We start from the raw sequence: 57,530 nt of genomic DNA, 5'->3' as shown, positions 1-57,530 counted from the left end.
ATCGAGATCATACAGCCGGGTGTCGTTTTGTCACATCCCCCAATCGTGACAAATCCATCAAAACGCTCGGCGCCGGTAACGGCTTCGATTGAATCGGCAATAATTTCACGGCTTGGCAGGGAGTAGCTCATTCCTTCATGCCCCATCGCAATACCGTCGGAAACCGTTATGGTATTAAAAATAAGAGGAGCAGCACCACTCTCGGAAGCACCGGATTTTGCTTCACGGGCAAGGCGGTCAATATGTATGTTACACGGAGTTACTTCGGTCCATGTACTCGCCACGCCGACCATCGGTTTTTTAAAGTCCTCATCCTCAAAGCCGACAGCCCGGAGCATCGAGCGGTTCGGCATGCGGTTGGCATTTTCACTGATGACTTTGCTTCGGATACGGAGATCCTTATTATTTTCCATGTTTCTCATCCTCTCTAGGATTAAATAAAAATAAAATAAACCTAGTGTTAATGATACTAGGAGTGGAGGGGACTATCAATTATATTGACTAAAAAGGGAAAAATTTCTCCAACCTTAGACGGAGATAAAATCCCCCTGTCCCAGGGTGAAAAACGCAGCCAACTCCCGTAGAATAAGAGAAGACACTATACGACAAAGAAAAGGGGCCGCTATCCATCATGTTCTTTGGAAAAAGAAATAGCATTATTATAGGTATTCTCGCAGTTATCGGTTTATTTGCACTGTTAGGTGATGATCTATTTACGATTTTCACAATTTTAACGGCGGTGTTGTTGTTTTATGCGGGGGCAAGGCTGCTCCGCCGGCAGACGTCCAGGGTGATGATTCTTGGCGGTATTGGATTGATTATTCTGGGATCCTTTGTTTTAGCCGGGTGGCTGCCGGTATTTCTCGGGCCGGCCATTCTTGTTATTATTGCACTTTATCTATTTAAACACTATAAAGACCGTCAAAAAGCTTCGTCGGTGCGGGACTGAAAAAATGAGGGTGGACAATGAAAAAATTAGGTGGAATGATTTTAATTACGGCCGGGCTTGTTATTTTGGTCTGTTCGGTTATTGATCATTTTCCTGCCGCTTTTTCTGTATCTGAAAAAAGGGGACAGGAAGAAACGATTCCATGGCAGAACGAAGCAACGGTGGAAATACAGGTGGAAAGCCAGGATGTTGTTATCAACCGCCATGATGAAAATACAATTACGATCCGTTCCCGTCATGGATCAGATCTTGAGTCTCTGCAGACGAACACGGCGGAACCGAACTCGTTAAATATACAGGAAGAAAAAGAAGGTTGGTTATCCAGACTTGGATGGACAGGGAAACAGGGGGAATGGGAAATTTTGCTGCCGGACAGCTTTTCAGGGAACCTTTCCGTGAATGGGGCTTCCAGTGATGTCCGGTTTGATAATCACCATCAAGAAGCCTTAGATTCTCTGAGTATCGAAGTGGCTTCCGGGGATGTGGAGATAGGGGAAATAAAGGTGAACCACCTGCAGCATTCTGCCCAATCAGGAGATTTAACAGCTGCAGAGGTAGAAACAAAGCAAGCCTCCGTGAAAACAGTATCAGGAGATATGGAAATCGAAGGGTGGAACGGTCCGTTATCTGCTATGTTGACCTCCGGGGATATGGACGTGCAATGGTCAGAATTTGCTTCTTCGTCCATTGAGGTGACATCTGGAGATGTGGAGGCGGAGGTGGGAAATGCCGGACTCCGACTTGAATGTTCTGTCTCAAGCGGTGATATTCAAAATGAACTGCCGCTGCAGGATATGGAACAGACCCAGCGGAGCTTGAAGGGTCAGAGAGGAGATAACGGCGGATTGTTATCGATTTCTTCCGTAAGCGGTGATATTCATATATCGGAGTAACAGTTTTACCAATTCTGCAAAGAGAGAATAACCGCATCATCCGGCCTGATTCGACTTCATAAAAACCGAATCAAAGCATATAAGTGACAATATAAAGGAGGGGAAGTATGAGATTGCCAATGGTGTTGGCGTTTCTCCTATTAACTGGTTTTGTCCTTATGTTTTTTATTGGTTCGGTCCAATTTGAGGGCACTCAAAGTTCTGTCCTTCAAATTATCGGTTTCGCAGGAATGGTGTTTTCCATGTCTTACAGCCTTTTGATTACACATACGGCTGAGGAGAAAGAAAAACAATCCGAAGGTTATTAAAAACAGCTGTGCAGCAGAATGCACAGCTGTTTTTAATGATTGATCTGGGGTGCCCAGGTGATTTTTTTCTTACTGGATATTCTGCTCTTCCACCAGGGAAGACTGCCGCAGTCTTTCCCGCAATTCCTTTTCCAATTCGGCATAGGCATCTTTATTGCCTGTTGTTTCAGCTATCCCTTTCAGGCTCCCGAAAAAACGCTGCTCGTTATAGGAATAGGAGAACCCGGATTGATACCCCCGTGCTACCGAAGAGGCGAACTGCCAGCAGCAGTAATGATTTTCAGAAGAGATCGATTTCGAGAGAATCGTGAGGGCCTCCAGAATATTGGCGGTGAGAAACGGGTCATTTTTGGCTGCTACGCTAATCTGCGAAAAAGCCGCATACAAATAATAATCAAAGGATTCATCTTTAATAATGACACGAAGCTGATTATCATGGCCTGTTAAATAAGGGGAAAACCGGGTAACTTTTGAAATCGACACCAACAGGTCCGTCAATTGATAAATCGCATTGTTGGCCGTATTAGGGTCATCGTTACCTATTGCTTTCATCGCAATCTCCGTTAATTTGTTCACGCCGAATTCTAAATCCTGCACTTCCGTTTTTTTCGGGCCGAGATAAATCAATTTTCGGTATTTTTCTTCATTAAATGAATGATTATTTTCTTTCCAATAGGATAATAAGGGGAGCCCTTCTGTGACGAAATCACCGATCCGTTTTTCCAGCCGAATAACGATCTCATCTTTTTTGGCTTCTTTGATTAAGCGTTTGTAATCAAAAATCTGAATAAAACCAGTCTCCGCTGACGTAATAACATGGGCCTCTTCTTCAGGCAGGTGTTTCATGGTGAAGGCAGGATCCTTGGTACGGTATGGTTCCAGATCTTTTAATAACGTCTGCAGAATCGTTCGTTTTGATTCTATTTTCATGTTTTGGGTCAAGTTCGGCACCTGCATCCACTTCACAGCATGATTAATAAAAAATACAAAATTGGCCAGGGTCAGTACCGCGAATAATACAGTAAACGTGGGGATGGCCGCGTATACACTGCTTCTTTCTTCGTTAATAAGAAAAAAAGATATGAGCACATAGAGTAGGCAGGAGTTAAATATACCAAGCACGTGCTGCGTTTTTCGGTCCGAAATAAAGCTGAGCAGCATTCGTGGTGAAAATTGACCAGAAAAAGAAGTAAGCACCACAAGGATAGAGTTAAACGTAAAAGCGTTCAGGGTTAAAATTCCGCCGATAAGTGTACTGACAAGGATATGAGTCAATTCATAACTGGAAATAAACAATTCAGGAACGTATTGCTCGATTCGTATCGTGAAATCCAGCAGGTAGGAAATAAAAACCACAGTAAGAGCCAGGATACCGTATATAATGGAGCTGAACCACAAATTTGCCTTGAGTTCATAAAGAAACTGGCGTCTGGACATGGTAACTAATTTTAATAAAGGTCGTGGCAGTATAACTCGTTTCATGATAAATAAACCTCTCATTTTGTTGTTAGATCTATTTATTAGTACCCTGCGAAAAAACGAGTAAAACTATAATATAAGTAAAAAAAAGAAGCTCCCTGTGCGAGACAGGGAGCATTTCTTATTAATTGCGTTTAATGCGGTGTGAGAAGTTTTGAAGACGATCTTTGTTTGGCTGGATAGGTTGAATATTTTCCCGGTTGGCCAGAAATTCAGGCCGCGCATCCTGTCCGGAAAATGGTTCCTGCAGTTTGTTTTCAATTGAATTGAAGACAAAGAACACATTGCTTCGCGGATAAGGGGAGATGTTTCCGGCAGAGCCATGCATAGTATTGCACTCAAAGAAGAGCACGGACCCTGCTGGACCGGTAGCACGGTCGATACGGCCGTCTGCCTGGTCCACCAGCCAGCTCATGCTGTCATTGTCAGGCACTCCTGTTTCCTGCTTTTTTAGAGAAGACTTATAGTTCTGTTCCGGTGTAGCGCCAGGGCAGGATACAAACCATTTGTGAGAACCAGGAACAAGCATAAGCGGACCGTTAAATTCATAGTTATCCGTTAAAATAATGGAGCAGCTGACAGCTCTCATATCAGGCATGCCATCTTCTTGATGCCAAGTCTCAAAGTCCGAATGCCAGTAGAACTCCTTACCTTTAAAGCCTGGTTTGAAATTTATCCGGGACTGTGTGATATAGACCTGACTCCCAAGAATCTGCTGGGCTGCCTTGACGATGCGTTCATTTTTCGCCAGCGCCTGAAAGAATCCGCTGTCTTTATGGATTTCAAAAACGGAACGTATTTCATTGCTGCCCGGTTCTTTAATGACGTCGTCTGCGTCACGTTCCTTATTGTAATCCATTGTCCGCTGCAGCTCGCTTTTCATGATCGAAACTTCATCGTCGTTAAAAAGTTTCTCAAACAGCAAATAGCCATTTTCCTCAAAAGAGTTTAAATCTTTTTCTCTCAGAGGACCATCCGAAAATTCAGGGTTACGGTGAACTACAGGGTCTTTCCGTTCCATGATCTTGGCCTCGCGGCCGTTTCTAGAAGGATACTTATCGACTGCCATTACACCATCACTCCTTTTCCTATTTCACTGATTATTGAAATGGCGAGTCCGTGAGACACATACCCAATTATATTTATAAATAAACACCCTGAAACTAAACTTTTTATCCCATCACTTTTTATTTGGCTTTGTAAATCAGATAAGCCGGGGGATACAGCAAATTTAATTTTTTTTAAAAAAATTAAGTTTACAAGATTACATAAAAAGGTATAACGAAATAACCCAAGCTGTCTAAATAATGAAACACTGGGAAAGCACAGGAGCGGCACTCCGAACTGCTTAGCACACAAGCAAATCCTTTTCTTTACTAAAAAAACGGAGTTCAGGGAAATTCCCTGACTCCGTTTTTCTTACTATTAATTTGTCATGCCTGAGGAAGGAAGCTGGTTTGTGTAGCCGGTGAATTGCTGATATGTTTGATCCAGCGCCTGGGAAGGAGCTGTTTCAAAGCTGTACCAGCCCTTCTTAAACATAAGATTAAACAGAGTACGCTGGCTGTTTTGGGTTTCATCACATATCATGGAAATTTGATCGTACAGGTTTTCGTGGCTGGCTTCGTTCATGGCGTAACTATAAGAAGATGTCATGTATTTTTCTGTGGTAAGCATATCGTTTAAAAAGTCTCGATCATTCATCTCCGGAGTTTTTGGTATTTGTGTTTCCGGATTTTGTATTTTAGACGATGGTGCCATGGAAAAACCCTCCTTAATTTGTAGGTTGAATCGGCTGGCTTCCTGACTGCAGATGAGGAAGCAGCTGTTGATAGTGTCTTTCGTGCATGCGGGCCATGGTTTCCAGTTCCTGCTTGACTTCCATGTCCGTGCACTGTTTTGAGAAAAAAGCTGCTTTTTTCGCGGCTGTTAAATTCCAGCTCAGCATATCCTCTATATACAAATGGTCCTTTACCGTCACCGACTGAGGCGGCTGCGGCATCACGTTCTGAGATGAGGAAGATTGGGGCTGCTGTTGTGGGCTCATCACGATCGCTCCTTTCCGTTTTAATCGTTTCACAGGGTAGTTTCTGCATGGGAAGGAACAATTATGCATGTCGGAAGAGGAAATTTTCTGTATTTTCTATTGTCATTTTCTTATTCATCGTATATAGTAAAAAGAGAACGAAGGAAACGCTTTATTTTTTTGGCTTAATATTGAATGAGTATTCATTCAAAAGGAGGATGAAGATGAAGGACAGCATCCAAAAGGCCGTGGTTTTAGGGGCGGGGGTAATGGGGGCAGGAATAGCAGCCCATTTGGCGAATGCCGGTATACCGGTGCTTTTGCTGGATAAAAAGCCTGATTTCCTGACAGAGGAAGAAAAACAGCAGGGAAAGACGTTAGAGGACAAAACAGTTCGTAACCGTCTGGCACAGACAGCTTTAAACGATTTGAAAAAGCAAAAACCTGCTCCTCTTACAGTAGAAGAGAATCTTTATTACATTGACATCGGCTGCTTTGAGGACGATATGTTTCGTATTCAGGAGGCAGACTGGATTATTGAAGTTGTTGTTGAAAACATAGATATTAAGAAAAAAATATTAGCGGAAGTGGACACGTATCGTAAAGAAGGAGCAGTAGTAAGTTCTAATACGTCGGGTATTTCGATCAATAAGATGGCTGAAGGAAGATCGGAAGCGTTTCAGTCTCATTTTCTGGGCACTCACTTTTTTAACCCGCCCCGCTATCTGAAGCTCCTGGAGATTATTCCTCATAAGAAAACCGAAAAACGTGTCCTCGCGTTTATGACAAATATTGCCGAAAACGTTCTGGGAAAAGGGGTTGTGGAAGCAAAAGATACTCCGAATTTTATCGGTAACAGAATAGGAACCTATGGGCTTCTTATCACCGTACAGGAAATGATGAAAGAAGGCTGGTCCGTAGGGGAAATCGATTCGGTAACCGGACCGCTCATCGGCCGTCCTAAAAGTGCAACGTTTCGAACGCTGGATGTGGTCGGTCTCGATACGTTCCTTCATGTGGCTGGAAACGTCCGCGATAAGGTGGAAGGGAAAGAGAAAGCCATCTTTGATCCGCCCGCATTTATGAAGGAGATGGAAGAAAAAGGATGGATTGGGAGCAAAGCAGGACAGGGTTTTTATAAAAAAGTAAAAGGAGAACAGGGAAGCGAAATTCTGGAATTAAATCCAGACACGATGGAATACCAGCCTGCAAAGAAACCTAAAACCCCTTCTATCGAAGAAGCCAAACGGGCAAATCAGCTTTCGGATAAGTTGAAAGCGCTTATTTATGCGGAAGATGAGGCCGGAAAACTTGTCTGGAACATGTTGAAACCGATGCTGTTGTATTCTGCAGAGAAATGCGCGAGCATTGCCAACGATATTGCAGCAGTCGATGATGCGATGAAGTGGGGGTTTGGCTGGGAAGCAGGACCGTTTGAAACGTGGGATGCTATCGGTGTGGAACGGTCGGTCGAACGGATGAAAGCGGAGGGAGAAATAATTCCTGCCTGGGTCCTATCGATGCTTGATGAGGGAATTCCTTCGTTTTACCAAGGTCCTTATTCCTTTTATCACCAGGGCCAGTATATAGAAAAAAAGAGGAATCAAAAAGAAATTTCCTTTCAGACGATCAAAGACAGCGGTGGGGTGATAAAGAAAAATGCCGGGGCCAGCCTGATGGATCTGGGGGACGGCGTGGCAGGTTTGGAGTTTCATTCTCCAAATAATTCGATCGGTCTTGATGTCATGCAGATGGTAGATCACGCTTTAGAAGAAGTAGAAGCCAACTACAAAGGTCTGGTTATCGCCAGCCAGGGTAAAAATTTTTGTGTTGGGGCGAATTTAATGATGATTCTCATGGAAGCTCAGGACGATAATTTTACGGAAATTGATTTGGTCGTTCGGAAGTTTCAGAGAACTACAAAAAACATCCGTTATTCCCGGCGTCCGGTCGTAACTGCTCCGCACCAGATGACGCTCGGAGGCGGAGCGGAGATTTGTCTTCCCTCGGCAAGTATGCAGGCTGCCTCAGAGACTTACATGGGGCTTGTTGAAAGCGGGGTTGGTCTTATTCCCGGCGGCGGAGGAAACAAGGAATTGTATCTCCGCCAGATGGAAAAACTGCCGAAAAATGCAGCGGCAGATCTGATGCCGATAGCCAACAAAGTATTTGAAAAGATAGCTCTTGCCAGCGTTTCCACATCCGCGGATGAAGCCAGGGAATTTGGTTATATGAGTGAAAGAGATGACGTTATTATTAACACGGATCACAGAATTTATAAAGCGAAACAGCACGTTCTTCATCTTTATGAAAAAGGGTATGCTCCACCTAAGGCGCCAGTCATTCCCGTAGTTGGAGAAACGGGCTGCGCTGCCATGAAACTTGGAGCGAAGACTCTTCAAATGGGAGGGCGGGCCTCCGAACATGACGTAAAAATCGCGGAAAAATTAGCTTTTGTTTTAGCCGGAGGCAGAGTGCCAAAAGGAACGGTTGTCAACGAGGACTACTTACTGGATCTGGAACGGGAAGCATTTCTAAGTCTGGCAGGTGAACCAAAAACGCAGCAGCGTATGCAGTATATGCTTCAAAAAGGGAAAGCTCTGCGTAACTAATAGGTTTGTAAAATAGGAGGGGAAGCTGTTGAGAGAAGCCGTTATCGTTTCCGGTGCCAGAACACCGGCAGGAAAGGCGCACAAAGGAACACTAGCGCAGACCCGCCCTGATGATCTGGGTGCTATGACCCTAAAAGAAACCCTCCGCCGTGCGGGTGGATTCGAGTCTTCGGAAGTGGATGACCTCATTATCGGATGTGCGATGCCGGAAGCGGAACAAGGTATGAACATGGCAAGAAATATTGCGGCATTGGCCGGTCTTCCGCCTTCTGTTCCTGCTGTTACGATTAACCGGTATTGTTCTTCCGGCCTGCAGAGCATTGCTTATGGGGCGGAACAAATTATGCTGGGCTGCTCGAGCGCTGTTCTTGCCGGGGGAGCAGAATCTATGAGTCTGATTCCCATGGGAGGGCATGTGATTGCACCAAACCCTGATTTAGTTGAGGAAGCACCGGAATATTACATGGGAATGGGATATACAGCAGAGCAGGTAGCAAAAGAATTCAATGTGCCGCGCGAGGACCAGGATGCTTTTGCGGTGGAGAGCCACCGCCGTGCTGCTGCTGCCCAAAAGGCTGGATTGTTCGATGAAGAAATACTCCCGGTTGAGATTACCAGGAGGTCTGTTGGAAAAGACAATCGATTACAGGAACAAAAACAAACCTTTTCCCAGGATGAAGGGGTTCGGCCTAATACCTCGATAGAGATTCTTTCATCCCTGAAGCCATCATTTCATCCACTGGGTACCGTAACGGCCGGCAACGCTTCCCAGATGAGCGATGGAGCAGCTTCAGTATTGGTCATGGACCGAGAAAAAGCCGCAGCTGAAGGACTCCGTCCCATCGTTAAATTTCACACCTTTGCGGTGGCAGGGGTGCGCCCGGAAATTATGGGTATTGGCCCTGTGGAAGCGATTCCGAAGGCGGTTAAACAGGCAGGTCTGGAAATTGAAGATATTGGATTATTTGAGTTGAATGAAGCTTTCGCATCGCAGGCGCTGCAGGTAATACGCGAGCTTCACCTTGACCATGGCAAAGTAAATGTAAATGGCGGCGCGATTGCTCTTGGCCATCCGCTTGGCTGCACCGGGACCAAATTGACGCTGACGTTAATCCATGAAATGAAACGAAGAAACGAGCAGTTTGGTGTCGTTACGATGTGTATTGGCGGCGGAATGGGCGCTGCCGGGGTATTTGAATTAATATGATCGGGATGGAGGGGCACTTATGAGCCGTACGATGGAAATGGGTTGGAAAGGCGCTGGTTTTTTAGTGGAGGAGGTGCCTTCGGAGCAGGTATTTACTCCGGAAGATTTCACAGAAGAACAGAAAATGATAGCAAAGACGACCGAAGATTTTGTCTTAGGAGAAGTTGTGCCGGAAGCGGAAAAAATGGAAAACCATCAGTTTGAAATATCCCGGCGGCTGTTGGAAGAAGCAGGAGAACTTGGCCTTTTAGGAGCCGATGTTCCCGAAAAATACGGAGGACTTGGACTTGATAAAATTAGTTCCACGTTAATTACAGAAAAATTCTCAAGAGCCGGGGCATTCTCTCTAAGCCACGGCGCCCACGTCGGAATAGGAACGTTGCCTATTGTATTTTTCGGGAATGAGTCACAAAAAAAGCAGTATCTTCCTGGCTTGGCAACGGGTGAGAAAATTGCTGCCTACGCCCTCACAGAGCCAAGCTCCGGGTCGGATGCTCTGAGTGCAAAAACGACTGCTGTTTTAAACGAGGCAGGCACCCATTATGTTTTAAATGGAGAAAAACAGTGGATCACTAATTCTGCCTTCGCCGATGTATTTATTGTCTATGCCAAAATCAACGGGGAAGACTTTTCTGCATTCATTGTCGAACGGGAATACGACGGAGTCTCTTTTGGACCGGAAGAGAAAAAAATGGGGATTAAAGGCTCTTCTACCCGTACATTAATTTTAGAAGAGGTCCACGTTCCAAAGGAAAACCTTCTTGGCGAAAAAGGGCGCGGCCATGTGATTGCATTTAATATTTTAAACGTAGGGCGTTATAAATTAGGGGTCGGCTGTGTTGGTGCGGCGAAACGGGCTCTCCAGCTGGCGGCAGTCTATGCAAACGAACGGAAGCAGTTTAAAACCCCAATTGCCGGATTCCGGGCGGTGCAGGAGAAGCTGGCCTCGATGGCTTCTGATATTTATGCACTGGAGAGTTCGATCTACCGGACAGGCGGGTTGTTTGAAAAACAACTGGGCAGATTGAACGAAGAAGAAATGGAAGATGGGGGGAAAATTGCGGCAGCTATTGCCGAATATGCGGTTGAGTGTTCCCTGAATAAATTCGCGGGATCAGAAATGCTGGATATGGTGGCGGATGAAGCCCTCCAGATTCATGGGGGCTACGGCTTTATGTCAGAATATGAAATTGAGACGATTTATCGTGATTCCCGCATTAACCGGATTTTTGAAGGAACCAATGAAATCAACCGGCTGCTTGTTCCTGCTACCATTATGCGCAAGGCAATGAAAGGGGAGCTGCCTTTCCTTTCGATGGCGGAAAATTTGCAGGAAGAATTGATGGAGATGATGCCGGAAGAACCTGGAGAAGCCCCGCTGGACCAGGAGAAATACCTGTTGAAAAATGCAAAAAAACTCTTTTTAATGGTGGCGGGGAATGGTGCGCGCAAGTATGGGAAAGCGTTGGAAGAAGAACAGGAGCTTTTGATGAATGTGGCCGATATGGTTAGTGATATTTATTCGATGGAATCCGCTATTCTTCGTACAGACAAAGCCATACAGAAAAACGGGGCAGAAAAGGAAGCAAATAAAATAGATCTGACGCGGATTTTCTGCCAGGAAGCCGTATATCGTCTGGAAGCCCATGCAAGAGAATCACTTGTCCACATGGAAGAAGGAGACATCCTCAGGACGATGCTTTCCATGCTGCGAAAACTGCTCCGCCATACCCCGGTAAATGTGGTGGAACTCAAACGCCGGGCTGCGGCGGAAGTGCTCGCACAAGAACAGTTTGTCGTGTAACCTTGTTATCCAATTTGGGGCATTGCTCCAAAAATATATAACCCCTTTCACTGGAAAGGACTCTTCTCTCTTGTAGAAAAAGCTCCGTGGCAGCGGAGCTTTTTCGTTATGGGGAGGCTTCTGTCCTTTTATATATTAGAGAAATACGAAAATTTCCGCTATAATAAAGAAGGAATATAAGAATGGAAAGGAGAAGGGAACTCATGGCCCTCACGTATTATGGGTATCCCAAATGCGGTACCTGCCAGAAGGCGCAAAAATGGCTCGACGAACATAACATCGCATACAACGATTACCATATCGTCGAACATCCGCCGTCACGGGAAGAATTGGAGAATCTGTATGAAACCAGCGGTCTGCCCTTAAAAAAATTTTTTAATACAAGTGGAAAAAAGTATCGTGAACTTGGAATAAAAGATAAAATAAAGACAGCAGAGGAAAAAGAACTGCTTGATCTTCTTGCATCAGACGGCATGCTGTTAAAACGGCCGATTGTGACAGACGGGGAACAGGTCACAGTCGGGTTTAAGGAAGAGCAATTTGAGGAAGTATGGAAGCAGTAGAAGCCTGAACTTACATTTTACGAAGGAGGTTGTTCACATGAGTGTACCACAGGAATTAAGGTATTCGCAGGAACATGAGTGGGTAAAGGTTGAAGACGGAAAGGTGCGGATTGGAATTACTGATTTCGCCCAATCCGAGCTGGGAGATATCGTTTTTGCTGAACTACCTGAAGTCGGAGATGAAGTGAAAACAGACGAGCCATTTGGCAGTGTGGAATCGGTGAAAACCGTCTCCGAATTATACGCTCCGGTAAGTGGTAAAGTCGTAGAGATTAATGAAAACCTGGAAGACTCCCCGGAATTTGTTAATGAATCTCCTTATGAAAAAGCATGGATGATAGTCGTGGAGCCGGCGAACATGCAGGAAGTCGAAAACTTGATGACAGCGGACCAATATGAAGATATGATCAGCGAAGATTAATACATAAGGAGTCTGGGATCAAGAGATAAAGAATCCCGAACGATTCTCTCACGAATCGTTCGGGATTTTTTTACAGCTCCTTTTCTTTTACGCCCTGCTTAACTTTCAAATTTTTTCAAATCAAACGATCGTTATACGTCAGGTTCCCTGTCCTTTGTCTTTCTTAAATTTTTTTCCATTCTTAGACTGTCCCGCTTCTCGATATGACTCTGTAAAGTCGATATAGTAATACTACTGCTCTAATGAAAGCTGTTCCGGGGAGGGTGAAGGATGAATACATTTCAACGTTTAAAAGACTTTTATTGGCCGGATAAAAGACTTTTTGTGATATCGATTTGTTTTTTACTTATTATGACAAGTTTGACGATGGCGTATCCGATTGTGCTGCAGTACGCCATTGACGAAGTGGTTATCGCCTCAAACTGGGAGCTTCTCCCGTATCTGGCGGTAGGTTTTGTATTGATTACTGTTTTGAAAGCGATTGCGACGTATCTGCATCAATACTGCGGGGATATGTTTGGGATTCGTTCGGTATACCGGCTGCGCAGCCGCCTTTATGAAAAGCTTCAGTTTCTTCCGTTCCGATTTTATGATAACGCGAAAACAGGAGATCTGATGTCGAGGCTGACAGCGGATGTCGAAGCGTTTCGTTTTTTTCTGTCTTTTGGGTTTGCCCAGGTTATCAATTTGGTCCTGCTGGTGTCTTTCAGTTTCGGTGTCATGATGTTTTACAGTGCCCAGCTTGCCCTTGTTTCTTTAATTTCGATGCCGTTTTTAGCTGTTTTAGTATACCGGTTTGATCGGAAGGTTCACCCTGGTTTTAAAAGAATACGGGAATCCTTTGCTTCCATGACGACAAAGGTGCAGGAGAATGTAAGCGGAATGAGTACAGTAAAGTCTCTTTCCAAAGAGGATTTTGAAATCGGCCGTTTTGAAAGCCGGAATCATGACTATAAAAATAAATCCTTGTATAATGCCGGGCTTTGGGCAAAGTTCTTTCCAGTCATGGAACTGATCGGAAACATATGTGTCGTTGTCCTGCTGGGCTATGGAGGGTTTCTTGTTATGCAGGGACAGCTTCAGATTGGGCAGCTTGCTGCTTCCTTCAGTTTAATTTGGTACATTATCGGTCCGTTAATGAATCTGGGATTTATTATCAATACATTCTCGCAGTCAAAAGCTTCCGGAGAACGTCTGCTGGAAGTACTGGATGAAGAAGAAATGAACATTCAGCACGGAGCTGCTTCCCTGAAACGCCTGCGGGGTGATGTGGAATTTGTAGACGTGACGCACAGTTATGAAGGGGAGAGTCAAAGAGCGCTGGAAGATATATCCTTCCATGCTCCGCCTGGCAGCACGTTTGGTTTAATCGGAGCAACGGGGTCCGGCAAGACTACCATTACACAGCTGATTTCCGGATTTTACGAGCCGGAAAAGGGCGGAATTTTTATCGACGGCCAGCCTATCAGCCGTTACAGCCTTGCTGAGTTGCGGCAGAATATCGGTTTTGTCCTGCAGGAATCATTTTTGTTTTCTTCCACCATCCGGGACAATATTGCTTACGGCAGGCCTGACGCCACAATAGAAGAAATAATGGATGCAGCTAAACGGGCCCAGGCCCATGACTTTATTATAGGGATGGAAAACGGATATGAAACAATCCTGGGAGAAAGAGGGATGGGCCTTTCCGGCGGCCAGAAGCAGCGAATCGCCATCGCCAGAGCGATTCTGATTAATCCCGCTGTCCTTGTTCTGGATGATGCCACCAGTGCTGTGGACATGGAAACTGAACAGCGGATTCAGGCTGCTTTCCAGGAAGTAATGAAAGGAAGAACGACCTTTATTATTGCTCATAGAATCTCTTCATTAAAGCATGCGGATCAGATTTTAGTCCTGGATCAGGGACAGATCGCCGAACGGGGAGTTCATGAACAATTACTTGAAAATAACCACATTTACAAAAAAATTTATGACATTCAGTTTCAGGACAGAGATACGGTATTGCAGCGACAGATATAAAAGAGGGGGATCAGGGTGAGAAAAAAGAATGTAACCATTCAGGATAGAGCATCCCGGGGACGTTTTCATTATTCTCAGGACAATGTTATTGATAAAGCGTTTAATTGGGATCAGTTAAAGCGGCTGCTTCGTTATATGAAGCCATACTCGAAAAAGCTGCTGCCGCTTGCTGTAGTAGCGATGCTGGTCGGAACTATTATCAGACTGACCGCTCCGGTCCTTATTGGACATACGATAGATGAAGCCATTAGACCCGGAAACTGGAATATGCTCATGTGGGTCACCATTGTGCTGGCGGGTATGTATGGGCTGCAATGGATATCAAATTTTTTCCGGATAAGGTGGATCAACCAGGTAGGGCAGTATATTATTTTTGATCTTCGGCGTGACTTGTTTAATCACATCCAGCGTTTATCCCACCGCTTTTTTGATCAAAGGTCCGCCGGCTCCATTCTTGTGAGGGTCACCAACGATGTCCATTCGCTGCAGGAGCTGTTCACAAATGGAGTCATCAATATGATGATGGATACCGTTATGCTGATTGGGATCGTGTCGATTTTGTTCGTTATCAGCCCGGAATTAACGATTGCCATCATGATTGTCCTGCCGATTATGTTTTATATTTCTACTAACTTACGAAAACGCATCAGACGTTCGTGGCAGGTAGTGCGACTTAAGCAGTCGACGATGAATTCCCATCTGAATGAAAGCATTCAGGGAATCCGTGTGACACAGGCCTATAATCAGGAACAGGAGAACATGGATTACTTTACCGATTTAAACCGGGACACGTTTGACGCCTGGGAGCAGGCTACACGGAAGAGCGCAAAATTCCGTCCGCTCGTCGAAATTTCTAATGCGGTTGGTACAGCAATTCTTATCTGGTACGGGATTTACCTGATAGATACTACCGCTTTTACGATAGGTAACTTTGTCACATTTGCGACGTTTCTCGGAATGTTCTGGGAGCCGATTTCCCGCCTCGGACAGATATATAATCAACTGTTGATGGCGATGGCTTCTTCGGAGCGGATCTTTGAATATCTGGATGAAAGACCGTCGGTGCCGGAAAAGAAAGGAGCTGAGGCACTGGGAGAAATAAAAGGGGACATCCGCTTTGATCACGTCGAATTTAGTTATGATGAGACGAAAACAGCCCTTCATGAGATGGATATTCATATAAAAGCCGGGGAAACATTTGCGCTTGTCGGCCATACAGGATCGGGAAAAACAACGATTGTCAGTTTAATCAGCCGTTTTTACGACCCTACCAAAGGCAGGGTGTTGATTGATGGAAAAGATCTAAGAGATGTGACGCTTGATAGTATTCGATCCCAGGTTAGTGTGGTGCTGCAGGACACGTTTATTTTTTCTGGAACCATCATGGAAAATATCCGGTTCGGCAATCCAGAGGCTGATGATGAAGCCGTAAAAGAAGCGGCTTACCGTGTAGGAGCGGACGGATTTATCCGCCAGTTAAAATATGGATATGACACGGAAGTGGAAGAGCGCGGAAATGTGCTGTCTGTTGGGGAAAGGCAGCTAATATCGTTTGCTCGGGCATTATTGGCAGACCCTCGTATTCTCATACTGGATGAGGCCACCGCCTCGATTGATACCGAAACAGAACAGGTGATTCAAAAAGCGCTGCAAACCTTGCTGCAGGGAAGAACCGCAATTATGATCGCCCACCGCCTGTCTACCATCAGAGAGGCGGATCAAATTATGGTCCTGGAACAAGGAAGAGTCCTGGAACAGGGGAGCCATGATGAATTAATGCGCAGGGACGGAGAATATTACCGTCTCGTCCGTGCTCAGTTTAACGTGCTCGAAGCCGGCTAGAATAAAGGAGGCTCCGGCGGAGGGTTTCTCCATCTTCGTGTTCCATTGCTTCGAAGATATTAACACTGTTATTGCCTCGATTTTTTCTAACTTGAAAGGGGAATTGGACAATTGTTCCGTTATTCCCCTCTTCAGGATGGAAAAAACAGTTTAGAGCCTGGACCATCGCGGCCGGCCGTTTATTCTGATATGAATGGAACGAATGTCCGAAAGAAACTCCTGGCTGTAACGCCAGCTCTTGTCATCTGGTGTTCGTGTAAACACTAAAAAACGGAGGTTTGTAGCAGAAAACCGAACTTATAACAAAATTCCTCCGGATTGACATAATGCGCAATCCGTGCTACGATTTTTCTTGTTTCAAAAGCAGAACTGCCGACGCCGCTTCTTGTCATCGATATCATTCCAGGGATCCGGGCTTGCAGAGCCGGATTTTTCTAAGGGATTTTACAAAGTTTTCTGATGAGTTTAATCAGGATTTAAGCAGTGAGGGATACGTATGATAGCATTACGCCAATTGTCAAAAATATTTCGTACACCGACTCAGAACATAACCGCTGTGGACACAATGGATCTCACTATTCAAGAGGGTGAGATCTTTGGGGTGATCGGATACAGTGGAGCAGGAAAAAGTACATTGATCCGGCTTTTGAATATGCTGGAAAAACCGACAAGCGGACAGGTTTCGGTGGGCGATAAAAATATGTCTGAATTGAGCGGGCGTGAGCTGCGAAAAGCCCGCCAGGAAATTAGTATGATATTCCAGCATTTTAATCTTCTCTGGTCCCGTACGGTGAAGCAGAATATCGCATTCCCTCTCGAAATCGCCGGCGTACCGAGAGAAGAAAGGAACCAGCGGGTAAATGAACTCATTGAACTAGTTGGACTGAGCGGCCGTGGAGAGGCTTACCCCTCCCAATTAAGCGGCGGCCAAAAACAGCGGGTTGGTATCGCGCGGGCTCTGGCTAACAATCCCAGCGTATTATTATGTGACGAAGCTACCTCTGCTCTGGATCCGAAAACTACCGATGCGATCCTGGATCTGCTGACCAGTATTAATAAACAGCTGGGAATTACGATTGTTCTTATTACTCATGAGATGCATGTCATTCGAAAAATCTGCCACCGAGTAGCGGTCATGGAAGAAGGAAGGATTGTAGAGCAGGGGCAGGTGCTCGATGTATTCCGGAACCCTAAAGAAGAAATGACCAAAGAATTCGTAAAACAGATTACAGAACCGGAAGAAACCATGGAAGCCATTGAAGAGCTTTTAAAAGACAGCAAAGAAGCGCCGGTAGTTAAGCTTATGTTCGTAGGGGAAGATGCAGAACAGCCTGTTATGACAGAATTGATACGAACCTGTGGAGTGAGCGTGAATATTCTGCAGGGCAAGCTTTCAAAAACGCAGCACGGCAGTTATGGCACTTTATTTGTGCAGCTGCAGGGGGAGCCGGAAAATGTAGAAGCGGCTCTGCGGTTTCTCGAGGACCACCGAGTGGAAGCAGAGGTGTTAAAAGATGATAAATGATGTATTTCCTAACGTGAACTGGGACAGTATGTGGGAAGCCTCTCTGGAGACGGTTTACATGAGTCTGATCGCTGTTGCGATGACGTTTGTCCTGGGTCTCATACTGGGTCTGCTTCTATACCTGACGGATAAGGGGAACTTCTGGGCAAACAAACCGGTACACGCGGTTACCGCAGCGATTGTAAATATTTTTCGGTCGATTCCATTTATTATCTTACTTATTCTCCTTATCCCATTTACGAATTTGCTGTTAGGAACCATGCTGGGTCCGAGTGCAGCCCTGCCGGCCCTCATAACGGGAGCTGCTCCTTTTTATGCCCGTTTGGTGGAAATTGGGCTGAGGGAAGTGGATAAAGGTGTGATTGAAGCAGCGCAGTCCATGGGAGCGGGACAGGGAAGCATCATTATGAAGGTACTGCTTCCAGAGTCGATGCCGGCCCTTGTTTCCGGAATTACGGTGACAGGAATCACGCTGGTGAGTTACACCGCGATGGCAGGAGCGATAGGAGCGGGCGGTCTTGGGGATCTGGCATATAGAGAAGGGTTTCAGCGTACCCAGCCGGACGTAACCTTTGCTGCGACCGTGGCGGTTCTTATTATTGTATTTATTTTTCAGACGATTGGCGATTGGATCACTTATAAAATAGATAAAAGATAAATAATGTGGAGGGTCAATATTATGAAAAAATTAGTCCAACCAATAACAATTTCTGCTCTTGTACTGCTGCTTGGAGCCTGTGGTACAGGAGAGGACAGCACAGAGGACCAGAACTCAGGCGGCACTGGGGATGCTAATGAAGAAAACACGGCGGAAGAAGAGAACACAACACTAACGGTCGGCGCTACCAATGTTCCCCACTCGGAAATTCTGGAATTTGCGTCGGATCAGCTTGCCGAAGAAGGTATTGACCTGGAGATAGAAACATTTAATGATTATGTGCTCCCTAACAAGGCACTGGCACAAGAAGAAATTGATGCCAATTACTTTCAGCATATTCCTTATTTTGAAGGGCAGCTGGAGGAAAATGATGATTATGACTTTGTAAATGCGGGCGGTGTTCATATTGAACCCATTGGGGTGTATTCCCAGGAATATGACAGCCTGGACGAGCTTCCGGATGGGGCGGAAATTATTATGAGCAGTTCTGTCGCAGATCACGGCCGGATATTAATGATGCTGGAAGAAGAAGGCCTCATTTCGCTGCCGGATGACGCAGGCATTGATGCTTCCATTGAAGATATTGAAGAAAACCCGAACAATTTTGAATTCCGGGCCGATATTGAAGCAGCCACCCTTCCGCAGGCCTATAAAAATGGAGAAGGGGATGCAGTCCTGATCAACTCTAACTTCGCAATCGATGCCGGGTTGAGTCCAGCGGAAGATGCGATCGCCCTGGAAAATGCAGAGAATAACCCCTACGTTAATATTGTAGCGGTGCGCAGTGAAGACGAAGAAAACGAAGACATCCAGACACTTGTCGATGTCATGCAATCGGAAGAAGTGGCCCAATTTATTGAAGATGAGTACGACGGTGCCGTTATTCCAGCAGAAGAATAAAGGGAAGGAGCTGTATAAAAAGGTACAGCTCCTTTCTTTTGACAAAGAGAACTCCCCAGTTCGTTTGGGGAGGTGGGGGCAGCGTATTGTCTATTCTTCTGACAGCTGCCCATTCCTTGTATGAAAATCCATGCCCTGCCACATACTATGAGCAAACAAGAGAAGGGGGCAGCGGTATGTCACAGCAGCAGGATGAACAGCAGTCTTCGATGATTCAACAGGCGCTTCAGGAATATAAAGAAGGCATCGGCCAGTTCAACGAAAAAATCCCTCATATCGCGCGGCGGTATAATGCTTTCACAGAAGCATGTTTTACAAAAGGAGAACTTTCCGCCAAGGAAAAGCAGCGTATTGCGCTGGGCATCAGTGTATTTGCCCAGGATGAATACTGTATCATTTACCATACAAAAGGCTGTCTTGATGAGGGATGTACGGAAAAAGAAATCCTGGAGACGCTGGGTGTGTCTGCGGCGTTTGGCGGAGGAGCGGCCATGAGTCAGGCTGTGACCTTAGTACAGGAAGCTATAAATGAACTGCAGTCGAATAATAAACAAAAACATTAAAACAAAGCAAAGAGAAGGAAGCGGGCGAATTTTTATCTATGAAGGAAACAAAAACAGCCAGATCCAAACTAATCTATATTTGTAAGAAAATTTAACAAACATTGGCTTTTGTTGTGAGAATATATGCGTGCTATAGTAAACCATGTGTTAAAAATAACGAAAGGATGGATTTATTATCCACGCGATCAGCAACAATCCGACAAATGAAATGGAAAAAGCCATGCATCAATCCCACGGATTTGGCTATGCGGAGTATAACCGAAGTCTGGAACGGCGGTTACAGGTGGAAATCACCCGCGAACGGGAATACAAAAAAGGATGTCAACTGACAGCGCAATTCAACCATCGTTAATAAAACATTATTCTACTTTAAACGATAACATCTTTTTGTTATAATGAACCAAATGATGAAGTAAGGGGGGGCTGAGCCTGAAAAGGCGCCTCCCTTTTCTTATGAAATCCGGGGCATCGAGTTTCTTGAACTCTATTTGAATTTGTTTTAAACTAATAATGAGAATAAATTGAGAATGAAAAGGAGCACGAGACTCCTTTTAAAATTGATATGATGGAGGTATTTTCAGATGGCAGGATCAACCCTTAAAATTGAAGGTCTTCATGTGGAGATCGATGGCTCAGAAATTATTAAAGGTTTGGATTTAGAAATAAACGGCGGTGAAATTCACGCCATCATGGGACCAAACGGTACAGGTAAATCAACGCTTGCTTCTGCGATCATGGGACATCCAAGATATGAAATCACACAGGGAAGCGTCCATTTAGATGGAAAAGATGTCCTTGAAATGGAAGTGGACGAGCGCGCGCATGCCGGTATGTTTTTAGCTATGCAGTATCCCAGTGAAATCAGCGGAGTGACAAACTCTGATTTTATGCGTTCTGCCATAAATTCCAACCGGGGAGAAGGCGATGAAATTTCTCTGATGAAGTTTATCCGTAAAATGGATAGTAAAATGGATGAACTTGAAATTGACCAATCTTTCTCCCAGCGTTACTTAAACGAAGGTTTTTCCGGCGGGGAAAAGAAGCGCAATGAAATTCTGCAGCTGCTCATGCTTGAACCGAGAATTGCTATACTGGACGAAATTGATTCCGGACTTGACATCGATGCGCTGAAAGTTGTTTCTAAAGGAATCAACAGTATGAAGTCACCTGATTTCGGCTGCCTGATCATCACTCACTATCAGCGTCTGCTGAACTACATTACACCGGATAAAGTCCACGTGATGATGCAGGGACGCATCGTGAAATCAGGAGGAGCGGAGCTCGCCCAGCGTCTGGAAGAAGAAGGGTATGACTGGATTAAAGAAGAACTTGGCATAGAAGATGAAAAAGTCGGCGAACAGGCGTAATCGTAGGGAGGTTATATGATGTCAGTGGATACAAAGTGGACGTATGATGAAAATTACGTAAGAGAGTACTCCCAAAAGCGGGGGGAACCGGAATGGCTTACAGAGCAGCGCCTTACTGCGATCCGCCTCGCGGATGAGCTGGAGCTCCCGAAGCCTGAAAAAACAAACATTAAAACCTGGAATTTTACGGAATTCAAGCACGACTCCGGGGAAGCTGCTCCTATTCAATCAGTGGATGATCTCCACGAGGACGTGCAGGCGTTGATTGACCGCAGTACAGAAGAACAAAATCTGATTGTATTCCGGGACGGAAAGCCGATTTACCGCACGGAAAGTGATCATCTGAAGGAACAGGGCGTGTTGTTTCTTGACATTGAAACAGCAGCCAGGGAACACAGTGATCTGTTAAAGAAATATTTTATGGGCAGTGCTGTAGAAGTGGATGAACACCGCCTCACTGCACTTCATGTCGCCCTTCTGAATGGCGGAACTTTCATTTATGTTCCCAAAAATGTAACGGTAGAAGCGCCGCTTCAGACCATTTACTGGCAGGAAGATCCGGAAGCCGGACTATTTAACCACGTTATCGTGGCGGCTGAGGATAACAGTCAAGTAACGTATCTGGAAAACTACGCTTCTTTCAACAGAGAACAATCCGCAGTGGCTAATATTATTTCGGAAGTTTACACCGGGCAGAATGCAAAAGTTTCCTACGGCGGAGTAGACCACTTTGAAAAAGGGGTAACGACGTATGTGAACCGCCGCGGTTATGTGGAAAAAGACGGCTATCTGGAATGGGCACTCGGCCAGATGAACGAAGGCAACACTGTTTCAGATAACACGACTGTGCTGCAGGGGGACGGCTCTCACGCGGATACGAAAGCCGTGTCCATCGGACGGGAGGATCAAAGCCAGAATTTCTGGACCAATATTGTGCATTATGGAAAACATTCCACCGGTCATATTCTCACTCATGGTGTGATGAAGGATAAAGCCTCTTCCATTTTTAATGGGGTTACAAAAATTAAACATGGAGCGACAAAAGCGGACGGTCAGCAGACAGAACGAGTCTTGATGCTCAGCGAAAGAGCACGCGGCGATGCCAATCCAATTCTTCTTATAGACGAGGACGATGTAACAGCCGGCCACGCAGCTTCTGTCGGCCGCGTCGATCCCATGCAGATGTTCTATATGATGAGCAGAGGCATCACTAGAACAGAAGCCGAACGCTTGATTATTCATGGTTTCCTGGCACCGGTCGTGAATGAACTTCCTATCCAGGCTGTAAAAGAACGCCTGACGGAAGTAATTGAAAGGAAAGTGTATTAATGGATGTAAAGGAAATCAGAAATCAATTTCCTATTTTGCATCAAGAAGTAAACGGGAGTCCGCTGGTTTATCTGGACAGCGCCGCGACTTCCCAGAAACCGTATAAGGTAATTGAAGCGATGGAAGATTACTACCGCCGCTATAATTCCAATGTACACCGTGGTGTTCATACCCTGGGGAGCCTGGCCACAGACGGTTATGAAGGAGCCCGGGAGAAAGTGCGTTCTTTCATACACGCGCCCAGCGCCCGTGAAGTTGTATTCACACGAGGTACAACAACGGCAATCAACACTGTCGCATACAGTTACGGACGTGCGAATCTGCAGGAAGGCGATGAAATAGTCCTGACGCCGATGGAACATCACAGCAATATAATCCCCTGGCAGCAGGCGGCCAAGGCTACCGGGGCAGCTTTGAAGTATCTTCCCATGAAAGAAGATGGAACCCTGTCTCTGGAAGATGTACAAAACACTATCACCTCCAACACAAAAATTGTAGCTGTTGCTCACGTGTCAAATGTGCTTGGCACAATAAATCCGATAAAAGAAATCACCAGAATGGCACATGAGCACGGAGCAGTAACTGTAGTGGATGGAGCTCAGAGTGTCCCCCATATGAAAGTGGATGTGCAAGAGCTGGATTGTGACTTTTTTGCTTTTTCCGGTCATAAAATGGGCGGACCTACCGGAATTGGTGTACTATACGGGAAGAAGAAGCTGCTGGATAAAATGGAGCCGGTCGAATTTGGCGGGGAAATGATTGATTTTGTGGATCTGTATGATTCCACGTGGAAAGACATTCCCTGGAAGTTTGAAGGCGGAACCCCGGTTATCGCCGGTGCGATCGGACTCGGAGCAGCGATTGATTTTCTGGAAGACGTGGGGATGGAGAATATCGAAGCTCACGAAGCTGAATTAGCAGCTTATGCACTGGAAAGGTTGAAAGAGGTAGAGGGCATTCACATTTACGGTCCCCAAAAGCGGGCTGCTCTGGTGACTTTCAATGTGGACGATGTTCATCCGCATGATGCAGCTACTGTTTTGGATGCGGAAGGCATTGCAGTCCGAGCCGGCCACCACTGCGCCCAGCCGCTGATGAAATGGCTGGATGTCGTCGCTACAGCACGAGCCAGTTTTTATGTGTATAATACAAAGGAAGATATTGATGCCCTTACTGATGGCTTAATAAAAACAAAGGAGTATTTTGGTGATGTCTTCGCATAGTAATCTCGATACTCTTTACCGTCAGGTCATCATGGATCACTATAAAAATCCCCGTAATAAAGGGGATCTGGAAGGGGAAACCCTTCATGTCAATATGAATAATCCAACCTGCGGGGATCGTATCCAGCTGCAGCTGAAGGTGGAAGACGACACCATCTCTGATGCTAAATTTGTTGGAGAGGGCTGTTCTATTAGTTTGTCTTCTGCTTCGATGATGACTGAAGCCGTCAAAGGCCGGTCTGTCGAGGAAGCACTGGATATGTCCAACATTTTTTCAGAAATGATGCAGGGCCGGGATTATGATGACGAAAAGTATGACCTTGGCGATATCGAAGCACTCCAAGGAGTAACAAAGTTCCCTGCCCGTATAAAGTGTGCTACACTGGCATGGAAGGCCATGGAAAAAGGACTTGACGGCGAAGAGCAGGACGAAACGAATTAAAGTGTAAGAAAAGTAATCATATACCTTTCTTTTTCTGGGGTTAGCCCCTATAATGAAGGTAGAAACCTGTATGCTCTTGAACAGTGGTGAAAACTCGAAACACTATCTTGATTTTCCTAAAAGGAGGTCATTTAATATGGCTAAGCAAATGCCGGAAATGGAAGAATACCAATATGGTTTCCATGATAAAGACGTTTCCGTGTTCCGTTCTGAACGGGGACTGACCGAAAATGTCGTCCGTGAAATATCCAGTATTAAAGAAGAACCGGAATGGATGCTCAATTTTCGTCTGAAGGCACTCGAACAGTTCTATAAAATGCCGACTCCGCAGTGGGGCGGTGATCTGTCCGGTCTGAACTTTGATGACATCACCTATTATGTGAAGCCGTCTGAGCGTTCGGAAACATCATGGGACGAAGTACCGGAAGAAATAAAAAATACGTTTGATAAACTTGGTATCCCTGAAGCAGAACAAAAGTATCTGGCCGGGGTATCCGCTCAATATGAGTCAGAGGTTGTCTATCACAACCTTCAGGAAGACCTGGAAAAAATGGGTATCGTGTTTAAAGATACGGACACGGCTCTGAAAGAAAACGAAGATATCTTCAGAGAGCATTTTGGAAAAGTGATTCCTCCATCGGATAATAAATTCGCAGCATTAAACTCGGCAGTATGGTCCGGCGGTTCTTTCATCTATGTTCCAAAAGGAGTAAAGTCCGAAACGCCGCTTCAGGCCTATTTCCGGATTAATTCTGAAAACATGGGACAGTTTGAACGCACCCTGATCATCGCGGATGAGGAAAGTTCCGTGCATTACGTGGAAGGCTGCACAGCTCCTGTTTATTCGACGGATTCCCTGCACAGTGCCGTGGTGGAAATTGTGGTGAAGAAAAACGCGTACTGCCGCTATACGACGATCCAAAACTGGGCACCAAACGTTTATAACCTTGTTACAAAACGTGCTGCAGCAGATGCAGGTGCCGCCATGGAATGGGTGGACGGTAACATTGGTTCCAAACTCACGATGAAATATCCATCTGTATTGATGCGCGGCGAAGGGGCAAAAGGTACTATACTTTCCATTGCCATTGCCGGCAAAAACCAGCATCAGGACGCCGGGGCGAAAGTTATGCACCTTGCACCAAACTGCTCGTCCACCATTGTCTCTAAGTCCATCTCCAAGCACGGAGGGAAAGTAACGTACCGTGGTATTTCCCATTTTGGACGGAAATCAGAAGGTTCTAAGTCTAAAGTGGAATGCGATACGTTGATTATGGACAACGAGTCCACCTCCGACACTATTCCGTATAACGAAATTATGAACAACAACATCGCCCTTGAACACGAAGCGACGGTGTCGAAGGTGTCGGAAGAGCAGCTCTTCTACTTGATGAGCCGCGGTATTTCGGAAGAAGAAGCAGTGGAAATGATTGTAATGGGCTTTATTGAGCCGTTTACAAAAGAACTGCCAATGGAATATGCGGTGGAAATGAACCGTTTAATCCGGTTTGAAATGGAAGGCTCTATCGGTTAATAGACGCACGATAAAGGTTGAAAAGCGAACCCGGCAGAGGGTTCGCTTTTTCTATGAAGAAGGGGAGGGAGAGCTTTGATTCACGTTGGTTTAACAGGATGGGGAGATCACGATATTTTGTATCCGCCCGGCACAAAACAACGGGACAAACTCGAGGCTTACAGCGCCCACTTTCCAGTGGTGGAAGTAGATGCCGCTTTTTATGCAGTACAGCCGGCAAAAAATTATGAGAAATGGATACGGGAAACGCCGGAGCGGTTTTCGTTCATTGTGAAAGCGTATCAAGGAATCACCGGGCATGAACGGGGAGAAATTCCGTTTTCTTCTGCTAAAGAAATGTTTGCGGCTTATACCGCCTCCTTGAAACCGGTGCAGGAAGCAGGGAAGCTGGCCATGGTACTCTGTCAATTTCCACCGTGGTTTGAGTGTAATAAAGAAAACGTTGCGTATCTAAAGTATGTTAGAGAAAAATTGGCTGATTTTCCCTGCGCTTTGGAATTCAGGCACCAGTCCTGGTTTGAGGAAACCTGGAAAGAAAAGACACTGACATTTATGAAAGAAGAAAACTGGATTCACAGCATTTGCGATGAGCCTCAGATAGAAGTAGGCTCCGTTCCGCTTGTGCTCCGGGCTACCCATCCAGACAAAACGCTGGTCCGTCTGCATGGAAGAAATAAAGAAGCATGGAAACGTCCGGTGCAGGGAGAAAACTGGCGGAACGTCCGGTATCTCTATAATTACTCTGAAGAAGAACTAAAAACCTGGTACGACCGACTTCAGAAGCTGGAGCAGGAAACGGAAAACATCTATTTTATATTTAACAATAATTCCGGCAGGCATGCAGCTTCCAATGCAAAAACCTTTTTGGATATAGCAGACATTTCTTATGAAGGACTTACTCCGCGACAAATTTCATTGTTTGATGATACGCAAACATAGTAAAATAATAAGACGGGTTCTTATTATGGGCTGCATCTTACTGGCACGGCAGAGAAAAGAGGATCATTATGGTATGGGTACTATTAATACTGACAGGACTTCTGGCAGGTATGCTGGGAAGCTTGATGGGGCTTGGCGGAGGAATTATTGTAGTGCCGGCGTTGATGGTTTTCAGCGGATTTCATGATTTTTTCTCCCACATCACTCCCCAGACCGCAGTAGGGACTTCGTTGTTAATCATGATATTCACGGGGTTGTCTTCCACCCTGGCCTATATGAAAAAAAAGACAGTGGACTATGTGGCAGGCGGCATCTTTATAATGGGAAGCGGTCCCGGGGCTTTGTTTGGAGTATGGCTGAATAAAGATATGGAAACCGCTCCGTTTCTTATATTATTCGGGATCTTTATGATCATCATTTCATTTATCCTGCTTATACGAAACAAACTTAAACCGTTGAAAATCAAGGGAAAAGGAATACGCAGAACTTACATAAATGCCGCAGGCCAAGAAGTGGAATATGGATTCCAGCCGGTAATCGGCATCGCTATCGCATTTGTCGTTGGAATGTGTTCCGGGTTATTTGGTATTGGCGGCGGTTCCTTGATGGTACCGGCGATGATATTACTGTTTGGCTTTCCACCGCATATGGCTGTAGCCACCTCTATGTTTTTAGTATTGTTATCTGCATTAATCAGTTCTGTTTCCCATATTGTGTTAGGAAATGTGGAATGGCTGTTTGCACTTGCTTTAATTCCGGGAGCCTGGATTGGAGCACAAATTGGAGCAAATATTAATCAGCGATTAAAAAGTGACACCCTCGTTACGATACTGAGAGTCTTTCTGATCATTATAGGAATCAGGTTGATGTGGCAGGGGATCACTGGGATGTAGCTGCAGAAGAAAAGGCGGTGTGGGATATGTCTTCATTAATACCTATTTATATCTACCATACAAATGATCTTCACAGTAACCTACAGCAATGGCCGGCGGCTGTTTCTTATATAAAAAAAAACCGCCAGTTTCATGAAAAAAAAGACGAAACCGCCTTGTTTTTTGATATTGGAGATCACGCGGACCGCGTTCATCCAGTTACAGAATCGACGCGGGGAAAAGCAAATGTTGAATTAATCAATCAAGCCGGGATTCATCACGCAACCATCGGCAATAATGAAGGAATCACATTATCAAAAAAAGAATTGGAATCCTTGTACCTGCACGCAGATTTTAAAGTGCTGCTTGCTAATCTTTTTGACGAAGCAGGGGAGCCGCCGTCCTGGTCGCAGCCTTTTGACATTTTGGAAACGAAGGAAGGCATTCGAATCGGCTTGATTGGGTTAACCGTGCCGTTTTATCCTTTTTATAAAGAACTGGGCTGGGACGTCCGGGATCCCTTAGAAATTCTGCCGGCCCTGCTGGAAAAAGTGAAGCAGCAGTCGGATGTGGTGATCCTGTTATCCCACCTGGGGTATCCCCAGGATGAGAAAATTGCCCGGACCTATAACGATATCGATGTGATTCTTGGGGCTCACACCCATCATCTTCTGAAAACTTCGGTGCTTTTAAATAACACCCTTATTGCTCAATGCGGTAAAAGCGGCTTCTATGTCGGCCAGATTAAACTCGAGTTCGATCAGAATGACCATAAAGTCGTGAAAAAGGAAGGGGCGGCAGTGGACGTCAGCAGGGAACATGCCCATCCATCTACAAGTGTGCTGCTTCATCGTCTGGAACAAGAGGCAGAAGAGGAGATGAATACGCCGGTTGCCAGGATTTTTGAAGAACTGCCTGTCTCCTGGACAACATCTTCCCCCTTTGCCGATTTACTGGCGGATGGAGTTCGAAACTGGTGTGACGCGGAAATTTCAATGATTAATTCAGGTCTGCTGCTGGAATCCCTTGAGCCGGGGACCATTACCCGAAAAGATTTACACCGGCTTTGCCCGCATCCTATCAATCCCTGCCTCCTGGATGTAAAAGGAGCGGTTTTAAAAGAAACAATAGCCGCAGCGTTCACGGAAAAAATGATCCATCTTCCTGTAAAAGGTCTTGGATTTCGCGGGAAAGTACTGGGACGCATGGCTTTTTCAGGAATAAAGGTAGTATGGGAAAAAAAAGACCCGGAATCCGGGATAAAAGATATTATAATACATGGAGAACACCTCGACCCGAAACGGACGTATCAATTAGCGACGGCAGATATGTTTACATTCGGACCGTTATTCCCCGGACTTTCCCAAAGCGGTCCGAAGAAATATTTTATGCCTGAAATGATGAGGGATGTTTTAGCAGAGACGTTGAAATACCAGTGTCGTTAAATGTCTGCTGCGGCAGTTAGAGCGGCAAGACCCATGATAATGGGAAATAAAAAAGAGGAAAGGCGGCAAATGGGATGAAACAGTATTTACAATTGTGCAGACACATCCTGGACCATGGCATACAAAAAGACGACCGCACAGGGACCGGTACGATCAGCACTTTTGGCTGGCAGATGCGCTTTAACCTTGAAGAAGGGTTTCCGGTCGTCACTACAAAAAAACTCCACCTGCGGTCCATTATTCATGAATTATTATGGTTTTTAAAAGGGGACACTAATAACAAATATCTCGAGGAGAATAATGTCCGGATTTGGAAACCATGGGCCGGCGAAGATGGAGAACTTGGACCGATTTATGGAAAGCAGTGGCGTTCCTGGGAAGGCGCAGATGGAAAGACGATAGACCAGATTTCCCAGGTGGTCGAGCAGATAAAAACCAACCCCGATTCCCGCCGTCTGATTGTCAGTGCCTGGAATGCGGCGGAGATTGAAGATATGGCACTTGCTCCCTGCCACTGCCTGTTCCAATTTTATGTCCACGATGGAAAACTCTCCTGTCAGCTTTACCAAAGAAGCGCCGACATGTTTCTAGGCGTCCCGTTTAATATTGCATCCTACGCCTTGTTAACACGAATGATAGCCCAGGTCTGCGGACTGCAGGCTCATGAATTCATTCATACGTTTGGGGATGCCCACATTTATTTAAACCACATAGAACAGGTAAAAACACAATTAGAAAGGGAGCCCCGTCCGCTTCCAGAAATGAAAATAAATCCTGAGGTAGAGTCCATTTTTGATTTTACAATTGATGACTTCGAACTGCAGGGGTATGACCCCCATCCTCATATTAAGGGAGAAGTGTCGGTATGATCAGTTTTGTTGCTGCTATGGATGAAAACCGGCTCATTGGGGCGGATAATTCCATGCCTTGGCATCTGCCCAATGATTTGAAACATTTTAAAAAGATCACCCATGGAAGTCCTGTCATTATGGGGCGGAAAACGTATGAGGCGATTGGAAAACCGCTTCCGGGAAGGCGTAACATTATAATAACCGGCCATGAGGATTATGAAGCGCCGGGCTGTGAAGTGATTCATTCCCTGAATGATATTCCGCCGATGGAACAAGAGGCGGAAGAATTGTTCATTATTGGGGGTGCTGCCATCTTCGAACAAACCTTTCCACTTGCGTCACGAATGTATTTGACGATCATTCATGACCATTTCAACGGGGATACGTATTTTCCAGAGTGGGAAGAAGAGAATTGGAGAATGGTTGAAGAAAAACAGGGTACGGTGGATGAAAAAAATGTGTACCCCCATACTTTTCTGACATTACAGAGAAAAATGTAAATGATGGATGGAACCGTTCTTCTTTGCATATACATGAAACAAGCAAAGGAGGACGGGGCTCTTATGAAAATGAGGGGAACATCATTTAAAACACCACGACGGCCTAAAGGACCGCTCCCCTTCCGGTATGTTTTTTTGATTTCTTTTGTGTTATTTGCATTGTTCACGGTACAGGGGCTTTGGCTCGTGGATAAAGGGATACGTCCGACGTTAATGGCAATTGCTCATACAGAAACCCAGAAAATTGCCACTCAGGCTATTAATGATGCGATATCGAACAAAATTGTGGAAAACATTGATGTAGAAGATATTATTGAAATGGAACACGACAGCCAGGGGAATGTCACGTCGATAAACTTTAATTCAAAAATGTATAACCGAGTCCAGTCGGAATCGGTGTTACGGGTGCAGAGATACCTACAAATGGTGGAAGAAGGAAATATACAGGATCTTGGGCTGCCGCAGGAAATTGAACAGGAACTGGAACCAGACAGGTTCACGGATGAAGGAATTATCCATGTTATTCCCCTGGGGCAGGCCACAAATAATGCGCTTTTGGCTCAGCTTGGGCCTAGAGTTCCTGTCCGCTTCAGTGCGATCGGCGATGTAAAAGCTGACATGAGTGAATCCATTTTTGAATCAGGAATTAATAACACCTATGTCCAAATTTCAATCGACATTGAGGTAGACGTCCGGGTCGTCATCCCGTTTGCCACGGATACAGCTGTTGTAGCTACTTCGATCCCGGTAGGCATGGTATTTATCTCCGGAGAAGTACCGGAATTTTACAACGCGGGAGATGGAGAGATGCCGGCACCTGCTGTGATTCAGGAAGAAGACCTGAACAATGTCCTGGAAGAAGATTCCGAACAACCCGAAACGGAAGTGGAGCAGGAAGAACAGGTCAATCCATAAACTAAAGGAATGCTTCGATTCAGGGGGGTTTGCATCCCCCCCATTTAAGGAAATCCGCCACATCGTGTTGTGTGCTCTGGTGACCGGGAGGATAAGAAATGGTTACGTTCGGAAGCGGGGTGTAGTCATAACGAATCGGAGAAGAAGCGGCTGTAAACCCCCCGCTTAGGAATCATTAGACAGAAGTACAAACTATTTTTTGACAAAAACGTCGTAAAAAATTACAATTACAATGAATTATCAGACAATAGTTGTAGAAAGGAGGAACGGAGGGAGCTTTTCCCGTATTATTCTGAATTTATAGATAGTCAAGCTTAATTGGAAGGAGATAGAGCCATGAGTATGAGAGAGCAATGGGGAACACGTGCCGGCTTTATTATGGCAGCTGTGGGCTCTGCTGTCGGCCTCGGAAATATTTGGCGTTTTCCGGCGACAGCATTTGAAAACGGCGGCGGCGCTTTCTTTATCCCCTATTTATTTGCATTACTCACGGCCGGGATTCCGTTATTGATACTGGAATTTACAATAGGTCATAAATACCGCGGATCCGCGCCGCTTAGTTATGCAAGAATGAATAAGAAATCAGAATGGATCGGCTGGTGGATGGTCCTTGTCGCATTTGTGATATCGACATACTATTCCGTGATTATCGGCTGGGCCATATCCTACAGTATTTTTTCCTTTAATCTTCACTGGGGAGAAGATACCGAAACCTTTTTATTTGAGAACTTCTTACAGGTAACCGAGGCCGGCCAGTTCGGCGGGTTGGTTCCAGGTATACTTATTCCTTTAATTATTGTGTGGGCGGTTACGCTCGGCGTTCTTTTCCGCGGTGTTAAAAAGGGTATCGAATTGGCGAACCGGATCTTTATCCCAACGCTCTGCATTATTTTTGTTATTATTGTCATCCGTGCGGTGACCCTCCCGGGAGCTGCGCAGGGACTGCAGGCTTTCTTCGAACCCGATTTCGGAGCGATCACCTCCGGAGGCGTATGGGTAGCAGCATACGGACAGATTTTCTTTAGTTTATCGATCGCGTTTGCGATTATGATTACCTATTCCAGCTATCTTCCGAAAAAATCGGATATTACAAACAATGCTTTCATTACCGGCTTCAGTAACTCAAGCTTTGAACTGCTGGCCGGCATCGGAATCTTCGGAGCGCTTGGATTTATGGCATCCCAGGCTGGAACATCAGTAGAGGAAGTAGTAAGCGGAGGGATCGGACTTGCTTTTGTCGTTCTTCCGCAGATTATCAATGAATTTCCTGCATTAAGCTGGCTGTTCGGCTTTTTATTCTTTGCTTCGCTGGTGCTGGCAGGGCTGTCTTCGTTGATTTCCATTACGGAAACGTATGTGAAAGCCCTGTCCGAAAAATTTAATATATCGAGAGCGAAAGCTGTTGTTTTCGGCGGCGGTCTGGCAGCTCTCATTTCGCTTATTTACGCGACAAGAGGCGGAATTAATTTTCTCGATGCAGCGGATTACTTTATTAACCAGTTCGGGGTGGCCCTGCTCGGTCTTGTCGAAGTGGTGGCGCTGGCTTGGTTTATGCGGAAGCTTGGCACGTTCCAAAGCCATGCCAATGCCATATCCGATATCCGCGTCGGCGGATGGTGGAAAGTATGTCTTGGTATTATCACGCCTGTTGTACTTGGCTATATGATGTTTGACCTGTTCCGTCAGAATCTGATGAAACAGTTTGAGACGGACAACGGGAACTATGAAGGATATCCGGATCTTTTCATCCTCGTCAATGGATGGGGAGTGGCAGCAGCAGCTTTGATCATAGGCATCATTTTCACCGTTTTCCGCTGGAAGAATAAGCCCGAATCCGATGCTGACGAGGGAGCGTGATAAAGATGACAGGCAGCGCAATTTTTATGATGATTTTAGGTATGATTATTATCTGGGGCGGATTGATTACAAGCATTTTATATGCCCGCAGCGTGTCCAATCAACGGAAAGAAGACTAAGACGTCAGCGTGGTAAGCTGAAGAAGAAACCTTACTTCTTTTTCCCGGATGCGGGTGGACATTTATTCCGTTATTTCTTTCATTTTTCCCATTTTGCAGGAAGAATCGGACATTTATTCCGTTATTTTTCCTATTCAGCTTAAAAATAGCGTTGCGGAGCCTGAATAGCGGAACAAATGTCCGAAAAAGCCGCCTACGGGCACTTTTTCTGCCATTTAGCGGAATAAATGTCCGCAAGGTGGCACGTTACCCGGATATTACCATAGCCAATCGGCAAACGGACCTTGGGAATCCCGCCCAAGATCCGTTTTTTTCTATTTCTTTTCTTCTTTTTCCCAGGATTTCAGAGAAGGATAAGGGTCAAAAGACCATTCACTGTACCCGTTGTCCCGGTACATCCCGTAATGAAGATGCGGTGGAAACTTACCTTCCGTTCCTTCTTTCCCGTAGCCGGAGCTGCCGACGTAGCCAATAGTGTCTCCCGGGGCTACAATATCTCCTTTTTCCAATCCATCTTCATACCCGCTTAAGTGGCCGTAATAGTGATACGTGTTAGACAAATCACGAATACCCAGGCGCCATCCGCCGTATTTGTTCCATCCTTTTAACTCCACCACACCGTAAGCTGTAGCCCGCACCGGTGTCCGGTATCCGGCAAAAATATCGGTTCCTTCATGAATACGGCGTCCGCCCCATCCTCGCGTATCGCCCCATGTGCTTCTGTAGCTGTAGTTGTAATTCAAGGGGACCGGAAACGCGTGATCATCCAGATCCAGCGTTCCATATTTTCTATAAATCCGGGCATGACTGGTGATGATGTTGACAGCTTGATCTCGTTTATAATAATTCCATAATCCAAGCTGAATGTTGTTATCATCATAGCCATATTCGGCGAGGTAATTGGCAAAGGTATACAGGACATCTGCATCTTCCGAAAGGGAAGCTTTTCCATTTCCGTTCCCGTCCAGGCCTATTCCATCAAACATGGAAATAGCGACAGGATTTTCCGACTCAAGGTCAGGATTTAAAGGACCGCTCCACTCTTTTGGAGAATAATAAATATTGATGATGCCTTTGGCTTCCTCCCGGTCATTTCTGGCGCGTCGTATTCCTTTTTCATAGGAATCAGCCCCAGCCAGCCAATACCATGGTATATGTGTGACGGCTTCCATCTTTTTGTACAGGGCCAGTCGTTCTGCGTAAATGTCTTCGGCTGTTTTATCGTCCGCCAGAACTTGATGAGGTACAGCCAGAACGATCACGATAAAAACAGCTGTTGCTAATTTTTTTCTCATCATTGACCTTTCTTTCTTCAGTATGGTGTCTGGTTCCTTAGTATGTCACCTAATGTCCATTTCATTACACCAATGATTGGAAATAGGACCAGAAAATTTGGCGCTTTCCTGCGGGACATGTTAAAGTAAAATAGAATATAGAAGCATAGATGAAGGATTTTCCTATAGATTAGAGAAAACAGGAGTGATAAGGATGGCCAGGACAGAAGAGTATCTCCGCAAGCCGGATTGGCTGAAAATTAAATTAAACACAAATGAATCCTATAAGGGCCTGAAAAAAATGATGCGGGAAAAAAATCTTCATACGGTATGTGAAGAAGCAAAGTGCCCGAATATTCATGAGTGCTGGGGAGAACGAAAAACAGCAACATTTATGATTCTAGGGGATGTCTGCACACGGGGCTGCCGTTTCTGTGCGGTTAAAACAGGACTTCCGAATGAACTGGACTGGGGAGAGCCGGAACGGGTAGCCGAATCCGTGGAACAGATGGGACTAAGACACGTCGTGATTACAGCAGTGGCCAGAGACGATTTGAAAGACGGCGGTTCTGCCGTGTTCGCAGAAACCGTACGTGCGATCCGGCGCCGGAACCCAATGTGTACGATTGAAGTACTGCCATCTGATATGATGGGACGTCCGGAAAATCTGGAAACCCTTATGGAAGCCCGTCCCAATATTTTAAATCATAATATAGAAACCGTCCGCCGTTTGACACCAAAGGTAAGAGCAAGAGCTACATATGAACGGACGCTTACTTTCTTGGAGCAGTCCAAGGAACTGCATCCCGACATCCCTACAAAATCCAGTCTGATGGTAGGATTGGGGGAGACGAAAGACGAAATCATCGAAACAATGGATGATCTGCGGGCCCATAATGTAAATATTATGACGATCGGGCAGTATTTACAGCCTACAAAAAAACACTTGAAGGTTCAGCGGTATTACTCTCCGGAAGAGTTTGCCGAGCTAAAAGAGATCGCGATGGAAAAAGGGTTCAGCCATTGTGAAGCCGGACCTCTTGTTCGTTCCTCGTATCATGCCGATGAACAGGTGAATGAAGCACAGGTCCATGAAGAAGCAAAGAAATACCGCCACGCATAGGGAAAAAGGAAAGGCCGTTACTCCTCCATGGAGCCGGCCTTTTCTTTTGGAGTGACAGGCTGTTCTGTCATCTCCCGCATCGTGTCAATCGTGTTTCGCAGCGCGGCATGACCGTCTTTGGAACGTGCTGTCATCCCTTTATAAGCCTCAAGGTCTTCAATCATGGATGGGTTATCGGTGACCACCGTAATAAAAAAATAAGGAACGGCCGCTTCCACCATCATTTTTACGTGCTTCGCCGCACGTCCGGTATCTTCCTCCTCGGTTTGAAATGCAGCAAGGGCATATTCATTCGTAATCAAGACCCCCGCTTTTTCCACTTCCGGGGTTTGAACAAGCAGGTTACTTAATCCTTCTGCGATGCGCTGACGGTCGATCAGGTCGTGCATAGACATGTCTTCATCCAAATCTGCTTCGCTGCTGTCATTACGGTGCCAGCCAAAGCGATTGCCTGCAGACCTTCCGCCGGGAGCATCATCTTTGTTATTGGAGATATAGTCCAGTGCATTTTCCGGACCGTATTCTGCAGCCAATTCTTCTTTATCCATACTTGTAAAACCAGTGCATCCCTGTAATAATAAAGAAAAAACAATAAGAAAGACGATATTTCTCAACGGACACCTTCCTCCTCTCTGGTTTCTGCCTTCTCTTAGTATGGCTTTTATCTGGAGGAAAAAAGGTGGGAATTCGCGGAAATATACGAAATGACGGAATATATGCTACAATCGAGGGGTGAATGAAGCGAGGTGGTGTGTTGTGATTCATATACACGGACAGGATTTTGAACTTATTGAGGAATCACGAAGCGGATGGGATGAAGACGTTTTTAAAGATCGATACAGTGAAGTATTAAATAAATATGATTTCATCGTTGGCGATTGGGGACACAATCAATTAAGACTCCGTGGTTTTTTTGATGATTCCCGTAAAAAAGTATCGTACGATTCAAAAATCAGCACCCTTCACGATTATCTGCTGGAATATTGTAATTTTGGCTGTGCTTATTTTGTCTTAAAGAAAATCAGAGAAGAGTAAACTCTCCCTCTGCGGGACGCAGAAGGGAGAGTTTTTTTATTTCTTCTTTTGTGCGTAGGAGTGAACAGGGTGGGTATTTGGGTAATGTCTCGGATTATCGTTGTGAAGATTTTTGTTTTCGTAGTTAAACGCACTGTAAGAGCGCTGGCCTTCCTGCCAGGGAGTGCTTTTTCCTGGTTTTCTTTCAATGGGAGAACCATAAGGGCCCTCTGGAAAGGTTTCAGGAAGCACATATTCCCGGCTCGCTTCCACGTTATCGAAATCGTCATATTGAGCTGCTTCATGCAGCTCCCGGTTTCTTTGGTACCTGTTTTGCAAACCTATCCCCTCCTCCATGTTAGCTTTCCCGGGGGACCATACGGTATGTGGCCGAGGAAACACTTTCGACGATATTAATTTTTGGAAAAAAAGGAAGCAACATGGTGCGGGTTGCAAGTAAAGGTGTCTTTAATCCTCTTCCATGACAAGATGCGGTTTAAGTTCCAGGTGGTGGTGAGCCTTAATATATCGGACGGTCCGCGTCTTTGCCCGCATGACGATGGAATCGGTCTCCGTCCAGTCTCCTCCAAGAAAACGAACGCCTTCCAGCATTTCTCCGGAAGAAACACCGGTCGCAGCAAAAATGGCATCGTCTCCTTTGACGAGATCTCCAAGAGTCAAAGGAGTATCCGTGTTTTGAATTCCCATATCACGGCAGCGCTGTAATTCGTCTTCCCTTCTGGGAGCCAGCCGCGCTTGCATATCGCCGCCGAGTGCTTTAATCGCGGCAGCGGAAAGGACGCCTTCTGGAGCACCCCCGGTCCCTACAAATAAATCTATCCCTGTCTGCGGCAGAGCGGTAGCAATAGAAGCGCCGACATCTCCGTCCCCGAATAATTTCACTCGGGCCCCTTTGCTCCGGATCCTGTCAACAAGGTGCTGATGACGTTCCCGGTCTTGGATGATAACGGTGACATCCCGGACTCGTTTATTCGTCATTTTTGCCACGATATCAATTGTTTTTTCTATTGGATCATCGATTCGGATCAGTCCTGCCGCTTTGGGACCTACGACAATTTTTTCCATGTACATATCCGGGGCATGAAGCAGTGTGCCCCGGTCCGCTGCAGCAATGACCGCCATCGCATTGGCCCGGCCGCTTGCGACAATATTGGTGCCTTCTAAAGGATCGACCGCAATATCGACTTCAGGACCGTTCCCGCTGCCAACTTCTTCTCCTATATAGAGCATCGGGGCTTCATCTTTTTCCCCTTCCCCGATTACCACCGTTCCTCTGCAGCTGACGGAATCAAACATGGTCCGCATCGCAGTTGTGGCAGCATCATCGGCTTCTATTTTTTCTCCCCTGCCCAGCCACTGGGCCGAAGCAATCGCGGCGGCCTCCGTGACCCGTACGATTTCTAACGCTAATTCTCTATCCACGTATATCCTCCTTTGCCTGTCCATGCATGTCAGAAAATAATTCCGTATTATATCCTATCACACCCCGGGGTGCTTTGGGTAATATCTTCGCAAAGAGATGACCCTGGAAGATATGATACAATGGATGAGTAGAACGTGTAACGAAGGGGAGGGCTTGGTTTGTATTTTGTCGACCGCAGAAAAATAGAACAGATTTTAAGGTATATGGAAGAATTAACCGCTGTATTTCCTTATGTATCTGAGGGAAAAACAAAGATGGACGAGCTGGCGGCGGAACGAATAGCCCAAGGCTGGATTGAAGCCGTCACCGATACTGGGAATCAATTGATAGATGGATTTATTATGCGTGACCCCGGCAGTTATGAGGATATTATGGATATCCTGGAAGATGAGAAGGTGATTTCAGAAGAAGAAGGAGCAGGATTAAAACAAATTATATCGTTCCGCAGAATGCTTGTTCAGGATTATTACTTAATGGATACCTCCAACCTTTGTGCTGTAATGCTGCAGCATAAAAAAGCGATGGAGCATTTTCCGGAACGGGTGCGCAGTTTTTTAGAAAATGAACTCGGCCCCGTATCTGCATTTCTGCCGGAGGAGGAAAAGTAAGATGGCAGGACAGATGAATGTTAAGCATTACAAGGCCTACCTTCTGGATTTAGACGGTACGATATACCGGGGGAAAGAGCCGATCCCAGAGGCGGCAGCATTTGTGAAACAATTAAAGGAAAAGCGGATCCCTTATTTGTTTATTACGAATAATTCGACCTCTTTGCCGCAGGAGGTGGCAGTGAAGCTTCAGAACATGGGGGTTCCATGTGAAGAGGAACAGGTTCTTACCACCAGCACGGCAGCCGCTTCGTACATAACTTCCTCCAAGAATTCTCCCAGCGCTTATGTTATTGGAGAGGAGGGGCTGAAGGAAGCTGTGGATCAGGCCGGCGTTATCGAAGAAGAGGACAACCCGGATTATGTAATTATTGGAATGGACCGGGAGATTACGTATTCTAAACTGGCTGCGGCCTGCCTGGCGGTGAGAAATGGTGCCTGCTTCATTAGTACGAATGCAGATAAAGCCCTGCCGTCGGAACGTGGGTTTCTTCCTGGGAATGGAGCGCTCACTTCGGTTATTTCCGTTTCTACCGGGGTGGACCCCGTTTTTATCGGTAAGCCCGAGAAAGTGATGATGCAGCAGGCCGTAGACATTTTAGGGGCTGCTCCAGAGGAAATATGCCTGGTCGGGGACAATTATGATACGGACATACTGGCTGGAATCCGTGCAGGCATGGATACCCTGCATGTTGATACCGGGGTTACTTCAAGGGAAGAAGCTGCCGGCAAATCCATTCCTCCAACCTATGCTGTTGCTTCTCTTTCGGTCTGGTCTATTGTATAGGCCCTGGTCTTTTCCTGAAAACATAAGGGGTATACCGTTCTCTCTCCACATACAATCAAGAAAAAAGGGAAACAGGAGGCTGGGAGAATGGAACGCTCAGTTTACGATCATTATGGATTATATATGACAGAAAGCTTTCAGGCCGGACGTTACACTGGTTTTAGTACAAGAGATGGCATGTACGTATTTGTACCAGAAAAAACAGCTGCCTCCTCGTGGGAGGAGAAAACGGCATGGGCCGACTGGATGAGAAATAACGGAGACGGAACGGTGGCTGCTTTTATTTCTCCTCTGTCCAGAGGAACTTCCATGATGGTAGATGGAGAGAAACAACGTCTGTTCCGGCTTTATTCCACAGAGAGAAAACAGACAGAACTGCTTCACCCAGGGGCTGAATTAGGAACCTTTCATGAAAAAGCCAAGTCCCTGTTTCAGCCGTATCCCGCCCCGTTTTTTTTAGATCGGTGGGCGCAATGGTGGGAAATTCGGTTGAATCAGCTGGAAAGCTGGTATGAAAAAGTCCGGCAGAAATCTAGGTGCTCCCCGGCCGACCAATGGTTTATCCAGACATTTCCGTATTATATGGGGAAAACGGAAAATGCGATACAGCGGCTGCATCACATTCGGGAGGAGGAACAAACGGAAGAGTCTGGTTGTATTACTCACCTTTGCTTTACGCCGGAAACGTGGATCATCGCAGCTCCTCATTCGGTGCCTAATAAGCTGCCGGCAGACTGGCTGCACGATCACCCGGCCCGGGATGTGGCGGAGTGGATTCGATACGCCATCGACACAGAGGCCCCGTTTCAAGAAACGAAGGCCTTTTTGTCAGCCTATGAAGAGCACAGCCGCCTGTCTTCGGTCAGCTGGAAACTCGTTGCGGCGCGGCTTATTTTCCCGTATTATTATATGGAGCAGATGGAAAGTATTTATTTACACGAAACCACAAGAGATATGGAAACTGTACTTTCTGAATTAAAAGCTACCTGGAAGAAGGAAGCAGGCTGGATGGATCAGCTCCATTTATTACAACAGGCTTTTCCGGCAGGATTTGAAGATTACCCCGGGTGGATGCTTGGAAAGAGTGATTCTTTAGCATAAACATTGGCCGTTCCTCTTGTAAAATAATAAAATACCTTATATAATGTCCATTATAAAAAGACATTTGTTTTCCTCGTAAACACAAAGCGATTGAAAATAGATTGAAAAAGGCAGCAGCGGGAGGAGAGAGAGTATGGCACAAGGAGTGGTTGTTGGAATTTTGGGCCTCGGCACGGTGGGAAGCGGGGTGATCCGGATTTTAACCGGGCACCAGCAGGAATTACAGCACCAGACGGGATGCCCGATTTCAGCCAAAAAGATTCTGGTCAGGGATAAAACGAAACCAAGAGATTTAAATATAGAGAACCTGACTTTAACAGAAAATGCAGAAGACATTCTTCATGATTCGGAAATAGACGTCATCATTGAAGTGATGGGAGGAATTGAAGAGTCGCACCATTATATTCTTCAGTCCCTGCGCAGCGGCAAGCATGTAGTAACTGCCAACAAGGACGTGATGGCGCTCCATGGTACAGAACTGCTTCGGGAAGCGGAGGAAAATGGGTGCTACCTCCTTTATGAGGCGAGTGTGGCCGGAGGAATCCCGGTCATCCGGGGTATTACAGAAGGCCTGGCTTCGGATAGAATTTCGCAGATGATGGGAATTGTTAATGGCACAACAAACTACATTCTCACCAAGATGGCTCAGGAAGAACGGGATTATGAAGAAGTATTGGCCGAAGCACAGGAACTTGGATTTGCGGAAAGCGATCCTACTTCCGATGTGGAAGGGCTGGACGCAGCCCGTAAAATAGCGATCCTTGCCAGACTCGGTTTTTCCATGAATGTAGAATTGGCGGATGTAGAAGTAAAAGGTATTACGAATGTGACAACGGAGGATATGGAGTATTGTGAGCAGCTTGGGTATACGTTAAAACTCATCGGTCTGGCGAAAAGGACCGATGAGCGGGTGGAGTTAACCGTACAGCCGATGCTTCTGCCGAATGATCATCCGCTGGCTTCAGTACAGGATGAATATAATGCGGTCTATGTGCATGGGGAAGCTGTAGGAGAAACAATGTTTTACGGTCCCGGCGCCGGCTCGCTGCCGACTGCGACCGCCATCGTATCAGATCTGGTAGCGGTAGTGAAAAATATTAGACTTGGTACAGGCGGCAATTCCAATTCAAGGCCCCTTCACAGCAAAGCCCTTCAGGCAAATGAAGAAGTCGAGTCGAAATATTTCATCAGGCTTCACGTCAAGGACCAAACCGGAACCTTCGATGATCTGTCCTCTCTTTTCAAAGAGGAGGATGTTGGCTTTGATAAGCTGCTGCAATGGCCTCTGGAAGATGAAAATGATCCAAAATCTGAAGTAGTTATCGTGACTCATCTAACCAACCGGGCTGCCTATGAAAGAATATATAAAGAACTGGAAAACATGGATGTTGTGTTAGATGTAAAAAGCAGCTACCGCGTAGAGGGAGGACAAGTATCATGAGCAGCTGGAACGGCTTACTGCATGCATACAAAGACTTTTTACCAATAAAGGAAAGCACACCGAAATTGACATTGAATGAGGGGAACACTCCGTTAATTGGGCTGGAACAGCTGTCTGAAGAATGGGGAGCCGATATTTATGTAAAGACCGAGGGGGTCAACCCGACCGGTTCTTTTAAAGACCGGGGTATGGTGATGGCGGTTGCCAAGGCAAAGGAAGAAGGCAGTAAAGCGGTTATATGTGCTTCGACCGGCAATACTTCAGCCTCTGCTGCAGCTTATGCTGCAAGAGCGGGACTGCGCTGTATTGTCGTTATCCCTGAAGGAAAGATTGCCTTGGGAAAACTGGCCCAGGCTGTTATGTACGGGGCCGAAGTCTTCGAAATACAGGGCAATTTCGACCACGCTCTGGAAATTGTCCGTTCGATTAGTGAAAAAGAAAATATTACGCTGGTCAATTCGGTAAATCCATACCGGATTGAAGGCCAGAAAACATCTGCGTTTGAAATTTGTGATGCCCTGGGAGAAGCTCCGGATGTTTTATCGATTCCAGTAGGAAATGCGGGAAACATTACAGCGTATTGGAAAGGGTTTAAAGAATTTCATGAAAAGAAAGGGACCTCCCTGCCGCAGATGCGTGGATTTGAAGCGGAAGGCGCAGCGGCGATCGTACAAAACCGAGTCATAGAGGACCCTGAAACGGTGGCAACCGCGATTCGTATCGGCAACCCGGCGAGCTGGTCCAAAGCGGTGGAGGCTGCCGAGGAATCCGAAGGAGCGATCAGCTATGTAACCGATGAGGAAATCCTCGAAGCCTATCAGCTTCTGGCCCAGAGAGAAGGAATATTTGCTGAACCGGCCTCGTGTGCTTCGATAGCAGGATTGAAAAAACAACTGGAAAACGGGGAAATAAGTAAGGGTTCCAAGGTGGTTTGTGTGTTAACTGGAAACGGCCTGAAAGATCCAAGCACAGCGATTGATACAGTAACGGTAAAGCCGACCGTTATTCCCAACAGTGAAGAAGCCTTTTTAGAGAAGATCAAAGGAGGGGTCGCAGGTGGAAGATGAGAAGATGGTCATCACGGTTCCGGCAAGTTCAGCCAATCTAGGTCCGGGTTTTGATTCGATCGGCCTGGCGGTGGACCGCTACCTGACCCTGGAAGCAGAACCATCATCGGAATGGCATTTTTCTTCCAATTCCCACGCATTAGACGGGATTCCGTCAGGGAAGGAAAATCTTGTTTATATTGTAGCCGAAGAACTTGCCAGACAGCTTGGAACAGAGCTTTCGCCCTGTACCATTAAGATGACCAGCGATATTCCACTTGCGCGGGGATTAGGCAGCAGTGCTGCAGCTATCATCGCTGCTGTGGAATTGGCGGATCAGTTAACAGGGCCTTCCTTATCGAAAGAAGAGAAGTTAAGATTTGCAAGCCTTTGGGAGGGCCATCCCGATAATGTTGGCCCTTGTTTGTACGGCGGTTTAATCGTTGGGACCCATTCGGAAGAAGATACGAACATGGTACACTGCGGCGTGCCTGAGGTTGATCTGGTCATGGCTGTTCCGGAGAAGGAACTGATGACGAAAAAAGCCAGAGGAATTCTCCCGGAGCAGGTGGAATACCATCAAGCGATCCGGGGCAGTTCTGTAAGCAATGTATTAATTGCCGCTCTATTAAAAGAAGACTGGGAACTGGCCGGGAAAATGATGGGACGGGATGTTTTCCATCACCCTTACCGGGCCAAGCTCGTTCCCGGCCTTATAGATATTATGGATAACGTTCGGGATTATGGTGCTTATGGAGCAGCCTTGAGCGGAGCAGGCCCGACGGTGATGTGTCTGGCTCCCCGTGGAACCGGGGAAACGATTCGCAAGAACCTGCAGCTTGATTTCCCTGATTTTGACGTCCAGACTGCCAAACCCTCCGCCTTTGGCGCATATACCAGGTATACAAAAGTGACAGAGAACAGCGGTATGAGTTTGTAACTTTTCAAAAGGAGTAATAAAGGGGCAGCTATTTAATTTCCCTTTTTTAAAATAAAAACGGAGCTTGGATATCTCCCAAGCTCCGTTTTTGTTCTGCATTTATTAAAATACCTGCTCCAGTTCGACAACGCCTGGAACTTCTTCCAGCAGAGCGCGCTCGATTCCAGCTTTTAATGTAATGGTGGAGGATGGGCAGGAACCGCATGCTCCCATGAGTCGAACCTTTACAATGCCATCTTCTACATCCACTAATTCAACGTCCCCGCCGTCACGAAGTAAAAACGGGCGAAGCTTTTCAAGGACTTCATTTACTTGCGCATACATATCTTCAGTCGTTTGCGGCATGATCTGATCTCTCCTTTCTTATAACCTTTACAAATCACAAGGCTTATTTTTTATTCTACTATGAATTACCCGGCGGTGACAACCAAGACAGGTTCCTAAAATAATGCTTCTTTTTATACACCGGAATGGTGCTTATACATCCATAATACTCCGCTTTTTAACAAACGGGCTACCCGTCCGGTCAAGGCGGTATCCCCCATGACCCCAAATCCGTGTTTCTTGCCCAGAGATCCGAGAACACCTTTCAATTTAATCGGAGGAAAACGATTAGGAAGTTCTTCTCCTCTCCATCTTTTTTTGAGAACCGTTGCAATTTGTTCGGCCTGGCCTTCAGCAAGCTGAGCACTGGGAGCATGGGGCAGACTTGCACAGTCGCCGACGACAAAGACATTTTCGTCTTCCGGCAGATGGTGATGGTTCGTTAAAAGGATTCGTCCTTTGTCGTCTTTCTCCACATCCAGCTCCCGCACCACTTTATTCGGCTGGATGCCGGCAGTCCAGATGATAGCATCCGAGGGGATAAATTCTTCGTGGTTATATAAACCGTCTGGTTCCACTTTGGTTATATCAGAATTACTGATGACATCTACTTCATGCTTTTCAAACCAATTCTGTACATAATTGCTGAGCCGTTTTGGGAACATCGGTAAAATCGTTTCCCCGCGGTCGAATAAACGGATGTACAAGTCGTCCCTGCTTTCCCGAAGTTCACTGGAAAGTTCCACCCCGCTCAGTCCGGCTCCTACGACGGAGACGACAGAATTAGGCGGGAGGTTGTTGAGGGCCTCATACGTTCTTCTTGTTTTCTCCATACTTTGAATACTGTACGTGTAGGTGTCCGCTCCAGGGACTCCATGATATTTATCCTCACACCCCAGTCCGATGATGAGGTAATCATAGGAAATGGGATCCTCTCCGCGAAGATGGACAAGCTGATTATCTTTATCAATACTGTCAACGGTGCCAAAATGAAGGGTAAGCCTCTCTTCTTTAGGAAACGGGACCCGGACTTCATGATCTGATTCTGTCCCGGCGGCAAGGGCGTAATATTCCGTTTTCAGACAATGATACGGGAGTTTATCGATGAGGATGAGATCTACATCGTCCGGAAGCTCGCTGGGAAGCATTTTCTGCAAAATCCGCATGCCGCCGTAGCCTCCGCCTAATACAACTAGTTTTTTCATCATGCGATGTCCCCTTTGTGTTAAAATACTTTGCAGGCTCGTGTGCAATATGAACATTAATTGATCGAGAAACGCATCTCTTGTTTCCTCGCTGCATGCAGCCAAGACGTAATAAAAATGACTGTTAATGATATCCGCCCATATGGTTACAGAGGTACCGGGCGCCACTTCCCCTCGTTCGATGCCATCTTTCAATAGTTCTTCCCATTTTTCCGGAAGATAAGAATCCTTTTCCACAACATGCTGCCATGCCCGTTTTGTTAATTCCCGGTTCACCTCATACTCTCCCAAAAAATAACTGAAATAGGCCCGGAGCTTTGAAAGCAAAGGCAGACGTTTCAACCCGTACCTGCTGATATAATGCTCCACCTGATGGAGGCGGTCCTCGGCCAACGTCTGCATCAGGGATTCTTTGGTTGGAAAATAGTTAAAAAAAGTTCCTTTAGCAATCTGGGCGGCTTCCGTGATTTCCTGAACGGTTGTACTGTCAAACCCGTTCCGTCGAAAAAGATCCACAGCGGTATGTAATATCTTTTCCCTTGTCTGCTGCTTTTTTTCATTTCGGTTCAATGATATCCACTCCGGATTTCTTAGGCTTACAGGGGAAGAAAAATGACCTCGGTCACTTCAAATTATAACGATGTAATGACAAAAATACAATGAACGATTATGTTTATCAAAGCATACAGGTTGACTAATTAACACTGCAACGATAGGATTTATTGAGAGAATCATAAAGAAGGTGAATGCCATGAGGCCGATTATAGAATTTTGCCTTAGTAATCTGGCAAGCGGATCCCAGAAAGCAATGGAGGAATTGGAAAAAGATCCAAACCTCGATATCATCGAATACGGCTGTCTTGGAAACTGCGCACAGTGTGCCATGACGATGTATGCGCTGGTAAATGGAGAAGTAGTCGAAGGAGACGACGCGCAAGAACTTGTTAGTAATATATATCAGCACTTGGAAGAAAATCCAATGTTCTAATAAAGGATGAGGCTGCTTTTGAACAGAAGGAGAACCCTGTTTTAAAGCAGCCTCGTTTATCTCGAAGAGGGAGGGCGCCCAGGTTATGAAATATATCCCATTTGAGAATACATGGCCTTATGAAAAGATGGGAGAAGACATTTATATTGAGGAATGTCCGTACTGCAGGGAAACCCATGTATTAACGCATATGAAGGAAAAACATTTGCAACAGGCGAAAGATAGTGTGAAAACAAGGCTGGTTATGCCATGCTGCCATGCCAGTATGATAATAATAGATGCAGACGACGACTATTTCTGGACAACAGAACCGCTGCGCAAGTAAGGAGGAAACAATGTGAATTTTACAAAAATGCATGGGCTGGGGAACAGTTATATTTACGTAGATTTATTTGAAGAGTCCCTGGAGGAGAAACACCTTCCTTCCCTGGCTCAGGCAGTAGCCGATAAAAACACAGGCATTGGGTCGGACGGCCTGATTTTAATAGGACCTTCTAAAACAGAGGATATACAAATGAGAATATTTAATGCTGATGGGTCAGAGGCGAAAAACTGCGGTAACGGGATACGATGTGCCGTGAAACTGGCCTATGAGAAAAATATTGTTTCTGCCACTACGGTTTCAGTAGAAACCCTGGGCGGGAAAGTAACGGCGTTATTGGAAGTGGATCCCTCTGCAGGTGTGGTAACAAATGTGACTGTAGACATGGGAGAACCACGGCTGCTGAAAGGGGAACTGCCTATGAAAGGAGAACCTGATTCCCGTACGGTGGAAGAGCCGGTGCTGGTTCGAGGGGAAACGTTTCTTGTGACCACTGTATCTATGGGAAATCCGCATGCGGTACTATTTGAAAAAGATATCGCGGATGCTCCCGTGACTACAGCGGGTCCGATATTGGAAACGCATGATATGTTTCCAGAACGGGCCAATATTGAATTTGTACAAATGATCACAGAAAACGAGATGAATTTTCGGGTATGGGAAAGAGGCTCCGGGGTGACGCAGGCATGTGGAACAGGAGCCTGCGCTGCTGTAGCAGCCGCCGTGTTGACCGGCAGGAGCCAAATGGGAATCGAGGTCATTGTTCACCTGGAAGGCGGCGATTTACGCATCAGATGGGCGGAAGATGGCAAGGTGTGGATGAAAGGACCGGCGGAGACGATTTGTTCTGGAACATACCAGTGAGAACCGTAGGCCGGGATTTTGTATCATTGAAAAAGGAGTCTGGGCGGATATCGCTCAAACTCCTTTTTTTTAATATTCTTTAATGATGTTGTAGAACGTATCGCGCTCCACTGGCTGTTTATTTGCTCCTTTGATGAGGTGGATCAGTTCTTTGCGTGTCAGCCCCTGTGAGGTCAAAGCACCAACAGAATGAGAAATTCTTTCTTCGATCAGGGTACCGTGAATGTCGTCTGATCCAAAAGTTAATGCCATTTGGGTCAACTGTGCGCCGATATTAATCCAGTATGCTTTAATATGATCAAAGTTATCCAACATCAGCCGGGAAATGGCGATGGTCCGCATATCATCATACGGCGAGGTTCGTTGATGCCAGCCGGCGTTCACTTTTCTAGGCTGCATGGCAAGAGGAATAAACACCATAAATCCGTTCGTTTTATCCTGGAGCTGGCGTAGACGATCCATATGGATGAGCCGCTCCTCAAAGGAATCAATCGAGCCGTAAAGCATGGTGGCATGGGTTTTCATTCCAAGTTGATGAGCCGTTTCATGAGCTTCAAGCCATTCATAGGTAGAAGCTTTATCGGGGCTCATTTTGGAACGGTACCTCTCCGTAAGTATTTCTGCTCCGCCGCCTGGTAGCGTATCCAGTCCTGCTTTCATCAGTTCTTCCAGTACTTCTTTCATGGAAAGACCCGAAATTCTGGCGAAAAATTCAATTTCGGCAGCGGTATAGGCTTTGACCGCTGCTTGAGGATAGTGTTTCTTTAACGTTCGTACTGTATTGAGGTAATACTCAAATCCCACTTCCACATTATGGCCGCCGACAATATGAAACTCCTGAATATTATCGTTCCAGCGTTTTTCCACATATTCCAGCAGTTCTTCTTCGTGCATGGTGTAGGCGCCTTCTTCTCCCGGCTTTCGTTTAAACCCGCAGAAGCTGCAGCTTGCCTCACAGACGTTTGTGGGATTAATGTACATATTTTCTATGAAATAAACGTTCTTCCCGCTTTTTTTCTCATTTACCTGATCTGCCAGCTGGGCGATGGTTAGAAGATCACTTGTGTCGTACAGGTACAGCCCGTCTTCGATCGACAAACGTTCTTCCCGCTGGACCTTGCCGGCGATTTCTTCCATTTTTTCGTCTTTCATTAATGTTACTGCCATTCTATTCATCCTTTCCAGGGCCGATTAGTAGGTCTGCAAAATATTATATAACGTATCACGTTCTGCGGGAATTTTACCAGTTTCTTTAATCATTTCAATAAACCATTGTTTTGGAACCATCTGGGAAGACTGGTTTCCAGCAGCATGTACAATTTGTTCTTCCATGACGGTACCGTCTAAATCATCCACGCCGAATTGAAGAGAAACCTGGGCCAGCTTTTTTCCTATAAGCATCCAAAACGCCCGGATATGTGGGAAATTATCAAGCATAAGTCTCGCCACGGCCAGTACTTTTAAATCGTACCAGCCGGTAGAGTCGCGCTCGATATTAAATTCTTTTGCCAGCTGGGTGTTATCGGGTTGAAAAGCAAACCCAAAAAAGGCATTGAATCCATTTGTTTCATCCTGCAGTTCACGAAGGCGGATGAAGTGATCAACGACATGCTCCGGTTTTTCTATGTGGCCGTATAAAATGGAGGCATTGGACTTCATATCAAGATCATGAGTGAGACGATGAATATAAAACCAGCGGTCTGATTCGGTTTTGTGTCCGGAGATGATACGACGTATTTCCGGGTCGAAAATTTCGGCACCGCCGCCGAGAATCGAGCCCAGTCCAGCTTTTCTTAATCTTTCAATTGTTTCTTCCACAGAAATTCTGGCAACACGGGCGAGATAATCAATTTCCACCGCTGTAAAAGCTTGGATATGGATGTCCGGATTGTGGTGCCTGGCCAATGCTATCATATCTTCATAATACGTGAAGGGGAGCCTGGGGTTTACTCCCCCGACAATGTGCAGTTCTGTGTAGCCTTTTCCTTTCATCTCGATAAATTTTCGTTCCAGTTCCTGAAGACTCAGGGAATAGGATGTAGAATCCCCGGGTTTGACTCCAAAGGCACATAGCTTACAATCAAGATAACAGACATTGGTGTAGTTTAGATGAGTGTTTTGGATAAAATAAACATGGTTTCCATTCCATTTCTCTCGTACGCTGTCAGCCAGTGCTCCAATGGTCAGCAGATCATGAGAGTTCATTAAATATACTCCATCTTCAAACGAAAGCCTTTCTCCGCCTTGTACTTTCTCCACAATGTCCGACATTTGATCCGATTTAAGTTTTATAAAAGCCGCCTCCTTTGTCCCCTTATTCAGCTTCATTATACTACTAGATATTAGGAAATAAAAGAGAGTTTGGAAGTTATAAACAATAAAGCAGGTACAAAAAACAATTGTTTTTTTATGGAAAAAAAGGTAGAATAGAAACAATCAACATACAGTTGGAGGAACCCCTTGTAAGGGAGGGAACGTAATGGGGGACAACAAAGTATCTCATGCTTTGCAGGAAGAACACTTAGAAGCGCTCCGCAAGAAAATGATGGAGGCTGCCCAGACGCACGGTTTTCATCATCCATTAGTTCTTCATTACAGCCGGAAAGTAGACCAGGAACACAACAGACTGCTTGGTTTGCGGTCACAGCAAGAGGGGTTTCCTTCAAAAATTTATCCAACACGTAAACATTGGCAGATTGTTTGAACGTTTACGGAAAAAACGATATACTTAAAATAAAGCAACCGACAGATGGATTATTTAGAGGAAGAGGAGGTTTTCCGATGATCACGGTCACAGAAGCCGCCGCTGCACAAGTGAAAAAGATGATGGAAGAAGAAGAGGACCAAAACGTCAAGCTCCGTGTCGGAGTGAAGGGCGGAGGATGTTCCGGTCTTTCCTATGGACTTGGATTTGATTCGGAAGTGGAAGATACAGACCACATCATTGAACAAAGCGGGCTGGAAGTGCTTATTGATAACGAAAGCGCCGACGTTTTGGAGGGTGTGGTTATAGACTATAAACAGAATATGATGGGCGGAGGATTTACGATCGATAACCCGAACGCCATCGCAAACTGCGGCTGTGGCAGCTCATTCAAAACAGCAACAAAAACCGGAACACCGGAAGATTGCTGATAGGAACACTCCCTTGCAGGGCCTAAACTGCAAGGGAGTTTTTGTATGGCAAAAACAGGGCGTCCCGCTTTTTGCCATAGCAGCCGTTTTTCTATAAGTACTGCGTGGCATTGCTGTTCTTACCACTGGAGGCATTGTTGGAAGTCACGAATGGCAGAGTCCAACACCTTAATGCTATCCAAATCAGCTTTTGAACCGATTAGCGGGAAGCCAAAGAGGAGGACTGTCCTCCAAATACTCTTGGTTGACATGTTTTGTGAGAAGTTTTTAAGAAAATGGTTGAAAAACGTAAAAAAAAGAAATATCATAAAAGATGTGATTTATGACTGATTTGTGACTTTGAAAGAGAAAAAAGTGAGAAAAATACACAGATTTCTTTCACACTTTTCGTCTTTTTTCTTTTTTATAGAAGAGACGTTTTTTCTAAACCTGCATACGTGAAATGAATCACATGCGGGTTATATTAAATGCTTCACAGCAATTCGGGTAGGATAAGAATGACGATAATTTAAAATTGGATGTGATGACAATGGCGACCAAACCAACCATACTAATTTTAGGCGCAGGTTACGGCGGAATGGTTACGGCCACAAAGATTGCGAAAGAATTCGGACACAGTGACGCAAATGTAACCTTAATCAGCAAACATAACTATCATTATCAAACCACCTGGCTTCATGAACCAGCTGCGGGAACGATGCACCCGGACCGCACACGGATGCCGGTGGATTCCGTTATCAACCGCAATAAAATTCATTTCCTTCAGGATGAAGTGGAAGAAATTAAGAAAGAAGAAAACAAGGTCATCCTGAAAGAAACAGGCGAAATGGAATTTGACTACTTGGTTACGGCCCTTGGAGCCGTTCCGGAAACCTTTGGGGTCGAAGGTGTATTTGAACATGCCTTTAGTAAATGGACCGTGAATGGTGTCCGGGAAATGAAAGAACATATTGAATACCTGTTCGCCAAGTACAACAACGAACCGGAACCACGTGATGATTATCTGACATTTGTTGTAGCCGGGGCAGGGTTTACCGGCATGGAATTTATCGGAGAGCTGAGTGAACGGATCCCTGAACTCTGCAAAGATTACGATGTTCCGAAGAATAAAGTCAAAATGTATGTTATCGAAGCGGCTCCAACGGCACTGCCTGGATTTGACCCGGAGCTGGTGGAGTATGCCATGAACCTGCTTGAGAACCGCGGCGTAGAATTTAAGATTAACAAGCCGATCAGTGAGGTGACCGCAGACGGGGTGGTTCTGAAAGACGGAGAAGAAATTAAGTCACAGACTGTCATCTGGGCAACAGGCGTACGCGGACATCCTGTTATTGAAAAGTCCGGCTTTGAAAACATGCGCGGACGGGTAAAAGTAGAGAAAGATCTTCGTGCACCGGGAGAAGATAATATATTCATTATTGGGGACTGCTCGCTTATGATTAATGAAGAAACCGAACGCCCTTATCCGCCAACGGCTCAGATTGCCATGCAGCAGGCAGAGACTGTATCGAAAAACCTCCTGGCCCTGATTAAAGGGGGAGAACTGCAGGAATTTACCCCGGACATTAAAGGGACGGTAGCTTCTCTTGGCGGAAAAGAAGCAATCGGTGTGGTAGGCAATAAAAAGCTGTACGGTACCTCAGCAAACTTCATGAAAAAAATGATTGATAACCGGTATTTATGGATTCTCGGGGGCGCCGGCCTCATGCTGAAAAAAGGGAAAAACCCACTTTAAGCATAATACAGGCCCTGCGGTTAAAAATTTGCCGCAGGGCCTTTCCGGTTCGTCACATAAACGTCATAATTATATTGTATAATACTATTTTGAAAAGCAGTGCTTTAATTGCTGGAGGTGAGACTGTAAGTGACCGGGATTGAGAGTTTACCTCAGCTCATTATTTCGATGATGCTGTTTTTGCTGCTCTTTTTTGGAATAGGATTTTTATTAAATATGATCTTACGCTCGACGTGGATCATCGCGGTGGTTTATCCCATTATTGTCGTATGGATTATCGATGAAGTGGGAATATTCGATTATATTTTATCTCCTGTTTCCTCCTTTCAGGCATTGGGCAGAGACATAGCCGCTCTCCAGATGGTGGACGCCCTGATACTCGTAAGTGGATTCATTGGAGCGGTTTTAGCTGGTATCGCGATAAGAATGCTTCGGAATAGAGGGTATCAAATGTTTTAATAAACTGTTCTTTACAGAGGCAGTTTCGTCATGAGGCAGGACGAATTGCGGCTGTGAGAACAGTTTTTATTTTGTATAGATAAGCTGCTGAGAATAATATTATCTGTTTCTGGAAATGCTGTTTTGGTGAGAGGAGTGATCTCTATGCCAAGCAGCATAATTCGAAGATTACTTATGGTGATTTTGTTTGGATTAGCTGTTATTACTACAGCTTCCTATATTACTAACGTTAACGCCCAGGAACTCCCGGGTTATTTCTATGACTACATGCAAAAGCCATCCCAGGGGGAACGGGATAGCAGACACCTACCAATGAAAACAAACTCGGAATATTTTAAAAAGGAAGTTCCGGCGCAAACGAAAGAAAATATGCCGGAAGCGGAGCTGCTTTTTAAAGTGGAGGACGGACTTACCGAAATGGTAACCGCCACTGGATATACAGCGGGATATGAATCGACAGGAAAAACAGAGGAACATCCTGGTTATGGTGTAACCTATTCCGGGGTAAAAGTCAGGCGGGACCAGGTTTCGACGGTAGCTGCTGATCCCGCCGTCTTTCCCATTGGAACAATACTGTATATTCCGGAGTATGGATATGGAATCGTAGCCGATACAGGTTCTGCAATAAAAGGAAAGAAGCTTGACCTTTACTATGACTCTGTGGAGGACGTATATGAAGAATGGGGAAAACGTAAGATCAAAGTCCACGTATTGCAAGAGGGCGACGGATCATTAACGGAATCAGAATTAGATGCTATAAATAAAGAAGGGGGGCTGCCGGTATTCCAGCCGTCCCCTTCTTTATGATAAAGCAGTATTTCAAACAACAATGTAGTAATGGCCGAGCATAGCTATAATTAATCCGACAACACAGCCGAAAAAAACCTCGATCGGCTGGTGGCCGAGTAACTCTTTCAGTTCTTCGCGTTTCTCTGTCTCTTCTTTTTTCTGCCAGGATTTAGCTTCCGTCACAAATTTGTTGAAATCCACCACCAATTGATTCAGTACGGTGGCATGATAACCAGCATGGCGTCTTACGCCGGTAGCGTCAAATAAAACAATAACACCAAATACCATACAGATGGCAAAGAAACTGGAATCAAAACCGTGTTCGAGACCAATTGCAACAGAAACGGAAGTAACCGCAGCAGAATGAGAGCTGGGCATGCCTCCTGTACTTGTTACTAAAGTAAAGTCCCATTTTTTTGATGCCATGTACGCTAGTGGAATTTTAATAACCTGGGCGAATAGAATAGAAAATAACGCGGCCCATAATGGGAAATTGCTCAATAGTTCCATAGTCCGAGAACGTCCTTTCGCTTATAAAACATGGTTTCCTTCTGTAGATGGTAACAGATTGATGAGGTAATCCTTTATTAATTTGTATTGTGCTGTTATACTATTGTATATCTGAATTTTTTGCACATTTTTGAAAATTGGTCCATCCTATAGATAGGATACTTGGATGGCATTGTTCCACATACATTATTGTATCATAGGAAGAGCGGCCAGCGTTTTATTGTTTTATTTTTACATGGATCAGGAAGGAAAGGAGCGGATTTGTTTCAGGAATGTTACAGATACGATGGTCTCTTTGAAGCTTATCCTGATTCTCTCTTGTATATAAGCGGATATCCGTGATAATAATGTTTGAATAAGCAGGCATTTACCAGTAAGATGATAAGCATCTTGCTTTTTTCGAACAAGCGCTCGAATTCTTTTGGAGAATGGATGCTGATGATCAATGAAACTATTAAAAAGTCTCGATAAAGGATTAAGCAGGTTAGAAGAGTTTATATTAAGCTTTGCTATAATAACAATAACGGTGATGGTTGCCGGAAATGCGATCAGCCGTAATTTTTTCAGCAACAGCTGGGCATTTGCTGAAGAGATCAGTGAACTTTCCTTATACATTGCTACCTTCATGGGAATCAGTTATGTAGCAAGAAAAGGACGACATATTACGATGTCTGCGCTGTTTGATAATGTGCCTTTTGCCTTCCGGAAAACGCTGGCTACAGCGATACCCTTTATCACAGCTTTCATACTTTTTGCCATGGCCTATTTTTCTTATGAGTATGTACAGTCTACTTCCGGAAGGGTTACTTCTGCACTGCGGATTCCATACTACTGGATGAATATATGGGCGCCGATCGGTTTCGCCCTGGGCGGCATTCAGTTTCTCCGCAACTTCTGGGTGAATGTCAGAAATAAAGACGTCTATCTGGCAGCAGAGCGCAAGGATTACCACTCAGAAGAGGAAGTAGAACAGCAGAGTTCCACGTAAATTACACAGAATAGCGAGGAATAGCAGATGGTTACGACATTATTAATTATTTTATTTGTGTTTTTGATGCTCGGTTTTCCGATGATGATCCCTCTTATTCTGGCTCCGCTTATGGTTGTGTTATTTTTCCTGCCGCAGGTGGAACCATTTCTGATGATTCAGCAGATGATGAGCGGTATCTCGGAACCTATCCTGCTTGCCGTCCCTTTATTTATCTTTGCAGCAGATATAATGTCGATGGGGAAGACGTCCAACCGTCTCCTTGATTTTGTCGGAGCGTTTGTCGGACACCTGCGGGGCGGATATGCGATAACCACAGCTGCGGCCTGCACGTTATTCGGTTCGATTTCAGGGTCGACGCAGGGAACAGTCGTTGCAATCGGAACCCCGATGCGGGAACGGTTATTAAAAGTGGGTTATAAAGATTCAACAGCCATTGCGCTGATCATTAACGCCAGTGATGTGGCATTGCTGGTACCTCCAAGTATCGGTATGATCATATACGGGTTAATTTCGCGGACTTCGGTTGGTGATTTGTTCATTGCCGGAATCGGGCCGGGATTATTAATATTTGCATTTTTCGCAATATACGCATACATACACGCCCGTTTATATAATATTCCGCTGGCAGATAAAGCGACATGGAACCAACGGCTTCAATTCACGTGGAGAGCTGTATTGCCTTTGATGTTTCCGGTCATTATTATTGGCGGGATTTACAGCGGGTTTTTCACTCCAACAGAAGCAGCCGGTGTCTCTGTTCTGTATGCTCTGATATTGGAGCTTTTGGTTTTTCGTTCGTTTAGTATAAAGAAAGTACCGAGTGTGGCTCTTTCAACCGGATTGATTACTTCTGCTGTATTTATACTGGTTGCCGGAGGCCAGGCATTTGCCTTTACGCTTGGGATTACCGGCATCCCCGGATTGATTGCCGATACATTTCTTTCCGGCGACCCCGGCCCGATAGAAGTACTGATCATTGTCTCCATATTCTTTTTTGTCGGCTGTATGTTTGTAGATCCGATTGTAGTCATCTTGATTTTAACACCTATTTTTCAACCAGCTGCAGCTGCCGCAGGTATTGATCCGGTCCATCTTGGGGTTATTGTTACGTTCCAGGCCGCTCTGGGATCGGCGACACCGCCGTTTGGAGTGGATATCTTTACGGCCAGTGCAGTATTTAACCGTTCCTACCTTGATACGATAAGGGGAACACCGCCGTTTATCATTATGATGCTGATTGTTTGTATTTTATTGATTATTTTTCCAGAGATTTCTCTCTTCCTGCTGCCTGAGTAATGCAGGAAGTTGAGATATAGATTTAAATAAGTTGAAGGGGGAAAAATTTATGAAAAAAAGGAAATTCAGCTGGCTTTTAAGTACAGCACTTACTTCATCGCTCGTCCTTGCTGCTTGCGGCGGAGGCGGGTCTGATGAAGGAGGAGACAGTGAAGGGGATACCGGTGGAGATACGGACAGTGGAGGCGGTGAAGAAGAAGCTGCTGAGGGAGAAAGCTATGAGTGGCGCTTTGTGACCGAAGAAAATGAAGGACAAATGCAATACGAATATGCGGAGGAATTTGCCAGCCGGCTGGAAGAAAAATCAGACGGTCAGATATCGATAGACGTATTTGAATTTGGCGGCCTTGGTACAGAAGTAGACCAGGTAGGCCAGCTGCAGAGTGGAGCGGTGGAAATGGCGATCATTTCGCCAGGGTTTACTGGCACCATGGTGGAAGAGGGCCAGCTTTTTGCTCTTCAGTTCCTGCTCCCGGAAAATCAGGAACAGGTCCATGAACTGCTTGAATCCAGTGAGGCCCTGAATGAAGACCTTGCCGGATTATATGAAGAAGAGAATATCCTGCCGCTCTCCTTCTTTACCGAAGGCTTTATGCAGTGGACCGGAAGCAGTGAACTAATTGAACCGTCCGATTTTGAAGGGTTTACGATGAGAACACAGGATTCTCCGTTGATCCAGCAGTCGTACGAGCAGTATGGAGCCGATGCCACCGTTATGAGCGCCGGGGACCTTTATACCGGTCTGCAGCAGGGCACCGTCGACGGTCAGGAAAATCCGATTTTCTTTATTGCGGATTCCTCCTATCATGAAGTACAGGATTACATGACAATTTCGAATCATAACTCCTACGTAGCAATGATGACGGTGAATCCAAGCTTTTATAACGATCTGCCGGAGGATATTCGTGCTATGATTGATGAAACGGTGGAAGAAATGCGCGATGTCGGTTTTGAAATGCAGGATGAGTTAAA

Annotated in this window: 61 protein-coding genes and 1 pseudogene (2 of these 62 cut by a window edge); 47 read left to right on the top strand and 15 right to left on the bottom strand. The window is 45.6% G+C overall.

What is annotated here, in order from left to right; all coding sequences use genetic code 11:
* On the bottom strand, window positions 1-413 hold the 5' end (the start) of the coding sequence (gene ilvD / locus G475_RS0106670; RefSeq protein ID WP_026700610.1) for a dihydroxy-acid dehydratase. It extends 1,282 nt beyond the left edge of the window; only the first 413 of its 1,695 coding nucleotides appear in the window; its start codon is at window positions 411-413; its stop codon lies beyond the left edge, outside the window.
* 218 nt (window positions 414-631) lie between these two features.
* Here ilvD and G475_RS0106665 point away from each other — a divergent pair, with 218 nt between their 5' ends.
* The 3 genes from G475_RS0106665 (at window position 632) to G475_RS0106655 (ending at window position 2,150) form a co-directional block, all read left to right on the top strand.
* Window positions 632-949, top strand: a complete 318-nt coding sequence (locus tag G475_RS0106665) for a hypothetical protein (protein WP_026700609.1) — start codon at window positions 632-634, stop codon at window positions 947-949.
* 17 nt (window positions 950-966) lie between these two features.
* On the top strand, window positions 967-1,842 hold the full coding sequence (locus tag G475_RS0106660) for a DUF4097 family beta strand repeat-containing protein (protein WP_026700608.1): 876 nt from the start codon (window positions 967-969) through the stop codon (window positions 1,840-1,842).
* 107 nt (window positions 1,843-1,949) lie between these two features.
* Complete coding sequence (locus G475_RS0106655; protein ID WP_026700607.1) at window positions 1,950-2,150, top strand: hypothetical protein; 201 nt, start codon at window positions 1,950-1,952, stop codon at window positions 2,148-2,150.
* A gap of 69 nt (window positions 2,151-2,219) precedes the next feature.
* Here G475_RS0106655 and G475_RS24400 read toward each other — a convergent pair whose 3' ends face one another.
* The 4 genes from G475_RS24400 to G475_RS0106630 form a co-directional block, all read right to left on the bottom strand.
* Window positions 2,220-3,632, bottom strand: coding sequence for a DUF2254 domain-containing protein (locus G475_RS24400; RefSeq protein ID WP_233275742.1), 1,413 nt, complete (start codon window positions 3,630-3,632; stop codon window positions 2,220-2,222).
* A gap of 121 nt (window positions 3,633-3,753) precedes the next feature.
* The gene (gene thpD / locus G475_RS0106645) at window positions 3,754-4,698 is read right to left on the bottom strand and encodes an ectoine hydroxylase (RefSeq protein ID WP_026700606.1); all 945 of its coding nucleotides are present in this window, start codon (window positions 4,696-4,698) and stop codon (window positions 3,754-3,756) included.
* Window positions 4,699-5,054: 356 nt separating this feature from the next.
* Window positions 5,055-5,390, bottom strand: a complete 336-nt coding sequence (locus G475_RS0106635) for a spore coat protein (RefSeq protein ID WP_026700604.1) — start codon at window positions 5,388-5,390, stop codon at window positions 5,055-5,057.
* Window positions 5,391-5,403: 13 nt separating this feature from the next.
* Window positions 5,404-5,676, bottom strand: coding sequence for a hypothetical protein (locus G475_RS0106630; RefSeq protein ID WP_026700603.1), 273 nt, complete (start codon window positions 5,674-5,676; stop codon window positions 5,404-5,406).
* Window positions 5,677-5,879: 203 nt separating this feature from the next.
* Between G475_RS0106630 and G475_RS0106625 the strand changes: the two genes are divergently transcribed.
* From G475_RS0106625 to G475_RS26705, 25 genes are all read left to right on the top strand, one after another.
* Complete coding sequence (locus G475_RS0106625) at window positions 5,880-8,267, top strand: 3-hydroxyacyl-CoA dehydrogenase/enoyl-CoA hydratase family protein (RefSeq protein ID WP_026700602.1); 2,388 nt, start codon at window positions 5,880-5,882, stop codon at window positions 8,265-8,267.
* A 28-nt stretch (window positions 8,268-8,295) separates the two neighbouring features.
* Window positions 8,296-9,474 (top strand): acetyl-CoA C-acetyltransferase, encoded by a 1,179-nt coding sequence (locus tag G475_RS0106620; RefSeq protein WP_026700601.1) that lies wholly within the window; start codon window positions 8,296-8,298, stop codon window positions 9,472-9,474.
* 19 nt (window positions 9,475-9,493) lie between these two features.
* On the top strand, window positions 9,494-11,278 hold the full coding sequence (locus tag G475_RS0106615) for an acyl-CoA dehydrogenase family protein (protein ID WP_026700600.1): 1,785 nt from the start codon (window positions 9,494-9,496) through the stop codon (window positions 11,276-11,278).
* Between the two features lie 203 nt (window positions 11,279-11,481).
* On the top strand, window positions 11,482-11,841 hold the full coding sequence (locus tag G475_RS0106610) for an arsenate reductase family protein (RefSeq protein ID WP_026700599.1): 360 nt from the start codon (window positions 11,482-11,484) through the stop codon (window positions 11,839-11,841).
* Between the two features lie 37 nt (window positions 11,842-11,878).
* Window positions 11,879-12,262: a glycine cleavage system protein GcvH gene (gene gcvH / locus G475_RS0106605; protein WP_026700598.1), complete on the top strand. Its 384-nt coding sequence runs from the start codon at window positions 11,879-11,881 to the stop codon at window positions 12,260-12,262.
* A 270-nt stretch (window positions 12,263-12,532) separates the two neighbouring features.
* On the top strand, window positions 12,533-14,281 hold the full coding sequence (locus G475_RS0106600) for an ABC transporter ATP-binding protein (RefSeq protein WP_026700597.1): 1,749 nt from the start codon (window positions 12,533-12,535) through the stop codon (window positions 14,279-14,281).
* 15 nt (window positions 14,282-14,296) lie between these two features.
* Window positions 14,297-16,123 (top strand): ABC transporter ATP-binding protein, encoded by a 1,827-nt coding sequence (locus tag G475_RS0106595; protein WP_233275741.1) that lies wholly within the window; start codon window positions 14,297-14,299, stop codon window positions 16,121-16,123.
* A 496-nt stretch (window positions 16,124-16,619) separates the two neighbouring features.
* A complete protein-coding gene (locus G475_RS0106580; RefSeq protein ID WP_026700595.1) occupies window positions 16,620-17,648 on the top strand; it encodes a methionine ABC transporter ATP-binding protein in 1,029 nt (342 codons plus the stop codon).
* Window positions 17,638-18,306: a methionine ABC transporter permease gene (locus tag G475_RS0106575; protein ID WP_026700594.1), complete on the top strand. Its 669-nt coding sequence runs from the start codon at window positions 17,638-17,640 to the stop codon at window positions 18,304-18,306. Before G475_RS0106580 ends, G475_RS0106575 begins: the two co-directional genes overlap by 11 nt.
* A gap of 21 nt (window positions 18,307-18,327) precedes the next feature.
* Window positions 18,328-19,206 carry a MetQ/NlpA family ABC transporter substrate-binding protein gene (locus G475_RS0106570; protein ID WP_026700593.1) on the top strand — a complete coding sequence of 293 codons (879 nt, stop codon included), beginning with the start codon at window positions 18,328-18,330 and terminating at the stop codon, window positions 19,204-19,206.
* A 176-nt stretch (window positions 19,207-19,382) separates the two neighbouring features.
* Window positions 19,383-19,769, top strand: coding sequence for a carboxymuconolactone decarboxylase family protein (locus tag G475_RS0106565; RefSeq protein WP_026700592.1), 387 nt, complete (start codon window positions 19,383-19,385; stop codon window positions 19,767-19,769).
* Window positions 19,770-19,989: 220 nt separating this feature from the next.
* Complete coding sequence (locus G475_RS27895; protein WP_267880101.1) at window positions 19,990-20,121, top strand: hypothetical protein; 132 nt, start codon at window positions 19,990-19,992, stop codon at window positions 20,119-20,121.
* 229 nt (window positions 20,122-20,350) lie between these two features.
* Entirely contained in the window at window positions 20,351-21,136 is a 786-nt protein-coding gene (gene sufC, locus G475_RS0106560) for a Fe-S cluster assembly ATPase SufC (RefSeq protein ID WP_026700591.1), read from the top strand.
* An 18-nt stretch (window positions 21,137-21,154) separates the two neighbouring features.
* Window positions 21,155-22,465: a Fe-S cluster assembly protein SufD gene (gene sufD, locus G475_RS0106555; RefSeq protein ID WP_026700590.1), complete on the top strand. Its 1,311-nt coding sequence runs from the start codon at window positions 21,155-21,157 to the stop codon at window positions 22,463-22,465.
* Entirely contained in the window at window positions 22,465-23,688 is a 1,224-nt protein-coding gene (locus G475_RS0106550) for a cysteine desulfurase (RefSeq protein WP_026700589.1), read from the top strand. Before sufD ends, G475_RS0106550 begins: the two co-directional genes overlap by 1 nt.
* Window positions 23,675-24,130, top strand: coding sequence for a Fe-S cluster assembly sulfur transfer protein SufU (gene sufU / locus G475_RS0106545; RefSeq protein ID WP_026700588.1), 456 nt, complete (start codon window positions 23,675-23,677; stop codon window positions 24,128-24,130). Before G475_RS0106550 ends, sufU begins: the two co-directional genes overlap by 14 nt.
* 136 nt (window positions 24,131-24,266) lie before the next feature.
* Window positions 24,267-25,664, top strand: coding sequence for a Fe-S cluster assembly protein SufB (sufB, locus tag G475_RS0106540; protein ID WP_026700587.1), 1,398 nt, complete (start codon window positions 24,267-24,269; stop codon window positions 25,662-25,664).
* A 75-nt stretch (window positions 25,665-25,739) separates the two neighbouring features.
* The gene (locus G475_RS0106535; protein WP_026700586.1) at window positions 25,740-26,603 is read left to right on the top strand and encodes a DUF72 domain-containing protein; all 864 of its coding nucleotides are present in this window, start codon (window positions 25,740-25,742) and stop codon (window positions 26,601-26,603) included.
* Between the two features lie 68 nt (window positions 26,604-26,671).
* Entirely contained in the window at window positions 26,672-27,496 is an 825-nt protein-coding gene (locus G475_RS0106530) for a sulfite exporter TauE/SafE family protein (RefSeq protein ID WP_026700585.1), read from the top strand.
* Window positions 27,472-28,920, top strand: a complete 1,449-nt coding sequence (locus G475_RS0106525) for a bifunctional metallophosphatase/5'-nucleotidase (protein ID WP_051302249.1) — start codon at window positions 27,472-27,474, stop codon at window positions 28,918-28,920. The genes G475_RS0106530 and G475_RS0106525 overlap by 25 nt, the downstream gene beginning before the upstream one ends.
* A gap of 74 nt (window positions 28,921-28,994) precedes the next feature.
* Window positions 28,995-29,789 carry a thymidylate synthase gene (locus G475_RS0106520; protein WP_026700583.1) on the top strand — a complete coding sequence of 265 codons (795 nt, stop codon included), beginning with the start codon at window positions 28,995-28,997 and terminating at the stop codon, window positions 29,787-29,789.
* Window positions 29,786-30,271 carry a dihydrofolate reductase gene (locus tag G475_RS0106515; protein ID WP_026700582.1) on the top strand — a complete coding sequence of 162 codons (486 nt, stop codon included), beginning with the start codon at window positions 29,786-29,788 and terminating at the stop codon, window positions 30,269-30,271. The genes G475_RS0106520 and G475_RS0106515 overlap by 4 nt, the downstream gene beginning before the upstream one ends.
* A 63-nt stretch (window positions 30,272-30,334) precedes the next feature.
* Window positions 30,335-31,186, top strand: a complete 852-nt coding sequence (gene yunB, locus G475_RS24395; protein WP_233275740.1) for a sporulation protein YunB — start codon at window positions 30,335-30,337, stop codon at window positions 31,184-31,186.
* Between the two features lie 336 nt (window positions 31,187-31,522).
* Window positions 31,523-33,043: a sodium-dependent transporter gene (locus G475_RS0106505; protein WP_026700581.1), complete on the top strand. Its 1,521-nt coding sequence runs from the start codon at window positions 31,523-31,525 to the stop codon at window positions 33,041-33,043.
* A 5-nt stretch (window positions 33,044-33,048) separates the two neighbouring features.
* Complete coding sequence (locus G475_RS26705; protein ID WP_084414026.1) at window positions 33,049-33,162, top strand: methionine/alanine import family NSS transporter small subunit; 114 nt, start codon at window positions 33,049-33,051, stop codon at window positions 33,160-33,162.
* A gap of 314 nt (window positions 33,163-33,476) precedes the next feature.
* Here the strand turns inward: G475_RS26705 and G475_RS0106490 are convergent, their stop codons facing one another.
* Entirely contained in the window at window positions 33,477-34,457 is a 981-nt protein-coding gene (locus G475_RS0106490) for a M23 family metallopeptidase (protein ID WP_026700580.1), read from the bottom strand.
* A 193-nt stretch (window positions 34,458-34,650) separates the two neighbouring features.
* Between G475_RS0106490 and lipA the strand changes: the two genes are divergently transcribed.
* A complete protein-coding gene (gene lipA / locus G475_RS0106485; RefSeq protein ID WP_026700579.1) occupies window positions 34,651-35,559 on the top strand; it encodes a lipoyl synthase in 909 nt (302 codons plus the stop codon).
* A 17-nt stretch (window positions 35,560-35,576) separates the two neighbouring features.
* Here the strand turns inward: lipA and G475_RS0106480 are convergent, their stop codons facing one another.
* Window positions 35,577-36,173 (bottom strand): YhcN/YlaJ family sporulation lipoprotein, encoded by a 597-nt coding sequence (locus G475_RS0106480; protein WP_026700578.1) that lies wholly within the window; start codon window positions 36,171-36,173, stop codon window positions 35,577-35,579.
* Between the two features lie 142 nt (window positions 36,174-36,315).
* Here G475_RS0106480 and G475_RS0106475 point away from each other — a divergent pair, with 142 nt between their 5' ends.
* A complete protein-coding gene (locus G475_RS0106475; protein ID WP_026700577.1) occupies window positions 36,316-36,594 on the top strand; it encodes a YutD family protein in 279 nt (92 codons plus the stop codon).
* A 36-nt stretch (window positions 36,595-36,630) separates the two neighbouring features.
* On the opposite strand, the gene G475_RS0106470 is transcribed toward G475_RS0106475, so the two are convergent.
* Window positions 36,631-36,912, bottom strand: a complete 282-nt coding sequence (locus tag G475_RS0106470) for a hypothetical protein (RefSeq protein ID WP_233275739.1) — start codon at window positions 36,910-36,912, stop codon at window positions 36,631-36,633.
* 129 nt (window positions 36,913-37,041) lie between these two features.
* Entirely contained in the window at window positions 37,042-38,016 is a 975-nt protein-coding gene (gene glpX / locus G475_RS0106465) for a class II fructose-bisphosphatase (protein WP_026700575.1), read from the bottom strand.
* A 159-nt stretch (window positions 38,017-38,175) separates the two neighbouring features.
* On the opposite strand from glpX, the gene G475_RS0106460 reads away from it, so the two are divergent.
* From G475_RS0106460 to thrB, 6 genes are all read left to right on the top strand, one after another.
* Entirely contained in the window at window positions 38,176-38,625 is a 450-nt protein-coding gene (locus tag G475_RS0106460; protein WP_026700574.1) for a DUF86 domain-containing protein, read from the top strand.
* Window position 38,626: 1 nt separating this feature from the next.
* Window positions 38,627-39,412 (top strand): TIGR01457 family HAD-type hydrolase, encoded by a 786-nt coding sequence (locus G475_RS0106455; RefSeq protein WP_233275738.1) that lies wholly within the window; start codon window positions 38,627-38,629, stop codon window positions 39,410-39,412.
* Window positions 39,413-39,499: 87 nt separating this feature from the next.
* Window positions 39,500-40,513, top strand: a complete 1,014-nt coding sequence (gene yutH, locus G475_RS0106450; protein WP_026700572.1) for a spore coat putative kinase YutH — start codon at window positions 39,500-39,502, stop codon at window positions 40,511-40,513.
* Between the two features lie 133 nt (window positions 40,514-40,646).
* Entirely contained in the window at window positions 40,647-41,954 is a 1,308-nt protein-coding gene (locus G475_RS0106445; protein ID WP_026700571.1) for a homoserine dehydrogenase, read from the top strand.
* Window positions 41,951-43,021 (top strand): threonine synthase, encoded by a 1,071-nt coding sequence (gene thrC / locus G475_RS0106440; protein ID WP_026700570.1) that lies wholly within the window; start codon window positions 41,951-41,953, stop codon window positions 43,019-43,021. The genes G475_RS0106445 and thrC overlap by 4 nt, the downstream gene beginning before the upstream one ends.
* Window positions 43,011-43,940, top strand: a complete 930-nt coding sequence (thrB, locus tag G475_RS24390; RefSeq protein WP_233275737.1) for a homoserine kinase — start codon at window positions 43,011-43,013, stop codon at window positions 43,938-43,940. Before thrC ends, thrB begins: the two co-directional genes overlap by 11 nt.
* Before the next feature lie 102 nt (window positions 43,941-44,042).
* Here thrB and G475_RS0106430 read toward each other — a convergent pair whose 3' ends face one another.
* The 3 genes and pseudogenes from G475_RS0106430 to G475_RS27890 form a co-directional block, all read right to left on the bottom strand.
* On the bottom strand, window positions 44,043-44,285 hold the full coding sequence (locus tag G475_RS0106430) for a NifU family protein (protein WP_026700569.1): 243 nt from the start codon (window positions 44,283-44,285) through the stop codon (window positions 44,043-44,045).
* A 113-nt stretch (window positions 44,286-44,398) separates the two neighbouring features.
* Window positions 44,399-45,469: an NAD(P)/FAD-dependent oxidoreductase gene (locus tag G475_RS0106425; RefSeq protein WP_026700568.1), complete on the bottom strand. Its 1,071-nt coding sequence runs from the start codon at window positions 45,467-45,469 to the stop codon at window positions 44,399-44,401.
* 408 nt (window positions 45,470-45,877) lie between these two features.
* Window positions 45,878-46,039 (bottom strand): annotated as a pseudogene (locus G475_RS27890) (TetR/AcrR family transcriptional regulator); the annotation flags it as partial.
* A gap of 181 nt (window positions 46,040-46,220) precedes the next feature.
* Between G475_RS27890 and G475_RS0106420 the strand changes: the two are divergent.
* The 3 genes from G475_RS0106420 (at window position 46,221) to dapF (ending at window position 47,643) form a co-directional block, all read left to right on the top strand.
* On the top strand, window positions 46,221-46,457 hold the full coding sequence (locus G475_RS0106420) for a YuzB family protein (protein ID WP_026700567.1): 237 nt from the start codon (window positions 46,221-46,223) through the stop codon (window positions 46,455-46,457).
* Window positions 46,458-46,542: 85 nt separating this feature from the next.
* Window positions 46,543-46,782, top strand: coding sequence for a hypothetical protein (locus G475_RS0106415; protein ID WP_026700566.1), 240 nt, complete (start codon window positions 46,543-46,545; stop codon window positions 46,780-46,782).
* Window positions 46,783-46,809: 27 nt separating this feature from the next.
* Entirely contained in the window at window positions 46,810-47,643 is an 834-nt protein-coding gene (gene dapF, locus G475_RS0106410) for a diaminopimelate epimerase (protein ID WP_035710464.1), read from the top strand.
* A 69-nt stretch (window positions 47,644-47,712) separates the two neighbouring features.
* Here the strand turns inward: dapF and mqnE (G475_RS0106405) are convergent, their stop codons facing one another.
* Together mqnE (G475_RS0106405) and mqnE (G475_RS0106400) are read right to left on the bottom strand one after the other, a co-directional pair.
* Complete coding sequence (mqnE, locus tag G475_RS0106405) at window positions 47,713-48,810, bottom strand: aminofutalosine synthase MqnE (protein WP_026700564.1); 1,098 nt, start codon at window positions 48,808-48,810, stop codon at window positions 47,713-47,715.
* 24 nt (window positions 48,811-48,834) lie between these two features.
* On the bottom strand, window positions 48,835-49,914 hold the full coding sequence (gene mqnE, locus G475_RS0106400; RefSeq protein WP_035710415.1) for an aminofutalosine synthase MqnE: 1,080 nt from the start codon (window positions 49,912-49,914) through the stop codon (window positions 48,835-48,837).
* Window positions 49,915-50,122: 208 nt separating this feature from the next.
* Here mqnE (G475_RS0106400) and G475_RS24385 point away from each other — a divergent pair, with 208 nt between their 5' ends.
* From G475_RS24385 to G475_RS0106370, 5 genes are all read left to right on the top strand, one after another.
* Window positions 50,123-50,347 (top strand): Spo0E family sporulation regulatory protein-aspartic acid phosphatase, encoded by a 225-nt coding sequence (locus tag G475_RS24385; protein ID WP_035710413.1) that lies wholly within the window; start codon window positions 50,123-50,125, stop codon window positions 50,345-50,347.
* 77 nt (window positions 50,348-50,424) lie between these two features.
* On the top strand, window positions 50,425-50,778 hold the full coding sequence (gene erpA, locus G475_RS0106390) for an iron-sulfur cluster insertion protein ErpA (RefSeq protein ID WP_026700562.1): 354 nt from the start codon (window positions 50,425-50,427) through the stop codon (window positions 50,776-50,778).
* Window positions 50,779-51,307: 529 nt separating this feature from the next.
* Complete coding sequence (locus tag G475_RS0106380) at window positions 51,308-52,513, top strand: NAD(P)/FAD-dependent oxidoreductase (RefSeq protein WP_035710410.1); 1,206 nt, start codon at window positions 51,308-51,310, stop codon at window positions 52,511-52,513.
* A 129-nt stretch (window positions 52,514-52,642) separates the two neighbouring features.
* A complete protein-coding gene (locus G475_RS0106375; RefSeq protein WP_035710408.1) occupies window positions 52,643-52,972 on the top strand; it encodes a YuiB family protein in 330 nt (109 codons plus the stop codon).
* 144 nt (window positions 52,973-53,116) lie between these two features.
* The gene (locus tag G475_RS0106370) at window positions 53,117-53,779 is read left to right on the top strand and encodes a 3D domain-containing protein (protein ID WP_035710407.1); all 663 of its coding nucleotides are present in this window, start codon (window positions 53,117-53,119) and stop codon (window positions 53,777-53,779) included.
* A 12-nt stretch (window positions 53,780-53,791) separates the two neighbouring features.
* On the opposite strand, the gene G475_RS0106365 is transcribed toward G475_RS0106370, so the two are convergent.
* Window positions 53,792-54,271, bottom strand: coding sequence for a divergent PAP2 family protein (locus G475_RS0106365; protein ID WP_026700557.1), 480 nt, complete (start codon window positions 54,269-54,271; stop codon window positions 53,792-53,794).
* Between the two features lie 445 nt (window positions 54,272-54,716).
* On the opposite strand from G475_RS0106365, the gene G475_RS0106360 reads away from it, so the two are divergent.
* The 3 genes in view from G475_RS0106360 to dctP are tightly spaced (at most 49 nt apart) and all read left to right on the top strand, a layout consistent with a single transcriptional unit that may run on beyond the window.
* A complete protein-coding gene (locus G475_RS0106360; protein ID WP_026700556.1) occupies window positions 54,717-55,259 on the top strand; it encodes a TRAP transporter small permease in 543 nt (180 codons plus the stop codon).
* 27 nt (window positions 55,260-55,286) lie between these two features.
* Entirely contained in the window at window positions 55,287-56,558 is a 1,272-nt protein-coding gene (locus G475_RS0106355; protein ID WP_026700555.1) for a TRAP transporter large permease, read from the top strand.
* A gap of 49 nt (window positions 56,559-56,607) precedes the next feature.
* Window positions 56,608-57,530: the 5' portion of a TRAP transporter substrate-binding protein DctP gene (gene dctP, locus G475_RS0106350; protein WP_026700554.1), read on the top strand. It continues 196 nt past the right edge of the window; the window shows 923 of its 1,119 coding nt (coding positions 1-923); its start codon is at window positions 56,608-56,610; its stop codon lies beyond the right edge, outside the window.

Source organism: Salibacterium aidingense DSM 18341 (assembly GCF_000429685.1).
Classification (GTDB): Bacteria; Bacillota; Bacilli; order Bacillales; family Marinococcaceae; genus Salibacterium; species Salibacterium aidingense.
Note: the sequence above shows the minus strand (reverse complement) of the source record. Positions and strands in the feature narration are given on the sequence as shown.

Bases quoted from the DNA above. Each gene is read 5' to 3' on its own strand.
- G475_RS0106665 (WP_026700609.1), top strand. From the start codon at position 632: ATGTTCTTTGGAAAAAGAAATAGCATTATTATAGGTATTCTCGCAGTT.
- G475_RS0106660 (WP_026700608.1), top strand. From the start codon at position 967: ATGAAAAAATTAGGTGGAATGATTTTAATTACGGCCGGGCTTGTTATT.
- G475_RS0106655 (WP_026700607.1), top strand. From the start codon at position 1,950: ATGAGATTGCCAATGGTGTTGGCGTTTCTCCTATTAACTGGTTTTGTC.
- G475_RS24400 (WP_233275742.1), bottom strand. From the start codon at position 3,632: ATGAAACGAGTTATACTGCCACGACCTTTATTAAAATTAGTTACCATG.
- thpD (WP_026700606.1), bottom strand. From the start codon at position 4,698: ATGGCAGTCGATAAGTATCCTTCTAGAAACGGCCGCGAGGCCAAGATC.
- G475_RS0106635 (WP_026700604.1), bottom strand. From the start codon at position 5,390: ATGGCACCATCGTCTAAAATACAAAATCCGGAAACACAAATACCAAAA.
- G475_RS0106630 (WP_026700603.1), bottom strand. From the start codon at position 5,676: ATGAGCCCACAACAGCAGCCCCAATCTTCCTCATCTCAGAACGTGATG.
- G475_RS0106625 (WP_026700602.1), top strand. From the start codon at position 5,880: ATGAAGGACAGCATCCAAAAGGCCGTGGTTTTAGGGGCGGGGGTAATG.
- G475_RS0106615 (WP_026700600.1), top strand. From the start codon at position 9,494: ATGAGCCGTACGATGGAAATGGGTTGGAAAGGCGCTGGTTTTTTAGTG.
- G475_RS0106610 (WP_026700599.1), top strand. From the start codon at position 11,482: ATGGCCCTCACGTATTATGGGTATCCCAAATGCGGTACCTGCCAGAAG.
- gcvH (WP_026700598.1), top strand. From the start codon at position 11,879: ATGAGTGTACCACAGGAATTAAGGTATTCGCAGGAACATGAGTGGGTA.
- G475_RS0106600 (WP_026700597.1), top strand. From the start codon at position 12,533: ATGAATACATTTCAACGTTTAAAAGACTTTTATTGGCCGGATAAAAGA.
- G475_RS0106580 (WP_026700595.1), top strand. From the start codon at position 16,620: ATGATAGCATTACGCCAATTGTCAAAAATATTTCGTACACCGACTCAG.
- G475_RS0106575 (WP_026700594.1), top strand. From the start codon at position 17,638: ATGATAAATGATGTATTTCCTAACGTGAACTGGGACAGTATGTGGGAA.
- G475_RS0106570 (WP_026700593.1), top strand. From the start codon at position 18,328: ATGAAAAAATTAGTCCAACCAATAACAATTTCTGCTCTTGTACTGCTG.
- G475_RS0106565 (WP_026700592.1), top strand. From the start codon at position 19,383: ATGTCACAGCAGCAGGATGAACAGCAGTCTTCGATGATTCAACAGGCG.
- G475_RS27895 (WP_267880101.1), top strand. From the start codon at position 19,990: ATGCATCAATCCCACGGATTTGGCTATGCGGAGTATAACCGAAGTCTG.
- sufC (WP_026700591.1), top strand. From the start codon at position 20,351: ATGGCAGGATCAACCCTTAAAATTGAAGGTCTTCATGTGGAGATCGAT.
- sufD (WP_026700590.1), top strand. From the start codon at position 21,155: ATGTCAGTGGATACAAAGTGGACGTATGATGAAAATTACGTAAGAGAG.
- G475_RS0106550 (WP_026700589.1), top strand. From the start codon at position 22,465: ATGGATGTAAAGGAAATCAGAAATCAATTTCCTATTTTGCATCAAGAA.
- sufU (WP_026700588.1), top strand. From the start codon at position 23,675: ATGTCTTCGCATAGTAATCTCGATACTCTTTACCGTCAGGTCATCATG.
- sufB (WP_026700587.1), top strand. From the start codon at position 24,267: ATGGCTAAGCAAATGCCGGAAATGGAAGAATACCAATATGGTTTCCAT.
- G475_RS0106530 (WP_026700585.1), top strand. From the start codon at position 26,672: ATGGTATGGGTACTATTAATACTGACAGGACTTCTGGCAGGTATGCTG.
- G475_RS0106520 (WP_026700583.1), top strand. From the start codon at position 28,995: ATGAAACAGTATTTACAATTGTGCAGACACATCCTGGACCATGGCATA.
- G475_RS0106515 (WP_026700582.1), top strand. From the start codon at position 29,786: ATGATCAGTTTTGTTGCTGCTATGGATGAAAACCGGCTCATTGGGGCG.
- yunB (WP_233275740.1), top strand. From the start codon at position 30,335: ATGAAAATGAGGGGAACATCATTTAAAACACCACGACGGCCTAAAGGA.
- G475_RS0106505 (WP_026700581.1), top strand. From the start codon at position 31,523: ATGAGTATGAGAGAGCAATGGGGAACACGTGCCGGCTTTATTATGGCA.
- G475_RS26705 (WP_084414026.1), top strand. From the start codon at position 33,049: ATGACAGGCAGCGCAATTTTTATGATGATTTTAGGTATGATTATTATC.
- G475_RS0106490 (WP_026700580.1), bottom strand. From the start codon at position 34,457: ATGAGAAAAAAATTAGCAACAGCTGTTTTTATCGTGATCGTTCTGGCT.
- lipA (WP_026700579.1), top strand. From the start codon at position 34,651: ATGGCCAGGACAGAAGAGTATCTCCGCAAGCCGGATTGGCTGAAAATT.
- G475_RS0106455 (WP_233275738.1), top strand. From the start codon at position 38,627: ATGGCAGGACAGATGAATGTTAAGCATTACAAGGCCTACCTTCTGGAT.
- yutH (WP_026700572.1), top strand. From the start codon at position 39,500: ATGGAACGCTCAGTTTACGATCATTATGGATTATATATGACAGAAAGC.
- G475_RS0106445 (WP_026700571.1), top strand. From the start codon at position 40,647: ATGGCACAAGGAGTGGTTGTTGGAATTTTGGGCCTCGGCACGGTGGGA.
- thrC (WP_026700570.1), top strand. From the start codon at position 41,951: ATGAGCAGCTGGAACGGCTTACTGCATGCATACAAAGACTTTTTACCA.
- G475_RS0106430 (WP_026700569.1), bottom strand. From the start codon at position 44,285: ATGCCGCAAACGACTGAAGATATGTATGCGCAAGTAAATGAAGTCCTT.
- G475_RS0106425 (WP_026700568.1), bottom strand. From the start codon at position 45,469: ATGAAAAAACTAGTTGTATTAGGCGGAGGCTACGGCGGCATGCGGATT.
- G475_RS0106420 (WP_026700567.1), top strand. From the start codon at position 46,221: ATGAGGCCGATTATAGAATTTTGCCTTAGTAATCTGGCAAGCGGATCC.
- G475_RS0106415 (WP_026700566.1), top strand. From the start codon at position 46,543: ATGAAATATATCCCATTTGAGAATACATGGCCTTATGAAAAGATGGGA.
- dapF (WP_035710464.1), top strand. From the start codon at position 46,810: ATGCATGGGCTGGGGAACAGTTATATTTACGTAGATTTATTTGAAGAG.
- mqnE (WP_026700564.1), bottom strand. From the start codon at position 48,810: ATGGCAGTAACATTAATGAAAGACGAAAAAATGGAAGAAATCGCCGGC.
- mqnE (WP_035710415.1), bottom strand. From the start codon at position 49,914: ATGTCGGACATTGTGGAGAAAGTACAAGGCGGAGAAAGGCTTTCGTTT.
- G475_RS24385 (WP_035710413.1), top strand. From the start codon at position 50,123: ATGGGGGACAACAAAGTATCTCATGCTTTGCAGGAAGAACACTTAGAA.
- erpA (WP_026700562.1), top strand. From the start codon at position 50,425: ATGATCACGGTCACAGAAGCCGCCGCTGCACAAGTGAAAAAGATGATG.
- G475_RS0106380 (WP_035710410.1), top strand. From the start codon at position 51,308: ATGGCGACCAAACCAACCATACTAATTTTAGGCGCAGGTTACGGCGGA.
- G475_RS0106370 (WP_035710407.1), top strand. From the start codon at position 53,117: ATGCCAAGCAGCATAATTCGAAGATTACTTATGGTGATTTTGTTTGGA.
- G475_RS0106365 (WP_026700557.1), bottom strand. From the start codon at position 54,271: ATGGAACTATTGAGCAATTTCCCATTATGGGCCGCGTTATTTTCTATT.
- G475_RS0106360 (WP_026700556.1), top strand. From the start codon at position 54,717: ATGAAACTATTAAAAAGTCTCGATAAAGGATTAAGCAGGTTAGAAGAG.
- G475_RS0106355 (WP_026700555.1), top strand. From the start codon at position 55,287: ATGGTTACGACATTATTAATTATTTTATTTGTGTTTTTGATGCTCGGT.